The sequence below is a fragment of the Niallia sp. FSL W8-0954 genome, assembly GCF_038005605.1.
Lineage (GTDB): Bacteria > Bacillota > Bacilli > Bacillales > Cytobacillaceae > Niallia > Niallia circulans_A.
Genome location: NZ_JBBOTN010000001.1, coordinates 1,549,520 through 1,607,190 on the forward strand (window position 1 = coordinate 1,549,520; position 57,671 = coordinate 1,607,190).

A 57,671-nucleotide genomic window follows, 5' to 3' on the forward strand; every position below is an offset into this window, starting at 1 on the left:
CCAAAAACGATAAAGATCCAGGCAATAGGCTTGGTTCTATACTCACTAAATACCACAAAGGTAATAAGAAAAGGGAAGCAAACACACCTAGGTAACGAACAAAGCGTAAATAGGCACCTACAAGCGGATTGTTCCGATATTCTTCAGCATGCTGCAAATGATGCCAGAAAGTAACAGGTGCGATCATGGCAGACGGTGAGCCATCTACAAAAATACATACATGTCCTTCAAAAAGATGGATGGCCGTTGTATCAGGCCGTTCTGTATAACGTACTTTTGGGAAAGGGTTCCAGTTGTTTCCTGAAATAAATTCCTCAATTGTTTTTTCCGCCATCGGTAATCCATCAGTATCAATATGGGACATCGCTTTCTTTAATTGCTCGACCATATCTGGATCTGCAATGTCACCAATATAACAAATAACAATATCCGTTTTGGAACGACGCCCTACTTGCATAAATTCCATTCGCAGCGTCCGATCTCTGATTCTTCTTCTTGTCAGTGCTGTATTAAACACAATTGTTTCTACAAAGCCATCTCGGGAACCGCGGACAACTCTCTCTGTATCAGGCTCTTGTGGTCCTCTGACAGGATAGGTTCTAGCATCAATCAGCAGGACTTCGTCAATACCGTCGATAAGGAGTGCTGTTGGACCTGAGAGGACATTATCGACAACCTTATTCAAATCATCAACTGTGCTGATTTCTATATAAGGTATATAGGTACTCAATAATTTCTTTAAAACATCTTTTCTTAATTCCTCTTTTTTTACTTTGGCAAGGAACTTCATGAGCAAATGTAATATATCATCTTTTACTAATCCGTCTACAAGAAACATAGCCATTCGGATGCCAGCATATTCGACATCTAAATGGATCATGTCAAAGTTTTGTCCAACACCTAATTCTTCCTTTAGATATCCAACATTCTCATCCAAATGACTGGATACTTTTTTCTTACTTATATTTTCCATATCTCACCTCATACTAAAAACGGTTGGGGAATGATTTTTCTTTTTTATGTACTATATTTCATAATAGACATAGAGAAGGAAAAAAATACCTCTGAAGTAAAAGGCCAATATTCCTTGATTAGAAACCCAAATAAAAAGGAATGAATGGCAAATCCTTCTATCACTATAAGGGTAAATAGGGTTCTTGTAATCTAGAATTATAGGAGCAGAAGGAATATATTGGGTAGGTGGAAGATGCAAAAAAAAATAGTTTATGATAATATGTATGAAAACGGTTAACAGATATATTAAATAATTTATGATTTTTCGGGTGGTAATTATGAAAGTAAAATTAGAAGATGTAGCGGAGTTGGCAGGTGTTTCGCCAACGACGGTTTCACGTGTTTTGAATAATCGAGGATATATAAGTGCAAAAACAAGAGAAAAAGTAGAGCAAGCCATTAAGGATTTAAATTATTATCCTAATGATATAGCACGCTCTCTTTTTAAAAAACGGACCAATTTTATTGGCCTTATTTTGCCAACAATTAATAATCCCTTTTTTAGTGAATTAGCTTTATATATAGAGAATATATGCTCCAATCATGAGTTTAAAGTTATTCTCTGTAATAGTTTAGGACAAGTTGCTAAAGAAACTTCATATGCAGAGATGCTTATTAGGCATCAAGTAGATGGAATTATTGTTTGTTCCTATAATCGTGGAATTGAAATATATAAGAATTCTAACCTACCTATTGTCGCAATTGACCATTACTTATCACCAACAATTCCTGTAATAGGTTCTGACAACTATGAAGGTGGAAAATTGGCTGTTCAACATTTACTTAATCATGGTTGCAAAGCAATTGTTCATATAAATGGACCAAGTGAGTTAGAAACACCAACCCAAAATAGAAGAAAAGCCTATGAAGATCAAGTAGCTAATCCCATTACCTATGAATTGAATAGCGTTTTTGATGAGGAAGCAACTGCGGAAACAATCAAAAGGATATTTATAGAACACCCTGAAACGGATGGGATTTTTGCTAGTGATGATTTAATCGCATCTACTTGTTTGAAAGTAGCGAGTGAACTAGGAATTCAGATTCCTAATCAATTAAAAGTTATAGGATATGATGGCACGCAAAGTGTAAGGAGGCTGTTACCTCAATTAACCACAATTAAACAACCAATTGAGGAAATTGCACAATCAGCTGTATTAAGATTAATGGATATTATTAATGAAGTAAATAAGGATGAAAGAATGGAAGTTATATTACCTGTTCAATTGCTAAAGAGTGAGACGGCCTAATCTAATAGTTTCCTTTGATAAAATATAATCTAAAAAATTAGATTGTATTTTTTTGAAAATAAGTAAGTCAAGCGGTTGACACATCGAGTGAAAGCGTTTAAAATCAAATATATCAAGCGGTTGACATGAAAAAATATGAAAGCGGTTGATATACATAATTGGAGAAAGGAGATTTAGAAATATGTCAAGCGGTTGACACTAAAATCATTCAACTTTTTTCTAAAGAAGGTGGCGAAATAAAATGTCAGTTTCAGTACCTGAAACGAAAACAACTAATAAGAAGACTTCCCATAAAGTAAAAGGTGAATTTTTACCTGAGCACAAAAAAGAAAATTTTATTCAATATTTCAAAAAGAATTATGCTTTGTATTTATTTTTAGTACCAGCCATCATTTTAACAATTGTATTTAAATATATCCCAATGTATGGGGCAATCATCGCTTTTAAGGATTTTAGTCCAATGAAGGGAATTATCGGCAGTGATTGGGTAGGTTTAACACACTTTAAAGATTTTTTAACTTCTCCCAATTTTAAAGAGATTTTTATGAATACGCTTAAATTAAGTTTCTATGGTTTAATATTGGGTTTTCCAGTACCCATTATCTTAGCACTTAGTCTAAACCAAGTACGGCGAGCTGCTATCAAAAAAAATATCCAATTAATATTGTATGCACCAAATTTTATATCAGTTGTTGTCATTACAGGAATGTTATTTATCTTTATGTCACCTACAGGTCCAATAAATTCACTATTATCGGTATTTAACGATAAACCAGTTTCCTTTATGACAGAGCCTGAATATTTTAGATCCATTTATATTTTATCAGGAATATGGCAAGCGGCAGGCTGGTCATCGATTATTTATGTAGCAGCACTTGCGAATGTTGATCCTCAATTACATGATGCGGCAACAATCGATGGAGCAACACTATTGCAGAGGATAAGACATATTGATCTTCCTACTCTAAAACCAATCATGGCAGTGTTGTTTATTCTAGGAGCAGGTGGGATTATGGCGATTGGATTTGAAAAGGCTTACTTAATGCAAACCTCTATGAATCTGCCAACTTCAGAGATTCTGCCGACTTATGTATATAAAGTAGGACTGCAGGCCGGGGATTATGCCTATTCAACAGCAGTAGGTTTGTTTAATTCTGTTATTAACGTAGTTTTATTGGTATTCGTGAATTTTGTAGTGAAGAAGTTAAATGAAGGCGAAGGGTTATATTAATAAAGGGGGGATAATCATTGAAGAACCATTCCAAAACAGATAAAATGCTTCTTTTTAGTAACAAAATAATTTTAATACTACTTGTTTTAATCGTGTTATTACCATTACTTTATATTTTATTGGCTTCTTTTTTAGACCCCAATGTACTGCTTAGTAAAGGATTTTCCTTAAATCCATCTAATTGGAGTTTGGAAGGCTATAAACGGATTTTACAAGATGAATTAATGATAAAAGGATTTATCAATTCAGTCATCTATTCATTAGGTTTTACAATTGTCACAATTGTTATTACGATATTTGCTGCATATCCACTTTCTCTTGATGGATTTAAAGGAAAGAATATAATCATGGTTTTCTTTCTTATTACGATGTTCTTTAATGGCGGGTTGATTCCTACCTATTTAATAGTAAAGGATTTAGGAATGCTTAATACCATTTGGTCGATTATTTTGCCTGGAGCAATTAGTGTCTGGAATATTATCCTAGCACGAACCTTTTTTAAAGGGCTTCCAAAAGAGCTGTTTGAGGCAGCAAAAATTGATGGTGCTTCTGAATTAAAAATATTTCTAAAAATAGTATTGCCTTTGTCTAAACCAATTATTTTTGTAATCGCTTTATATGCCTTTGTTGGGCAATGGAATTCCTACTTTGATGCAATGATTTATTTAGAGGACCAAGAATTACATCCATTGCAGTTAGTGTTACGTTCCATTCTGATTCAAAATCAAGTTCAGCCTGGAATGATTAATGATCAATTAGCAATGGCTGAGTTGAGTAAATTAGCGGAAAAAATAAAATATGCATCTATTGTTATTTCAAGTTTACCACTTCTAATTATGTATCCATTCTTCCAAAAATACTTTGAAAAAGGTGTTATGGTAGGATCTTTAAAATAATTTAAATAAAAGCATATGGAGGGTTCATTTATGGGGAAAATCAATAAGCTTCTTTCCACTTTTATTGTTGCCGGTCTTGTTCTAACAGGTTGCAGTGGTGAAAAGACAAGTAAAAGTGCTTCAACAGAAGATTTAAAATTAACTGATGTTACATTTCCTTTGAAAGAGAAAGCAACACTTCGTTTTATGACACAAAGCTCAGCTTTGGCACCAACCGACCCGAATGAAAAGCTAATCTATCAAAGATTAGAGGAGCAGACAGGTGTTCATATTGATTGGAAAAACTATACGAAAGACCAATTTGTGGAGAAGCGGAATTTAGCGTTGGCAAGTGGGGAGCTGCCAGATGCCATTTTAGATGCTGCTTTCAGTGATTATGATTTATTGAAATATGCAAAGGATGGAACCATCATACCAGTTGAAGATTTAATTGATCAGTATATGCCTAATTTTAAAAAGGTGCTGGAAGAAGCTCCAGAATATAAATCGATGATTACAGCGCCAGATGGACATATATACAGTTTTCCTTGGATTGAAGAGCTTGGCAGTGGAAAGAGCCGCATTCAAGTAGTTGATTGCCTTCCTTGGATAAATGTAGAATGGCTCAATAATTTAGGGCTGGAAATGCCAACAACAACTGAAGAACTGAAAGAGGTACTTCTTGCGTTTAAAACACAAGATCCAAATGGTAATGGAGAAGCAGATGAAATACCATTATCTTTTATTGTGAATCAAGGAGGAGAGGACCCAGCTTTCTTATTTGCTTCCTTTGGTTTAGGAGATAACTGGGATCATACGGTTGTTTCCAATGAAGGAAAAGTTATTTTTACTGCAGCAGAAGAAGGGTATAAAGAAGCGTTAAAATTCTTTAATGAACTAAATGATTTAGGTTTAATTGATGTAGAAGCATATGAACAAGATTGGAATAAATATGTAGCGAAAGGAAAAGATTCAAAATATGGTCTTTACTTTACATGGGATAAAGGAAATATTAGTGGCATGAATGATACCTATGATGTAATGCCTCCATTAGAAGGACCAAGTGGTGAAAAAAATGTGGCGCAAACAAATGGATTTGGTCTTGATAGAGGAAGAATGGTTATCACAAGTGCGAATAAGAATTTAGAGTTAACCGCAAAATGGATTGATCAACTGTATGAACCACTGCAATCTGTTCAAGATAACTGGGGAACATATGGGGATACGAAACAGCAAAATATTTTTGAATTTGATGAGAAAGCTGGTATGTTAAAGCATCTTCCGCTAGAAGGCGCAGCACCAGTTGAAATAAGAGAAAAAACAAATATCGCAGGACCATTGGCTATACTAGATGAGTATTATGGCGTGTACACAACAAAACCAGAAGATGCTGCTTGGCGATTAAATATTTTAGAAAAGAATATGGTTCCTCATATTAAAGCAGAGAACTTTTATCCACCAGTGTTTTTCTCACTAGAAGAGGCAGATGAAAAGGCAAAAATTGAAACAGATCTATTTGCTTATGTGAATAGAAAAAGAGCTGAATGGATGAGTAATGGAAAAATTGAAGAAGAATGGGAAGATTACTTGAAAGAATTAGAGAGACTAGGTCTAAGCACTTGGTTGCAAATTAAGCAGGATGGCTATGACAGAACAGTAAATTAATTGGAGGCATGACATTGAAGATTACTAAACTCGAAAAATACAGACCAGCATTGCATTTTTCCCCTAAAAAAAATTGGATGAATGATCCGAATGGGTTAGTGTTTTTCAAAGGAGAATATCATTTGTTTTATCAGCATAATCCACATGGCAGCACATGGGGGCCAATGCATTGGGGGCATGCAGTCAGCAAAGATTTAATCGTATGGGAGGAATTAGAGATAGCTTTACATCCTGATGAGAATGGAACCATTTTTTCAGGCAGCATAGTTGTGGATTGGAATAATACAACAGGCTTTTTTAACGATGAACCAGGGTTAGTGGCTATTTTTACCCATCACTTGGAGCCAGTTCATGGCAAGGAGGCTGTTCAGACACAGAGTTTGGCATATAGCTTAGATAAGGGCAGATCGTGGATCAAATATGACGGGAATCCTGTACTTGCTCACCCTTCTAAACCCGATTTTAGAGACCCTAAAGTTTTTTGGCATAAAGAGTCCCAAAAGTGGATGATGGCTTTAGCTACAGGGCAAACCATCTCTTTCTATTCCGCTCCAAATTTAAAAGATTGGAAGTTTGAAAGTGAATTTGGAGAGAATTGTGGTTGTCACGAAGGGGTATGGGAATGTCCAGACTTATTTGAGTTACCAATAGACAATTCAAATGATAAAAAATGGGTGCTTATTGTCAGTATTGGCGATAATCCTCAATATGATGAAGGGTCGCGCACGCAGTATTTTGTTGGTTCATTTGATGGAAAGGAATTTATGCCAGAACATGAAGAAATAAAATGGCTGGACTATGGGAAGGACAACTATGCTGGAGTGAGCTTTTCTGATATCCCTGAAGCAGATGGAAGACGAATTTATCTAGGCTGGATGAGTAATTGGCGTTACGCTAATCAAGTTCCCACAGAAGGATGGAGAAGTCAGATGACTCTCCCTAGAGTGCTAGAATTGCGAGAGGAGAAGGGAGAGTATTATCTCGTCCAGCATTTAGTGAGAGAATTAGATACCTATTTTGAAAGAAAAGAAGAAAGAACAGACACAATCATTACAGCCAAAGAAAGCACTGTTTTTGAAGTGGATGATGAATACACAGAGATAATCCTATCCTTAAAGAATATAAATGCAAATAAGTATGGATTAAAGATAGAACATACAGATTTACAGCATACAACCATTACTATTGACGTTAACGAAAATGTACTGAGTCTGTCTCGTGAAAAATCTGGGATAGTTGATTTTTCTGATAACTTCCCTAAATTGCAGCGAGTTTATCTGGAGGATTCTCAATCACTTGATCTACGAATAATTGTAGATTCTGCCTCCTTAGAACTATTTATCAATGGCGGAGAGCAAGCATTAACAAGTTTAATTTTCCCTGATAAAGTAAGCAAACGGGTATGTTTGTTTGCAAAAGATGGGGAAGTGAATCTAGTATATGGAAAGGTATCTGTTCCTTCTAAAAATTGATATATAACCGAAAGCCAGGGGATTGAATGAATCTATCCTCTGGCTATTTTATACGAAATTCAATGGAAAAAAGTTAGAAAAGTGGTGTAGAGATATGAGCGATGTAACAGCGTTAGGAGAAATTTTAATTGATTTTACTCCCCAAGGTGAAAATGAACAAGGGTTTCCTATGTTTGTTGCCAATCCAGGTGGGGCTCCGGGGAATGTTCTAGTGGCTTTATCCTGTTTGGGGCTGAGAACAGAATTTATTGGGTGTATAGGGAAGGATCATTTTGGGGAATTACTCGTTTCCACTTTACAGAATAAAGGAGTGCAAACAAATGGAATTGTTTATTCCCCAATAAAAACGACACTAGCATTTGTGCATATTGATCATCAGGGGGATCGTTCATTTGATTTTTATAGACAGCCTGGTGCAGACATGATGTTATCTAAAGATGATGTGGATTTATCATTAATAGCAGATGCAAAAATATTACATGTAGGATCAATATCCATGACAAATGAGCCAGCAAGAGAAGCAACTTTATTAGCATTAAATTATGCAAAAGAACAGCAAAAGATTATTTCATTTGATCCAAATCTTCGTCCATTACTATGGCAAAGCTTAGAGGAGGCAAAAGAACAAATCGAAGTAGTCTTGCATTTTGCAGATATAGTCAAAGTTTCGGAAGAAGAATTAGCATTTTTAACGGATACAACAGATATTTTTTCAGGAGCAAAGCAGTTATATAAAGAGTTTCATTTACGGCTGCTTTTTGTAACAGTGGGAGATAAGGGAAGCTATGCATATGGAGAGGATGGCTTAGTATTTGTCCCAGGAGCAGCTGTAAAAGCTATTGATACAACTGGATGCGGAGATGCATTTCTTGCTGGCGTTCTATATGAATTATTAAAGAGGGATCTATTGAATTTTAAAATAAGCGAAGATATATTAAAGCAAATATTGAATTTCGGAAATGCGATGGGAGCATATGTGGCAACAAATAAAGGTGGAATTCCAGCCATGCCTACTCTTCACCAAATCGAAGACTTTATAGTGGTCAATAAAAAGGAAAAAAAATGACGTTAAAAAGGAGGAGGGGGGGATTTCAAATTGAGAAAAAGAATATTAACGGCTGTTTTGTCTGTTACATGGCTATTAACGGGCTGTAGTATCAACCAAATGGGAAAGGAAGAGAAAAATTTGGATGGCTTGAGACCGGATAACATGGAAGCTGCCACTTCCGATTATTATACAGAATTGTATCGACCCCAATATCATTTTTCAACCCCTTCTGGAAACTTAGCTGACCCTAATGGACTCATCTATTTTGCGGGAGAGTATCATCTGTTTCATCAAAAAAATGGTAATTGGGCACACGCGGTGAGCAAGGATTTATTACATTGGGAACATTTGCCGATTGCATTAGAACATGACCAATTAGGGCAAGCATTATCTGGAAGTGCTGTGGTGGATTGGAATGATTCCACAGGATTTTTTGAAGGGAAAGCCGGGTTAGTTGCCATCTATACAAATACAGAGGGAGGAGAATCCCAAAGCATTGCTTATAGTAAAGATAATGGGAGAACATGGGAAAGATATAAAGGAAACCCGGTTATCCCAAACCCAGGAATAAAGGATTTTCGTGATCCAAAAGTATTTTGGCATGAGAGCACTAAAAAATGGGTAATGGTTGTTTCGACAAATCAAAGTGTGACGTTTTATCGTTCTGATAATTTGATTGACTGGGAGTTTCAGAGTCAATTTGGGGATAAGGAGGGATCTCATGCAGCTGTATGGGAATGTCCTGATTTATTTGAATTGCCTGTAGATGGTGATGAGAATAAGAAGAAATGGGTATTGCAAGTTAGCGTTGGAGATAATGAAGAAACAAATGGATCAACTGCTCAATATTTTATTGGAGAGTTTGACGGAACAAAATTTATTAATGATAATGCCCCAGAAACTATTTTAACAACAGATTTTGGGCAAGACTTTTATGCGGCTCAATCCTTTTCTGATATCCCGGAAAAAGATGGGCGCCGAATATGGTTAGGCTGGATGGCGAATTGGAGATATCCTTATCAATCGCCGACAGAACCATGGAAGGGATCTATGTCAATTCCACGTGAACTATATTTGAAAACCGTTAAGGATGGAAATATTAAATTATTTCAAGAACCGGTTAGAGAGTTAGAAAGTTTACGTGTCAATCATATTGCTATTGATCCTATGGAGGTAAATGGGGAGCAGGCAATTGCTGACTTTTCGGGTACTACTTATGAATTTGAAGCTGTGCTGGAATGGGAAAACGTAGAGGAATTCGGTATTCGCGTTCGACAATCAGAGGACGAAAATACGGTTATAGGTGTAAATACAAAAGAGAATAAACTATTCTTAGATAGATCTCGTGCTGGGTTAGAAACGATATTGGATCGAAATGGGAATCCATTTCAATTTGGGAATAACCATACAACTACTTACCCTATTGAGGAGAAGCGAATAAAGATTAGAGGATTTGTTGATGAATCTTCTGTTGAGGTGTTTATAAACGATGGGGAATATGTCTTTACGAATTTAATCTATTCCCAGCCTACGAGCAACGGGATAGAGCTATATACAAAAGGTGGAAGCATGAAGGTTGCTTCACTAGAATTTTATCCTTTATATTCAACATGGAGAGAGCGCCCAAAGGAAGAGGAAGTCGAACGTATAGTAGTAAGTTCGGAATATTTAACTCTTAAAGAAGGAGAAATCCAAACTATTAAAGCGATTTTAAAGCCAGATTGGATTAAGAGCAGTTCTCCTTTTAGTTGGGACATCGCTGAACAAGACATAATCGATATAACGGAGTCTACTGACGAAGGAAAAGGTATTTTCGTTAAAGCATTAAAACCAGGCGTAACAAACATACAGGTTAAGCATCCTGAAACGGAACTTACAAAGGAAGTAAAAATAAGGGTAATAAAATAAAAGAGAATGAAAGCATTATACAGTATGTAAAAGCACTTCTCCCAAATAAGGAAAAGTGCTTTTACATATTGTTTCTAAATAGAGGGTACTTAAGAAAAAATGCCATCACTAAATAGGGTAGACTCTACAGTAGATATGGTAAAAGGCAAGCTGACAATTAGTGAAAAAGGATATTCGGTTTTCTGGCTTTGGAAAGAGTGGCAATTCCATTAATCTAAGTGTGTAATCGTCATATTCTTAAAGATTGCTGTCCCGCCATCTGAATACAACGTGATGCCTTGATCAACTGCGTGAGGAAATATTAAATTCGATTGCACAACCTTCCCATCATCTACAAAAACCTCGATACTACTTTTATCAACAAGAATCTTTAAATGTACTTGTTTTTGTTCAGCAGGAAAGGGTGCTGTACTTTCTGAATGTGAATTCTGCTGATCTGGATGTTCGGTAAAAGAACGATCTACATACGAGTAGTTATCTTTTATAAATATTCCTACATTCACATATCGCGTTTGATCAGAAGATTCTCTAAGTCTTAAACCGACATTATCTAACTCTGTCCATGAGATGTCTGTCTCTAGTTGATAAATTTCTCCTGTCATCTCTAGTTGCTTTTGGCCATTTACTTCTATTTCCTTTAGATAATCGTTCGTCTTGGCTAGGTTGTTGTATGCTTCGATTGGTTGGGAAGCTAAATAATAGGAATTTTCCCCATTATTTTTTAATTGAATTTGTCGCACAACAGAATCCATTCCATTAAAGCCTTCTTGTAATGTAGGGGTATTGTCGGCATAATTCCAATTATTCATCCATGCAAAAGCATATCTTTTTTTGTAATCATCACTATTGCTTCCATCCTCAAATGTCACTCCAGCATACCAATCTAAACCATAATCAAGCCATTGGGGTTCTGGATGATCAGCTGTAAAATGCTTTCCATCAAAATGACCAATCCAATAAGCATAAGTATTAGGCTGATTCTTTGTTTTTCCATTTGCGCTCGCACCAAGCACCCATTTGAAGCTCCCATCATTTGTCTGCATATAGTAAAGGTCCGGACATTCCACAATTCCTATATCGTTTGTGAAGAAATCGCTGAGATATGTCCAATCTTTCAGATTAGAGGATTCATAAAAACCAACCTTTGTTCCTTCTGCCATTAACATTATCCATTTACGATACTCTTTTGACCAAATGATTTTGGGATCACGAAAATCATCGGTTCCGGGGTTTTCCATAATAGGTGTATCGCTAGATGAAGTGAATGTATTTCCATTATCGAGGCTATACCACAAGAACTGTTCTTGTTTTTGCTGATTAGCTGACGGCTGAGTGACGATTGCGATAAGTGCTCCATATCCAAATCCGGCAGTATTTTCCTTATCAACAACGACAGAACCTGACCAAGGGTCTCCATTTTGATTCGTGTATTTTGGAATGGCAATTCCTTTATCCTTCCAGTGCACTAAATCTTTTGATATAGCATGTCTCCATTCTGTACCATTACCATCAGGATAATCACCATTGTAAAGATAATAATAATGATAGTAACCATCTAAATAGATTGGTTTTTGCGGGTCGTTTTTCCACTTGTCCGGAGTAGTAAAATGGTATTTGGCACGATAGGATTGACCATCAGAAACAACGGTCTTTTCTTGCTGGTCTACTGTTTCAGTAAAAACCTTAGTGATTTGATGCCAAAATAAGAGGATGCCGACAAGTATAATAAGGCATAAGAGAAATAGGACTTTCTGTGTGTGCTTTGCTGGTTTCTTCAAGTAATATCACCGCGCTTATCCTGTATTTTTTGCTATTGGTAAAAGAGGGTGGGACAAAGCAAAATAAATAATGGATAAAGACGAACAATCTCTAATTTAGTGGTGAATCCAATTCGTTCCATTGCGTTACAGACACTCCATTTCACTCCGTTTTTAAAGAGTATTTCGTTCCAACATTTTTTTCAAAAAGAAACTAAATGGAGCAGACTGAATACACGGAGACTCCTATGGGAGCTGCGAGAAGTCCAAGACCCCGCAGGAACGAGGAGGCTTGGCGCTCGCCCCATGAAAAGCGAAGTGTATTCAGTCTGCGGGTGATTACCACACACCTTTTTTCTTCAATAAATAAAAATCCCAAACAATTATACCAATCCTTTTTAGTATGAATGTATAATTGTTCGGGTTATATTAAATTGAAATACTTTTATCCTAACCTCGTTTTTTTATTTATTTTATAGTGATTTGACCTTGTTCTAAAATGCTATTTTTTACTACAGAAGTTTTATTGCCTTTAATTTTTAATAAAAAGCTTGGAGCAAAAGTGGATTGATGATCTTCAAATAATCCTCTATTTGTCATATAGCTTGTAACAACTACATTGTCACTGTTCTTTTGTGGAATCGCAAAATGAGCGTAGTTCCATGTAACATCATTTGGATCTAGATTTTGATGTAAGACAATACCTGTTTTGTTTAAAGGTTTGTATGGTCCAGTAATAGAATTAGCTACATATCCTAATAGGTAAATATCTTTGTCGTTAATCCCATCAATAGTCATTTTTGATCCTCTAGAACTTGTAAATAGATACCATTTTCCGTCTTTTTCAAAGATATTCGCACGTTCAATTTCATCTGTAACAGTGTTGGAAGCAATTAACGGCTTCATTTCTTTTTTTAGTGTATAGTCATCATTAATCTCAATAATTCCTAATGCGCCATTTGCTAGTGTTGCTAAATTCTTTTTCGGGCTTTGTAATAACTGCTCTTTTTCTGTTCTGAAAAATTTAGTGTTGCCCCCATAATAGATTTTATTAAATAATGATTCTTCTCCTTGATAGCCATAATCTGTTCCTGTATTAGCTTCAAATACAAGATATTTATGTCCATTGTCTTCAACGTAGTGAGGATCTCTTAATGTATGGTTATCTGCATAATTTCCGCCTGAAAAAGCTTGATCAACTGTTTGATATACAGATCCATCTCCACCATCATAGATGGATTTATGATCTTCCACCCCATCAATTTTTAATGTATTTGCATCTAGTTTAGATACATTAACTTGGGCAGTAGTTAATGTTTGTTTTCCAAAAAATCCATGATCAGGATCCCAGCCTTGACGATTTGTATAGAACAAGCGAATTTTGCCATCAGAAGTGAAAGTGGCTGAACCAGACCATTCTTCTGCTTGATTGTTTAAAATAACATCATTGGTAGCGTATTTATCGCTGTCTTTAAATACTCTTCCTGCATTTTTCCATGCATCAATGGAATTATCACCAATTTTTTTATAGAACATGTAAATAAATGTGTCCCATCCTCTATCAGGATCTCCAGCTAATCCAAATACTATTTGATAGCCATTATATTCTGCAACTGTTCCATCTGCATTTTGTAATGGCCATGTATCCCAGACATCTAAATCAATCAAATTACCTTTTTCATCATAGCCCTTTGCTGAAGGGATGTTTTTGATCGTTGATTCATCAAAAGCTGGCACTTTAAATTTAGAATCGTTTTGTTGTTCCGTCATTTTTTCCATATCGAATCGAGTGATATGTGAAATACCATAAGATTCTTTGTGGTCTAACTTTTCTTTTTGTTTTGCAAAAGCTAGTGATCCACTACCTCCCAATAAAATAGCTGCACTCAATGATACGACTGTTGCTTGTTTAGCAAGCTTGTTCAATTTCATGGTTTACCTCCTAGAATGTGTTAGATGAAACAAAAGATAAGGACAGGGCAAAGCTGCTGATTTATAAAAACAAAGCAGCAAATACACCGTGTTTCTAATAAAATTATAGGTTAATCTACTTTCTGCGCATATGGCATAGATTGATAGAAATCTAGTCTTATATTGATATAAGATAAATCGAATATACTAGAGGATGTAATAGAAGAACGGGACCTTCTTCCTTATTTCAGATAGAGAGAATGAATGTCTGCAAAAACACAAAAAATCGCTCCCTGCAAAAGGAAGCGATTAGAAGGCAGGAATTAGTGCGAAGACGAAGCGGTAGCCTTTTCCCATGACTTTTGAAATTCTTGTAGCAATTGATCTCGATTTAGCTGTTTACCTACGTATAATTGCATAGCTAATCCAAATTCTTCTCGTGCACTACCAGGAAAGGAAAACCAATTGGCTCTAAGGGTTTTTCCTGTTTGATAGTAGTTCATAATTTCCATTGCAAGCGGTCCTAAATGGTGTGCCTCTATATGGTCAAAAGCTGGAATGAATTTAAATTGTTCAGTCATAAAGGACTTTCCTTGCTCTGAAAATACCATCCAGTTTAGAAAATTTTTGGCTGCTTTTTTCCTTTCAGCAGATGATTGCTTGTTAACTACCCAATAATTAGAAACGTTAACAACGATTGCGTCAGCTGGTTCCTCGTTAATAGGGATTGGCAGGAATCCAATGTTCATGTTCGGTGATTGCTGATCAATCATTGGCTGAATCCAATTGCCTTGTTGGATCATCGCAGCTTTTCCCGAAGCGAAGAGGTCAACTTCTGTATTATAGTCCGTTGTTAGGGGATTTTGGTTTCCATATTTGATGGTAGTATCAAGTAAAGAAATAATATCTAAGAATTTTTGATTGTTCGTAATTTTTGTGGTTCCCTTGTTTAGTTGGGCAATAAATGCTTCAGGATCATCTTGTTGTGCAAATGCAATATTTAAGAGATGATCACCAAGCTTCCACTCTTCATAGTATCCAGTTGCAAAGGGCGTAATACCGGCTTCTTCTAATGTTTGTGCTGCTGCCTGTAACTCAGATAACGTTCTAGGAAGCGTATGAATTCCTGCTTTATGGAATAAACCTTTGTTATATATGAATCCATATCCTTCTATGTTAAGGGGCATTCCATACACTTTGCCATCCATTGTTACTGGTTTCAAGGTGTCTTTGTATGCATGAGAAATCCATGGTTGATCAGATAGATCTTCTAAATAATCACTCCATATCTTCACATTGTCATACCCTGTATTTGTAAAAATATCAGGACCATTCCCCGCTGCAATTTGAGCTTTCAAATCAGCAAGATCATCAGCAGCACCACCTACAGTGTGAACCTGAATATCTATATTTGGATGTTCGCGTTCATATGCCATCACCATTTCTTCAAATTGGGTAGAAATTTCTACTTTTGGATTTCGGATAGTTAGTGTGATGCGTTCATCGGCTGTTTTTCTTTCGCTTGAGTCTTCTTCTGATTTTGGCTGACAAGCTGAAAGTGCAACAATCAACAATCCTGCAATAAGCCATGTGAATGTCCACTTTTTCATAATTTCACTCCTGCTATTTCACTCTCAATTATTATTGATGGTGGTATCTACTTTGCGTCCAACGTTTTCTGACAGTTTCTGTACTCAAATGGCGTTAAACCAACCATTTTTTTAAATAATTTTGAAAAGTACTTTTCATCTTGATAACCGAGTAATAAAGCAATTGCATAAATGTTTTCATCTTTTTCCCGAAGCAAGAATTTGGCTCTGTCGATTCTAAGCTTCATAATATATTTGGATAAAGGCATCCCTGTTTGCTGTTTGAACTTTCTAGAGATATGCTCGCGACTTAAGAAAAATCGATTAGAAAGTTTTTCTAAACTTAATTCTTCCATATAATAAGTATCCACGTATGAAACAATATCCTGCATTCGCTTGGCATCGTCTATATCATTTAAACGGTGAATCGTCCGGTAATTTTGTTCTTCCACTGCCTTTTGCATCGATTGATAAGACTCATGGATTTTTCCTAACGATAGAAGGGACATTCCATTTACGATGCGGATAGGGATATCGAATTGCTGAATAATCCATTCTTCAACAGACAACCATTGTTGGCTAGTGGTAATTACTAAGCAAAGGCTATGATCATGTTGAAGGGTAAAAGCATTTCCTATTCCTTTTTCGATAAGTTGATCGGCAAGTAATTGGATATATGGCTCAGAATGGTGCATCTGATAAAAAGAAATAAGCGTTAGTTCATACTCAACTGCATCGGGAAGACTAGAAGCAAGCTCTATTAAGTCAAATTCTTCTCCTATACAGGCTTGTGTAGCCAATTGATTCAAGCGCAGTCTTTTGGCGTCTTCTAAAACACCTGCATCTTTATTCTCAGTTATCCATGATTGTACTGCTTCTGATAGAGTATTGTTTAAAGATTCAGCTTCAATCGGTTTTAATAAATAATCAAAGCTGCTGCACTGGATTGCTTTTCGCATATAGGTATAATCGTCAAATCCTGTAATCAGAATAACCTTACCAGAGTAAGAAATGGAATCTAGCCACTCAATTATTTCTATTCCATCCATTTTCGGCATCTTCACATCTGTAAAGATAATTTCCGGTTTTTGTTTTTGGATGATTTTTATCGCTTCTTCTCCATTGCTAGCTTCTAAGATGGTCGTAATTCCGTGTTTTTTCCATTCACCAATATAGCGAATAACATATCGTACATTAATTTCGTCGTCTATAATAAGAACTTTCAAATTGAATGAGCCTCCTCGAAAAGAATGGTTTGCGATGATGAACCATCTATTTAATTTTGCATCGGGATATATAGCTTTACGATAAAGCCATGCCCCTCGTTGGTATCTATCTCTAAACCTGCTTTTGATTCGTAGTTTAGAAGAAGACGGTCATGTATATTTTTTAAACCAATATGCTCGTGAGAAAATTCGCCAGCATAAGGAGCACGATAGATATTACTCCTTAAAGTGTCCAGTTCTTCCGCTGATAAACTTGAGTAGTCATTTTCAACGATTAGATATAAAAAATCCTCTTTAATTTCGCCTGTTATATTTAAGGTAGAATCAAAATAGCCTTGTTCATAGCAATGTTTAAAGTAGTTCTCTACAAGGGGTTGGAGTATCATACTAGGGATTTTTATCCCTTGGATTGCTTCACTTATCTGAATAGAGTAGTTTAGCTTACTGCCAAAACGTTCCCGTTGCAGCGTTAAGTATGCTTTTATATAATCCAGTTCTTCACGAACTAGAACCCACTGATCTGCTCGGATAGAGTATCTCATCATTTTTGATAAGGATGTTACAAGCTGATAGATTTTAGGAGAGTTATTTTGCAGCGCAACTGCTCCAATGGATTGAAGAGCATTAAATAGAAAGTGAGGATTCACTTGAGATTTAAGTGCTCGTAATTGATTTTTTCTATTCTCAATCTCCAATTTGTATTCTCGATCAATATGGAGGTTTATACGCTCCAACATTTCTTTCATATGCTTTTCTAGATGACCAATTTCATCTTCTCGGCTGTCGGTAAAAGGAATATTTAAGTTTCCTCCTTTAATAGAAAGCACCTTTTGGCTGAGCACTTTAATAGGACGTGATATATAGTAGGCAAGGATGCTGATCATTAATAGTCCTAGTACCCCCACCCCTATCCCAACCAATATGTTGGTGTAAGCGGTTTGTCTAGCATCATAAAATAATCTATCACTAGGTGTCACCTTTACGATTTTCCACTGATGAAGTGGTTTTGATAATGTTTTAGATAAGATAATATCATTGCTTTTATCCTGGCTGGCATGAAGGAATTTCTCATCTGCTGTTTTTCCTATTAGGGAATGAACATTTGTATACATTACAATATCATGTTCATTAAGAAGATAAATGGAATCTCCTTTCTCCTGTAATAGACTACTGCAAATCTGTGCATACTTATCTAGATCCATATCAATTGTAATAACCCCAAGAAATTCTTTGGAGAGAGGATCCAGTATTTTATGATGGATAGTCATAACCTCTGTTTTGTCTGATTCAGGTATAATCGCGGCATTATTATAGTTTCCAATCGTATGTGGAGGCTCTATTAAATAACGTGAATTGGAATGAAACAGCTTTTGCATGGAGTCTTGCTTCATAAAATCTTTTTGCGGTTTTCTTGCGCTGATCATCCCATTATAAATAGTGAATGATTCTTTATTCTTATCCAAATAGAAACGAATTTGGCGAATTTCGGAACGCATCAAGAAAAAAGTTTCAATATTTTCTTCCATAGCAATTGGATTAAAATAAATGGAATCTTCATAGCCATTAGTAAAAATCCGAAAAAAGTCTGGATTTCTATATAAAATATAGGGAAGGTCAATCATATCATTAAAATATTGTTCTAGTTCTTTGGATAATTTATCTAATTGTTCTTTGCTGTTTTGTAGTTCATGCTGTTCGACACTATCCTTCGTATATCCATAAATAATTAAAACCGTTAAAAAATAGGGCAGGATAATGAAAGCAAGAAGCATAAAAAATAAACGGCTTTGAATGCTTTTCATATTAAGAGGTTCCTTTCTTTCTATTAATATCATTATCTAGCCTTAAAAATTTAGTCGTATTTAATAAACCATATCTTTAAATCTAAATCTTTTTTTACAAATAAGTCAATATACACAGATGATAAAAAAGCTAGGTGTGATTTTTGGCGTTTTGTCCATTAAAACGCTGAATGGCATCGCTTACTATAGTACGTGGAAACGATAACAAAAAGATCAAAATTGAATCGATGGCACTAGGGACTAAATCTTCATTACGAAATTTAGGTAATTATCATTAAATATTGTCATACTATCTATTATTCCGTTACATTCTAGTCAAAATAAGGAAAATTAAACGGTCATTTATGTTGAGATTGGATAAATAAGGAGAATCTTCCGTTTATATTTTGCGATGCTAATTGCTGGTTTAATGTAAAAAGAGTGTCAGCAGCTAATATGCTAGACACTCTTGATTTGCTATTTACTTTTTAAACTCATTCAATCTTTCATATGTCTCTAAGAGAAACTGGTAAAATAGTGATTCTGTTGGAAGTAGTTTGCGATGACTTGGATAAATAACCCCAACGGTTCTTGTCAGATTAATATCTGAAAGGGGGATGACGCAGGTGGAACGTGGTGTGTTATCCACCAATGTCATTTCTGGCATCAAGGCTACTCCTAACCCAGCAGATACTAATCCTTTCAGTGCATCAATGTCTTTTCCTTCAAATGCAATTTGTGGAGAAAATCCTGCATCATGACATGCTTTAACCACTTGGTCCCTGAATACAAATCCTTCTGGTAAGACACAGAAGGGATCATTTTTTAAATCTTTTAGCTGTAATTCTTTTTGACTGCTCAATGGATGATGAAGAGGAAGAAGGGCAACAATATTTTCTGTAAATAATGTAGCACCGTTAATTTTATCCTCCTTTTCTCGGTTTGGCATTGGCGCAATCATTGCCAAATTAAATTCTCCATTAATAACTCCATCGATAAGATCATAATACAGGGCGTTGCTCATATGAAATTTAGCTTCTGGATATCGAGTACGAAAAGAATAGATGATAGATGGCAGTGTATGAGCAGCCATGCTGATAGGAAAGGCGATTCTAACTGTCCCTTTTTCAGGATCGAGCGACTCCTCCACTTCTCTTTTGGCGTCTTCCATCATACTCCATATTTGTTTCATCCGCTCAAAAAAAACTCTTCCAAGGGGTGTTAATTTTACGCTTCTACCTTCACGGATAAAAAGCTCGACTCCTAATTCTGCTTCTAAATTGAAAATTTGTCTACTTACTGAAGATTGGGCCACATGCAAAGCATCGGCAGCTTCTGTAATATGTTCCCTTTTGGCAGCTTCCAAAAAATACTGTATTTGTCTTATTTCCATGTCTGCACTCTTTTCTATCCATGCGCATAACGCATGAATTCAATCCGAAATTAGTATTGTACCTATTAATTATAAAATTATAAAATAAAAACAACTTTTAGAAAAGAGAATATTCTAACATTAATTTATTATAGGGGCTGAAAAAGGATGAAAGTGCTGGATAAAAAAGAAGAATTTCAAACACAAACGGTGAAAGATTACATAAATCAATTAATAAATCAAGTAAAAGAACGTAATCCTCACGAAAAGGAGTTCCAGCAGGCAGTTAAAGAAGTCCTTGATTCTTTAGTTCCTGTACTTGAAAAAAATCCAACATATGTTAAACATGCTGTATTAGAAAGAATGCTTGAGCCAGATCGACTAATTAGCTTTAAAGTCCCTTGGGTAGACGATAATGGAAATATAAAAGTAAACCGCGGCTATCGTGTTCAATTTAATAATGCGATTGGACCATATAAAGGAGGACTAAGATTTCATTCTTCTGTTAATGCCAGTATTATTAAATTTCTTGGATTTGAGCAAATCTTTAAAAACTCATTAACAGGTCAGCCGATAGGCGGCGGAAAAGGCGGCTCTGATTTTGATCCGAAGGGGAAGTCTGATTTCGAAATAATGCGTTTTTGTCAAAGCTTTATGACTGAACTTAGTAAGCATATCGGTCCGGATATCGATGTGCCCGCTGGAGATATCGGAGTAGGAGCAAGAGAAATTGGCTATATGTTTGGACAATATAAACGATTAAAAGGTGCTTATGAAGCAGGCGTCTTAACCGGAAAAGGGATCGGATATGGTGGAAGCTTAGGTAGAAAAGAAGCAACAGGATACGGCTTAGTGTACTTTGTGGAAGAAATGCTGAAAAGTCAGGGACGAGGTTTTGAAGACAATACGGTAGTAGTTTCTGGTTCGGGAAATGTATCGATTTATGCGATGGAGAAAGCAATACAGTTAGGAGCTAAAGTGGTTGCTTGCAGTGATTCCGGCGGTTATGTGTATGATCCAAATGGAATAAACCTTGATACGGTGAAACAATTAAAAGAAGTGGAAAACAAAAGAATCTATGAATATGTGAATACCCATCCTGATGCTATCTACCAGGAAGGATACACAGGTATTTGGACAATTCCTTGTGATATTGCGTTGCCATGTGCAACACAAAACGAACTGAATAAAGAATCAGCTGAAAAATTAATCGCCAATGGAGTAAAAGCAATAGGTGAAGGGGCAAATATGCCTTCTACTCTTGAAGCAGTCGATACCTTTATCGAGCATAAAGTATTATTTGCACCTGCCAAAGCAGCAAATGCAGGCGGGGTGGCAGTCTCCGCTTTAGAAATGGCACAAAATAGTGCGCGAATAGCTTGGACGCAAGAAGAGGTAGACAAGAAGCTACAAGCGATTATGAAAGATATTTTTAGTAAAAGTATCCAAGCATCAGAGGAGTATGCAGAAAAAGGGAATCTAGTTGCAGGTGCTAATATAGCAGGCTTCATCAAAGTTGCAGATGCTATGATAGAACAAGGAATCATATAAGAAGTTTTCAAATAGAATGATATTTTTATATAGTTTAGAAGAGAGAATCAGTATGTTGTTGGTTCTCTTTTTTATTGTAAAAATTCTACTTGGATAAGGATTTATATAAGAGTTACTATGTTGGCTCGCTGGGAGAGAGGTATATCCACATATACTTATTTAGATATATGAAAATGAAATTGGTTTCATTTTCGTTTGGAAACCTATAAGACCTTAATGAGAACTTTATGAAATAGATTGCTATTATTATTACAACAATCTGAAAGGTTTTACTTGAAAAATTTTTCTTATTGAAAAAATGTGTTAGATTTTCTGACAAGAAGCATAATTTATTTTTTTACTCATGTTACAATTGTCCCAACATTCAGAAAAGGGGATTACAATATGAAAAAATCACATCCTGTACTTGTTATCTTTTTATTCTTTTTAGGTTGGGTATTTATGTATGCAGATCGTAATATTCTATCACCAGTCATGGGAAGTATTGGAGAAGAATGGAACTTAAACCAAACCGAATTAGGATTAATGGCTACTGTGTTTTTTGCTGCCTATGCTTTTATGCAAATCCCTACTGGCTTTTTAGCAGATAAATTTGGGCGAGTAAAGGTGTTAGTAATTGGCTTTATCGTTTTTGGCGTTGGTACATATTTAAGTGGTGCATCTACTACGTTTGCAATGTTTTTAATCATGAGAGCAATTACTGGGTTAGGAGAAGGCACTTATTATGGTTCACAGTATGGTATCTCTTCTACGATAACCCCAAAGAAATATCGCGGCTTAGTCTCAGCTATTATTAATAGTGGCATGGCTTTTGGTATTTCTTTAGGATTTATGTCATCCAGTTATTTTACCTACACATTAAATAAAGGCTGGCAGTTTCCGTTTTATGTTTTTGCCATCCCTACCGTTTTGGTTGCTATTTTAATAGGCATATTTGTTCGTGATAATTCACATAAGGAGAAGAAAGTAGAATCTGAATATGAAAAAGTCGAGATGAAGAAAATTTTCACTAAAAATCATATTTTTGTATATATCTTAATCTTTTGTTCCTTATATGGATTTTTCGGTATGCTAACATGGCTTCCTTATTACTTACAAACAGCAAGAGGTATTGAAGCATCTCAAACGGGGATTATCTCTTCTTTAGTGCCTTGGGCTTCCATTCCAGGTGCCATTCTATTTGGTTTCTTATCTGATCGCATTAAAAGTAAAAAGCCGTTAATTATAACATTGGCATTAGCTGGAGCAATTTGTCAATTTGCTATTCCTTATACAGACAATTATTCCTTGCTGATTGTCGGATTATGTTTATATGGTTTGCTTGGAAAATTAGCGCTGGATCCAGTATTAATTTCGTATATGGCAGATATTACACCGAAGTCGATGTATTCAAGAGTTTATGGGTTCTTTAACTTTAGCGGGATGCTTTCTTCTATATTTGCGCCATATATTACGGGGTATTTCGCTGATAAAACTGGCAGTCTAGAATTCGGATTTTATCTAGCCGGCGGGTTATTAATTATTGGTGCCATATTGTTTATATTTACAAGCGATAAAGGGAAAGAAGACAATAAAGCAGCGATTAATGTTGGACTTAAGGAGGAAATAGTAAGTTGAATAAAGTAATAGTAGGCACAGAATCAATGATTGTAAGTCCACATTATTTGGCTTCACAAGCAGGTGAACAAATTCTCCAAAAGGGAGGCAATGCATTTGATGCTGCTGTTGCTGTGAGTGCTTGCTTAGCTGTAGTATATCCGCATATGACTGGTCTTGGTGGAGATTCTTTTTGGCTGACTTATAAGGAAAAGACAGGGAAAGTGCGTACTTATAATGGAAGTGGGAAGTCAGGAGCGGCTGTTACAAGAGAAATGTTTAAGGGAAAAGAGAGCATTCCTTTTCGAGGAATCGAAAGTGTTCTAACTGTTCCTGGCATGGTGGATAGCTGGGATGCTATCTTAAAAGAATATGGAAGTATGACTCTTGCAGAAGTCTTACAGCCTGCTATTGAATATGCAGAAAAGGGTTTTCCTTTATCTAATGATCAATATGAAAATACGATAAAAAATGAGGAGCTTTTAAGAAGTATAGAAGAAACTGCTGCTGTTTTTCTGCCAGATGGAAAGGTTCCTGAAAAATTTTCTCGGTTTGTGCAAAAGAATTTAGCGAACACGTTAAAACAATTAGGAGCAAAAGGAAGAGATGATTTTTATAAAGGAGAACTGGCCTATAGAATTATTTCAGGTTTGAAGAAAAAAGGAAGCTATTTAACAATAGCAGATTTTGCCGCTCATAAAGGGGAATGGAGTGAACCGCTCACTAGTACCTATCGCTCTTATACTATGTATCAGGCTCGTCCCAATTCACAAGGCTTTGTGGGACTCATGATTTTAAATATATTAGAAAATTTCGATTTTTCATCCATTCCGTATGAATCCTATGAATATTATCAGCTAATAATAGAAGCAGTGAAAAGAAGCTTTCAAGATCGGAATGAGCATCTGACAGATCCGACATTTCATAAAATTCCATTAGAGCAGTTATTAAGCAAAAAGTATTCTAAGGAGATGGCGGATTCCATCTCCTTAGAATATACAACAGATTATAGTTCGCGCCCTGTTGGAAGCGATACAGCTCATGCCGCCGTTGTGGATAAAGATGGGAATGCTGTTTCGTTTATTCAAAGCCTATATTTTGAATTTGGTTCTGGTGTGGTTGCGGGAGATACGGGGATTACTATGCAAAATAGAGGCTCATTTTTCTCTCTTGATCCTGATCATGTTAATACATTGGAGCCAAATAAGCGGACATTCCATACTTTGATGCCTGCCATGGCTTTTAAAGAGAACAAACCATATGTGTTGTATGGTACACAAGGCGGGGAAGGGCAGCCGCAGACACAAACTTTGATGATTACGAGAATGCTTGACTATGGACTTGATCCCCAAATAGCAATAAGTGAGCCACGGTTTGTATGGGGGCGTACATGGGGAGAAAAAACCGAAGAGCTAAAAATAGAAAACCGTGTTTCGGCAAATGTTTTGGAAAAGCTGCAAAAGGCTGGTCATATCGTAAACCGAGTAGAAGCATTTGACGGAATTATGGGGCATGCAAATGCTATTTTGATCGATGAACAAGGATTTTTATATGGTGGTGTCGACCCAAGAAGTGATGGAGCTGCCATAGGAAAATAAATAATCAAGAGTTAGGACTAAGAGTGAACTTCTGCTAGAAGTTGGCTCTTTTTTATGGAAAAAAGTTTATATCATTCATTCCAATCTGCCCTCGTCTAGCAAACTTTATTAAATTGGAAAAAATAGGGTTGAAAAACAAACGATATATCCATATAATTTGAGAATAGTACAAATATTAAAGTAAATGAAAAGGGGGAGAATGAAGGGAGCGATGAAAAAATTTGCGAAACTAATTATCTATTATTTACTTGGTGTAATAGCAATACTAGCATTAAGCGTTTTACCCCAATATTTTCAAATGAAAATGTTTTCAGAAGGGGAAAGTTATTTCTCTATATTTGTCTCTTTTTTAAAGGATGAATTTTTCCAACTGGATAAATGGGTATACTTCTTAAATGGGGTGGAAACACCAATTTTTCATGTTCTATTGCCAGCATTCATCTATTCAATGGAGATTCTATTTGGAGCGATTTTGTTAGGATTTGGTATTGCTTTCATTTTAGCTCTTTTTGCTTTTTTTCTTCCAAGATTTCTTCTACAACCGGTTAAAAGAATCCTAGATTTCGCCGAGTCAGTTCCAGATATCATTGTCGCTACACTACTTCAAGCATTTGTTCTCTTTATCTTTAAAACGACAGGTGTGGAAATTTTCCAAGTAGCTACATATTCAGAAAAAGCTTATTTAGGCCCTATTCTTACCCTATCTATTGTACCGGCTGTTTCTTTGTTCAAAATACTTCTTCTCATGATGGAAGAAGAATATTTAAAAATGTACGTTACGTTTGCAAGAAGCAAAGGGATACATGATTTGCCAATCCTATGCAAGCATATTATTCGTAATATTATTCCCGTCTCCTTTCATCACATGAAGATTATTATTTGGGGGTTATTATCTAGTCAATTTGTTATCGAACGATTATTTAATGTTCATGGACTTACTCATTTTCTATTGGCGAGCTTTAAACCAATCACTGTCGCTGTTTCTTTGTTATTAATTTTCACACCATTTTTTATTATTTTTCAAATAGTAGATATGGTAGTAATAAAGGAAGAAGAAAAAATGCGAGAAGTGAAAAGAGAATCCTGGAAACAGGAATGGAGCATGACTAATTTACGATTATCGCTAAAAATAAGATGGATGGATATAAAAGAGAGTTTACAGCAGTTTAATTGGGGAAAGTTTTCGATCATTCGACCAATAAAGTGGTTAGGGAAAATTATTGGATTACATATGAAAAATTGGAAATTTGCATTAGGTAGCTTATTTTTTATTGTAACAATAGGGTATAGCCTTATTTATTCTGCAACCACTAATGATTATATAGAGCAGCAGAAATTACTTTATGCCGAAGATGGAGCCACATTGTTAGCAAAAGCACCATTCGCTCCAACAGAACCTTTTTTCTTTGGATCCGATAAAGTCGGATACAGCATCTTTGATCAAATAGTGGTTGGAGCTAAGTATACATTAATTTTTGGCTTACTTATTGCCTTTTTACGGGTGATAGGTGGACTATTGTTTGGAGTGGTTTACTCTTTTTATTTAAAACACTCCTTTCAGCAAATACTCGCCAAAATGGTGGATTCTATTCACTTTATGCCATTAAGTTTAATTGCCTATATTCTGTTAAAACCAATTTTATTACCTGGAATTGACGGTAGTTTTATGAATTCCTTTACGGAACGAGTTATATCGGAAACAATTATTTTAACGTTGTTAGTTGTTCCATTAACGACTACCTTACTCGGAAAAGAAATCAATCGAGTATTAGAGTATGAGTTTATTGCAAGCGCGAGGGTAATGGGAGGTGGCAAATTTAAAATATTTATTCGCCATATTCTCCCTCATATAGGTCCAAGGCTTACGATTCTATTCGGACAGCAATTCATTCAAGTTATGTTAATCTTTATGCACTTAGGAATGTTTGATTTTTTTCTCGGTGGTACTAAATCTCCGATGGACATGATGTTGGCAGATAACCCTAGATCATCTACTCGTGAATGGTCGGGATTAATAGGCCAGATTGGTAGAGAGGCGATCGGGGCAGGAAGATACTGGTTCTTATATATACTCGTGCCATTTATTATTACTATATTTGCCATGCAGTTGATTGTCCAAGGAGTAAAAGAGGTCCAGCAAGTAAAAGTTGGTGTAATCTTTAAACGTCCAAGCCTTAGTAAGAGAAAAGAGAAAGAAAATCCAAAAGAAATTAACTTAGGTGTCACAAAAGAAAGTTTTGCCCAAATAGGGGGAAAGGGAAATTAAAAGTTTTTATGGTCGGTTTTTGCATGAAAGGGAATGTAATTGCAGGAGGATAACATGGCAAATTTCATTATGTTGCACAAACGGATTGATTATATAAGCAAAGTTGAAATAGAATAGAAAATTGCTGTTTTACTGTTATGCTTTTTTAGGATAAGAGAAGAAATTATTAGGAAGGTAAAAGAAAGGATGCCATTTGATCTCGGCATCCTTCTTTTTATTCTGTTTTGAACCTTGCTATTTCCGATTCTGTTGTTTTAATCAAATCTGTAAGTGAATCAACATATTGTTTCACTTCATCTGTAGAAGCAGATTGTTCTTCCATAGAAGATAAGATTACTTCTGTAGAAGCAGTTGTTTCTTCTGAGGAAGCAGAAATTTCATTAATCATGCCGCCAACCACATCTTTTTGAACATCGATTTCTTGGATTGCATGATTAGATATTTGAATATTTCCCACAATTTTTTCTAAAGAATTAGTGATTTGATTAATGGAATCAGTAACATTATTTACCGCATCTTTTTGTTGTTCACTAATTGTATTTGTTTCCTTCATCATTGTTACTGCTTGAGCAGTATCTTGGATAACAGAGTAAATAATATTTTGAATATGTTCAGCAGATTCCTTCGATTGTTCTGCTAAATTTCGTACTTCATTTGCTACTACTGCAAAACCACGTCCGTGTTCACCAGCACGCGCAGCCTCGATACTTGCATTTAAAGATAGTAAGTTAGTCTGTTCAGAAATTTGCTTAATAACCTCAGTAACTTGGGAGATGTTTTTGGATTTAGCACTTAAATCATTAACAATGAAAGCAACCTTTGATAATGAGCTTTCTAAATTTTGATACGAACTTTCTAAGTTTGTTACATTTGTTCTTCCAGACCCCACTTCTTGATGGGCATCTTGCAGGGAAAATTCCATGCTTTTTGATTGTGCCACCAATCGATTAATTGTTTCATTTAACTCTTTAATGGCCATGGAGCCTTTTTCAACTTCTGAAGATTGCTGGCTATTGGCAGTAGCTATTTCTTCTATTGAGCTTGTAACTTCTGCAATGGAAGCACTATTTTGAGAAGCAATTTCGGTTAAGCTTTGGGAAGTATCTTTCACTTTAGAAAAATCAGTTTGGATTTTTTTCGTCATATGTCGAATATTTACTAACATCGTATTAAAATTTTTAGAAAATTCACCGATTTCATCATTGCTGTTAATAGCCAAAGATACGGTTAAGTCCCCTCTCGAAGCTTTTTCTGTTGCTTCATTAAATTTTCGTAAATAGTTAAGTATCATTTTGGAAAGGAAGTAAGCAATTACGATACCTATGATTAAACCACCTAAACTAGTGCCTAATCCAATCCATGTTATGCCTTTTAATTTATTGGAAATCACATTATCTGCTGTCACTGAAACGACTTTCCAACCAGTCTCTTCAATCGTAGAAGAGTTTACTTGATAAGAAGTACCTTCAAAGGATGCGGTTGTATCCACTGCATCTTTGTTATATAAGGAGTCTACCCAATTAAATTCTCTTTTAAAGGCTGCTTTATCCTTTACAATATCTTCTACATCTTTAACCTTTCCACTCTGTTGAATGGAAAGGTTTTTTCCATTTGCGTCCAAGAAGGAAGTGACTACCACCCCTTGATTATCCAAAACTAATAATTTATTTTCTTTGCCTTTTTGTAACTGCTCTCTTAAATCACCAATAGCATCTAATGAAATATCGTATCCTAATACACCAATAAGCTGATCGTTCTTTTTAACTGGTGTGATTACGGAAGTCATCATATCGCCTGTAACATTATCTTTGTAAACTTCCATCCAATGGGTTGTATCTGCCTTTTTTGTTTCTTTAAATGCCCTTGTATCCAATGCATTTCCAAAATCAACCCATGGAGCAATATCCATTCTGCCTGATCCGGCATCAATAAAATAAGCAGCAACTAGTGATTCATCATGAGACTTTGTATTCTCTAACAATTGATGAATCGTTTCATTTTCTCCTTTATCGTCATACAAACTGGCAATATGTAAAGAAAGCTCTTCTACTGATTTTTCATGTTTACTTAAAAAGATTTGGATGCTTTTAGCTGAACTAACGGCAGATGCTTCGTTTTCTTCTTTATAAACATTTTTCAAAGTATTGTTAGAATAACCATAGTAGAGAGAAGAAGATCCTAGGATAGAAATTAATAGGGTAAGACCAATAATTCCGATTAATTTAACACGTATTGATTTTTTGCGAGTTGTTTTTTCTTTGTTTCTCATCGTTGAAAATTCCTTTCTTCTTTGACAATAAAGCTATTAAATTGGTTTGCTAATATCCAATTAAAAGATTGATGGAATGGCTAGAATTAATCTATTAATCTCGGAGGAATAGTTTTCCTATTAAGAAATGACCATTTGGGTATGAAATGGGAAGTATAAAACCACTTCAGGGCAATTGTCTAGATTTGTAGATAATTTATAACCATTTTTGAAAAAATCCTTTAATGTTTAAAATAATCCTATTTTATAGAAATGTATAGTACATTACTCCTTTCTTTATAATCCACCATTGGAAAAATTAGTTCTATTGTATCAAAAATAAAGAAGCGTAACAGGGAAAATTTCACAATTCTTAGGTGGGGACTTTCTTAATGTGATTATACGTAGGGCTGTGGTCTAAAAGAAAGTTAATTAATAAAATTGGAAATATTTCGGTTTATAATTAGAAAGAATTTAATAAAGTTTAGTACTGAAGAGAAAAAATTGAAAATCTCATAGCTTAATTACCATTATCTGGTACAATAATAGTAGCGAATTAGTACTTATGGAAAGAAGGGAAGAGATAGTAGAATGGTAACATTTCAAACCAGTATATCCCCATTTAAGGGTGCTGATAGTATTCTATTTTGGAAAGCAATTCCTTGAAGCGTCTATTTTCTATCCTGTTTTAATATACAAAAGTTGTCAAAATATGATTATATGTATATACTTATTTTATAATCAACTATACCTTTGATAGTAGAATATGTATAGTTAAATAATTAATGTTAAGTCTATCGAATAAGGAGTGTAGCCAAATGATTCACCAATCTTTGAAAGCGTTCCCTAGTAACTTCCTTTGGGGTGCTGCATCGGCAGCTTATCAAGTAGAAGGTGCATGGAATGAGGATGGCAAGGGAGTATCCATTTGGGATACGTTTGTTAGAATACCGGGAAAAACATTTAAAGGTACAAATGGGGATGTAGCGGTAGATCATTATCATCGTTATAAAGAAGATGTACAGTTAATGGCTGAAATGGGAATGAAGGCATACCGATTTTCGGTTGCTTGGACGCGAATTTTTCCGAATGGAAAAGGAGAGGTAAATCAAGCGGGAATTGATTTTTATAATGATTTAATTGATGAATTAATTAAATATAAAATTGAGCCAGTGCTAACTCTTTATCATTGGGATCTTCCGCAAGCACTGCAAGATGAATATGGTGGGTGGGAATCGCGCCAAATTATTGAGGATTTTACGAATTATAGTATCGAATTATTCAAGCAATTTGGAGATCGAGTGAAATATTGGGTAAGTTTAAATGAACAAAATATTTTCACTGGTTTAGGCTATCGCATGGCTGTACATCCACCTGGAGTAACAGATGAAAAACGATTCTATCAAGTGAACCATCATGCGAATTTAGCAAATGCGAGTGTTATTAAGGCTTTCCGCCAATATGTTCCAAGTGGGAAAATTGGACCAAGCTTTGCTTACTCTCCTGCATATGCTTTAACTTCAAAGCCAGAAGATATTATTGCAGCAGAGAATGCGGAAGAATTAAATAGTCATTGGTGGATGGATATGTATGCATGGGGAAGATATCCAGAAGCTGCATGGAACTATTTAGAAGCAAATGGATTGACTCCAGAGGTTGAAGAGGGAGATTTTGAATTATTACGAGAAGGCACTCCTGATTTCATGGGACTTAATTATTATCAAACAACGACCTTTGAGAAAAATCCTCTAGAAGGCGGAGTAGGCAGTGCTGAAATGAACACTTCTGGTAAAAAAGGAACTTCGCAGGATTCAGGAATTCCTGGAGTGTTTAAAACAGTCGAAAATCCAAACTTGGAAAGAACGGATTGGGATTGGAATATTGATCCACAAGGATTGCGGATCGCTCTTCGCAGGATTACAAATAGATACCAGCTTCCTATTCTTATTAGTGAAAACGGCTTAGGTGCTTTTGATAAACTAGAAGAAGGCGATATTATCAATGATGATTACCGTATTGATTTTATTCGATCCCATATAAATGCGATGCAAGAAGCTATTACGGATGGTGTAGATCTGCTAGGATATTGTGTGTGGTCATTTACAGATCTGTTAAGCTGGCTGAATGGCTTCCAAAAACGATATGGTTTTGTCTATATCAATCAGCATGAAGAGGGAACACATGACCTTCGTCGAATCAAGAAGAAGAGCTTTTATTGGTATAAAGAAGTAATTGAATCAAATGGTGAGAATCGCTAGGAAGGAATGAACCTGCATATATTTGCAGGTTTGTCCTTCTTTTTTTAGTTTAAATTTACTTTGTACTTTTCTGCTAGACATAAAAATGACAAAAGATGTTCATGGAATCGTCAAATTTACCCTCCGTTTTTGCCCATAAAAGAATATATAATGAAACTGCAAAAGATGTATTTTAATTATTTCTTTTGAACACTATGTTGAAAAAATCCATACTCCAATAGAGTTTATCTTCAAGAAGGAAAATTTAGGGATATGACTATTCTCATTAGCATAGTGATAAGAGGACATACGAAAATTATTTACGAATTGTTTATTATGGATTTTTATGTGATTTATTTCACAAACAAATCACCTTACTAGATAAGTCTTGGAGGGACGAAAAATGAAAAAGAGATTAGTGATGATTGGAAATGGAATGGCAGGAGTTCGGACGATTGAAGAAATATTGAAGAGAAATGCTGACCTTTTTGACATAACGATTATTGGGGATGAGCCATATCCAAACTATAATCGGATTATGCTTTCAAATGTTTTGCAAGGAAAAACAACTGTAAATGATATTAATATTAATGACTGGAATTGGTATCAAGAGAATCATATTCATCTTTTAACAGGCGAAAAAGCAATAAAGATTGATCGAGAAGAGAAAGCGGTCCTTACGGATAAAGGAAAAGCGATAGAATATGATGAACTTATCCTTGCAACAGGATCTAGTGCCTTTATTTTACCGATACCTGGAAGTGATTTAGAAGGTGTAATTGGATTCAGAACCATTGACGATACGGAAAAAATGCTGGAAACAGCAAAGACTTATAAAAAAGCGGTTGTTATCGGCGGAGGATTACTAGGATTAGAAGCTGCAAGAGGATTAATAGATCGTGGAATGGAAGTTCATGTTGTTCACTTATTGCCAACTTTAATGGAGCAGCAATTAGATGCAGCAGCAGCAAATCTTCTTAGAAAAGATTTAGAAGCACAAGGTATGAAGTTCTTAATGGAAAAACAGACAGCAGAGATATATGGAGATAAACGAGTTCAAGGATTGAAATTTACAGATGGAACAACAGTTGATTGTGATCTTGTCGTAATGGCTGTTGGTATTAGACCAAATGTAGCAATTGCCCGTGAGGCAGGATTAGAAGTAAATCGCGCGATCATTGTGAATGATCATATGGTTACATCTGATCCATCCATCTTTGCAGTAGGGGAATGTGCAGAGCATAATGGAATTGCCTATGGATTAGTTGCTCCTCTATATGAACAAGGAATGGCTCTTGCCGATTATATAACAGGCAAAGAAGGAAAAGGATATCAAGGATCAATTCTTTCTACTCAATTGAAAGTAGCAGGGTGTGACTTATTTTCAGGAGGGAAAATCCATGAGGATGAAAATACGGAAGCAATTATTGTTCATGACCAATTTGCAAAAGTATATAAAAAGATTTTAGTAACAGACAACAAAATTGTTGGAATTGTCTTATACGGAGATGCTTCCGATGGAACTCGGCTATTTAATATGTTGAAGAAACAAGCAGATATTAGTGAGTATACAAGTTCCTCTGTATTAAGCAAGAGCGGGGAGGACGCAGAAGAAGATTTAGTAGCAAGCATGAGTGCAGATGACACTGTATGTGGATGTAATGGGGTAACAAAAGGTACTATCGTTCATTCTATCCTAGAGCAGGGATTAACTACTTTTGAAGAAGTAAAAGGATGTACAAAGGCAGGAGCATCTTGTGGTAAATGTAAACCACTAGTTGAAGGGATTTTAGCGCATACACTTGGTGACAGCTTTGATGCATCCATTCAAAAAACAGGGATGTGCAGCTGTACAACACTTACTCGTGATGAAGTAGTAGCACAAATAAAAGAAATGCAGCTTAAATCTCCAAAAGAAGTTAGAATGGTGCTTGGTTTTGCAAGTGAAGAAGGCTGTTCAAAATGCCGCCCAGCGTTAAACTATTATATGCGTATGCTGTTCCCAGAAGAGTACGAGGACGATAAGGCATCAAGATTTGTTAATGAGAAAATGGAAGGGAATATTCAAAAAGATGGGACATTCTCCATCATTCCTCGTATGTATGGCGGAACAACTACTGCAGAGGATTTAGTGAAAATCGGAGAGGTAGCGAAAAAATACAATGTGCCATTAGTGAAAATTACCGGGGCAAGCCGGATTGGATTATATGGTGTGAAGAAAGAAGATGTCCCACATGTTTGGGAAGAGCTAGGAATGCGTTCTGGTTATGCTTATTCTAAATCTCTTCGTAACGTAAAATCATGTGTTGGGTCAAGATTTTGCCGCTTCGGCACCCAAGATTCATTGGGACTTGGCATTAAGTTAGAACAAGAACTAGAAATGGTCGACACTCCGCATAAAATGAAAATGGGAGTAACAGGCTGTCCAAGAAACTGTGCAGAAGTATTGACAAAAGACTTTGGTGTTATTTGCGTAGAAAATGGCTATCAGTTGTATATTGGTGGAAATGGCGGAACAGAAGTACGTGAATGCGATAGCTTAACAACAGTTCAAACAGAAGAAGAAGTAATTACAATGGCCAAGGCATTTGTTCAATATTATCGTGAAAATGCGAACTATGGAGAAAGAACGGCTCCATGGGTGGAACGTATGGGGATTGAAACAGTGAAAGAAACACTACTAAATGCTAGAAATATGAAACAGTTTGTAAGCAGATTTGAGCGTGCAAAAACAACATACGAAGAAGCTTGGTCTACTGTTTTAAACGACCAAATGAAGAGAGAAATGTATGAAGTGATAAAAGGCTAATAGCTATAGAACAAAAATGGAGGGAATACATGATGACGGCAACTTTAGAATGGAATAAGATTATGAAACTAGCTGATTTACCTAAACAAATTGGTAAAGAGGTTCATTTAAAAGGAAAATCAATTGCTTTATTTCATCTTTCTAATGGAGAGGTTAGAGCTATTGCGAATAACTGTCCCCATCAAAATGGTCCATTGGCAGAAGGAATTGTATCAGGCGAATTTGTTTTCTGTCCATTGCATGATTGGAAAATTTCTTTAGTCACAGGCGAAGTTCAAAAACCGGATAATGGCTGTGTAGAGGTTTATGAAACACAAATAAAAGATGACTATATTTATATAATGGTGTAAGAGATGGATACGAACAAGGGGTATGTAGCATTTGTGGGAGCAGGGCCTGGGGATATTGGTTTAATTACAACTAAGGGGAGAGAATGTTTAAAAAAAGCAGATGTTGTCTTGTATGATCGACTTGCCAATCCACGCTTATTGCGTTTTACAAGCAGAGATTGTGTGTTTATCTATTGTGGAAAGCTGCCCAATAATCATATTATGAGACAAGAAAAGATTAACGAAACTTTAGTAGCAGAAGCTTTAAAAGGAAAGTATGTTGTGCGGTTAAAAGGAGGAGATCCTTCTGTTTTTGGAAGAGTCGGGGAAGAAGCAGAAGCAATAGCAGCATATGATATTCCTTTTGAAATAGTACCCGGAGTGACGTCAAGCATTGCAGCAAGTGCTTATGCCGGCATTCCGGTAACACATCGAGATTATAGTACTAGCTTTACGATACGAACAGGGCATGCTTGTAAGAAAAATGAAGCGGTCATTCATCATAAGCCTAAGCAAGAAGCGATAGGAGATACACTTGCTTATTATATGGGGGTGAAAGGCTTACCGGGAATTTGTGAAAGCTTAATAGCTCAAGGTAAGTCTAGTGACACGAAAGTAGCTGTTATTGAGTGGGCCACTCTAGGAAAACAACGAGTAGTCGAAGGGACCTTAGAAACAATAGTAGAAAGGGTAAAGGAAGCAAAGCTTGGAAACCCAGCATTAACAATAATTGGTGATGTTGTCCAGTTAAGATCGTCTATTGCATGGTTCGAGAAAAAATCCTTTTATCAAAAGAAGCTATTGATTGCAAAAAGCTCATCAGAAGAAAGTGTACTAGAAAGATATTTTTCTAAACATGGTGCAGAGGCTTATGCCTTCCCCACTATCAAATCTAACGCGCACTCCTATACAGCGGAGGAGCTACAATTGATAGTAAATGCAGAAAGACTGATTTTTGCTTCTGTAGAAGGAGTAGAGCTTGTGTTTACTCAGCTATTTAAAGCAAATTATGATGTGCGGGATCTTCCTCGACAAATAGAACATCTGTCTGATAAAACACGCAAGGAATTAGAAAAAAGGGGCATACACAGTCTAAAGGCATCGTATGACAAAAGAAGTGCTATTTTAATAGGAAATGAACAAGCAATCGAGAAACAAGCCTTCTCCGATAATTTACTAGCACTTCCTAGCCATATGATTGAAATAGATGAACGTTTTCAAGAAGTAAATGAACGCTTGTTGACAGAAGACCAATGGGAAACGGTTATTTTTCCAAATAAACGGTCTGTTGATTTATTTTTACAAGAATGGCGTAAATTTAGCACACAGAATCCAATGGAACTGTCATTTGCGGCAATCGGCCAATCGGTGCAGGAGTATGTTGTTAAGCAGGGATTTAATCATATAGATGAACAGGTACAGCAAGTATTAGATAATCAGGAATGGAAGTGTGAGAGCTGATGGATGCAGTTGTGTATATTGGCCATGGCAGCCGCATAATCGAAGGTAATAAACAATTCATCGCATTTATTGAAGCAGTAAAAAAAGAAATAAATATCCCTGTTCAAGAAATTGCTTTTTTAGAACTAACGTCACCTTCTATTGAGGAAACGATGGAAAAAGTAATTTGGGCTGGAGCAAGGGATATTCTCGTCGTACCTGTTCTATTGTTTGCAGCAGCTCATTTTAAAAGAGATATACCAGAAGAATTACTGGCAGTGAAAGAAAGGTTTCCAGATGTACGATTTTCTGTTTCTAAACCATTTGATGTCCATCCAAAAATGCTGAACTTAGTTATGAAAAGAATCAATGAACAAGGATGGGATCATGATGGGGGAATTCTAATAGTCGGGAGAGGCAGCAGTGATCCCGAACCAATTGGAAAGCTGAAGGAAATAAGTGAGCATATACAACAAAAATTAGCTTGCTCTGTATACCCTGCATTTTTAACAGCAGGGAAGCCAGAGTTTGAGGAGGAACTACAAAAGCTTCAATTAGCATATAACAAGATTTATATTGTCCCGTATTTACTTTTTACAGGAAGGTTATTAAAAAGAATCGAAAGCACGATAGAAAGCAGCGACAAAGAAGTGATTCTTTGTCAGCCGTTAAAATACGACCAGTTGATGAAGGAAGTTTTGCTAGAAAGAATGGAAGAGCAATTCATGAGCCTTACAATATAAAATAAAAAGGTAGAGGAGTGTCGTTATGAAAGAGGTTATTACTGCATTTAGTAATACGGCATTAATGAAAAGCAATGCTTTAACTGCAAGTAAAAAGAAGTATTTAGTTGGTTCGATGCTTGCGGGTTTTTTTGTTGGATTAGGAATTATTCTTATTTTTACTATTGGCGGCTTACTTGGTGCGACCGGATTTGCAGGTACCAAAATTGTCATGGGAGTCTCCTTTGGGATTGCATTGAGTTTAGTTATTATGGCAGGGGCTGACTTATTTACCGGTAATAATATGGTAATGACAATAGGCATGCTGGAGAAGAAAGTCACATGGAAGGATACTGGGAAAGTATGGGGATACAGTTATATCGGTAACTTTATCGGTTCTATTCTCGTAGCATTATTATTTAGCTATTCTGGTTTGGCAGTTGGAGGGGTAGCGGATTTTATAACAAACGGAGCGGCAGCGAAAATGAATGCTCCTTTTATGGAATTATTGATTCGAGGGATTCTCTGTAATATTCTCGTTTGTTTAGCTGTTTGGTGTTCCGTAAAATTAAAGGATGAAACAGCGAAATTAATTATGATCTTTTGGTGTCTGTTTGCCTTTATTACATCAGGGTTTGAACATAGTGTCGCCAATATGACCTTATTGTCTATTGCACTTATCATTCCTCACCCTGAAACTGTATCGATCGGCGGACTAATTGCTAATTTACTGCCAGTTACAATTGGAAATATTATCGGTGGAGCTGTTTTTGTAGGAGCTGCCTATTGGTATCATATTTCGGAGAAGACACAAGCAGTGGTTAAATCTTTTAAAAAAGAGGCTTAAATTTACTTGTTTATGTGAAAAATATCACAAAAAGCTATCTGATAAGAAGATAGCTTTTTTATTGCTTATTTTACTTATAGGAGGGAATAGTTGTCGCATACAATTAGAGGCAACTGAATATAAAGGGATTTTACCATATTCTTAACGGCACTGATGGAGCCTCGTTTGATTATAAATCTTTTAATACTTTTTCCATCTTCTTTAGTTTACGATAAATTACGGACCGGTCAATCCCTAACTTTTTTGCTGCTTCTGTGCTATTATTATTGCATATTTCTATCATTTGTTGAATATATCGTCCTTCTGTAATAGCAGTGTAATCTTTTAGTTGAGATAGTTTTCTCATATTGCTTTTAATAAAGTAATCAAGAGTAAACCAATCCGTTACTTGTTCTTCCTTTTCTCTCATCACAGTTTGTTCTGTTAAAACCAATCGTTCAATATAGTTTCTTAGTTCTCTTGCATTTCCTGGCCACTCTTGATGAAGCATGTATTCAAATTCCTCTGCTTTAAAGCGATAATTAGTACCATAATTATCATTAATATTCTGCAAAAAGTAAGAGAGTAATCCAACTAAATCTGGCTTTCGATGCCGAAGTGGGGGAATATAAATAGGAATGACATTAATTCGATAGTACAAGTCCTCTCTAAATTTATTCTGTTGCACAAGGCCCCATAAATCACAATTAGTAGCAGTAATTACCCTACAGTTGATAGGGATTTGCTTTGTTCCACCAATGCGGCGCAGTTCGTTTTCCTCTAGTACTCTTAACAGTTTTGCTTGCATTTCTAAAGGTATTTCGGAAATTTCATCTAAAAATAAATAGCCATTATTTGCTTCCTCTATCATCCCTTTTTTTTCGTCAAATACACCAGCTAGCACACCTTTTTCATATCCAAATAGCTCATATTCAAATAAAGAATGCGGAATAGCTGCACAATTAATTGTAATAAATGGCCCGTCAGCTCGGTCGCTATGTTGATGAATATATTTTGCTATGACTTCTTTTCCAGTACCAGATTCGCCATAGATAAGTATTTTACTATTGTAATGAGAAATCTTTCTACATACTTTCATTATTTGCTTCATAGCTAAACTTTCTACTACTAATTTTTGCTGTTCTCTTTTTTTCTCTTGTTCTTCCATTTTATTAACGGAATCAACTTCAATGAAGGTTTGCTGATTTTCTATTTTGATATTATTGGAAGTGGTTACAACTAATTGCACTTCACCACTTTTATATAAGAGGGGTGTTGCAGTGGATCTAATATTAAACCCTCTATTGGTTTTAATTGTTTTGCATACTTTTTGTTTTGTTTGAATGGCCTCCATTGTAATGGAATGTTTATAATACCCTGCTTTAACTAAGTCCTGTACATTTAGCTGCAATAGCTCTTCTAGTGACATTCCTAAGGTTAGAGCAGTAAATTCATTAGAAATTAAAATGTTTCCTGAACCGTCCGTAACAAATAAACTGGAGGGTGAATCAATAAATGGTTGCATTGTTTTTTCAGTCATCAATGATTTCCATCCCCTTTGTATAAAAACTACTTACACCTTCTAATTATAAGGGGCTACATAGTATGTGCTCGTCCTAATTATGTCTATTTTAAGGAAAAAAATAGATAGATGAGCAGGAAGGGTTCTTTGAAAATGGAACAAATTAGCAGAATGGAAACAGCCAAATAGTGTTCCGTTTTTGACTGTTTCCCGGTCATTTAATTATTAACTGTTTCTTTAGCGGAGAAAGATAGGTTTGTTAGCTTTCTTTGTACTTCCTCTGCTTCTATGAACAGTGTTGTAATCATTTCTTCTACTGTAGTAAGTTCATTACATAAGCCACAAATTTGGCCAGCCATAACAGATCCTCTATCAATATCGCCCTCAAAAACTGCTTTTCTTAACGAGCCTAATGACAATTTTTCTAATTCATCTCTTGAGGCATGCTGCTGTTCTAGTTTTAGGTATTCATCAATCATACTGTTTTTAATACTTCTAACAGGTCCGCCTAAACTTCTGCCTGTTACTGTTGTACTCGTATCTATTGCATCAAGCACTGCTTTTTTTACATTTTCATGAACAGGACATTCATAAGTAGCTAAGAAACGTGTACCGATCTGTATACCTTGTGCCCCCAATGCAAAAGCAGCCACAATTCCTCTTCCGTCAGCGATACCTCCTGCTCCAATAACGGGAATAGAAACAGCGCTTACTACTTGAGGTAATAAAGCCATAGTGGTGGTCTCTCCAACATGACCTCCAGCTTCGGTACCTTCAGCTACAATAGCGTCTGCTCCTAATGCTTCCATTTTTTTTGCGATTTTCACAGAAGGAACAACCGGGATAACTTTTATGCCATTCTCTTTAAAAAGCGACATGTAAGGGGCTGGTGTCCCAGCTCCTGTTGTGACAATTTTTACTCCTTCTTCAATAATAACATCGATTAATTCAGGAATATTATTCATCATCAACATCAAATTTACAGCAAATGGGTTGGTGGTAATTTCTTTTGTTTTTCGAATTTCTTCCCGTAAAGCGTCTGCGGATAGACCACCAGAAGCAATAATTCCTAATCCGCCTGCGTTTGAGACTGCTCCAGCTAATGGTGCAAAAGCAATTTGTGCCATTCCCCCTTGAAAAATTGGATATTTAATATCTAATAATTTTGTAATACTCATTTTTTTCTCCTCCCAAGGTTATTATATTTATACTATTTTAGTAGAACTTGTAATTGTTTTAGGCTGTTTATTCTCCATTGATTTATATATAAATGTTAATATCAATCCAACTAATGAAATGATTAATGCAATATAAAATGCGTTTGTAAAATCTCCATTATTTAATTCTGCAACAGTATTGGCGATTCTTGGCCCAAAGAAGGCTGCTGCAGAATAGCCAATAAAGGTAACCCCATAATTAACACCATAAAATTTCATTCCAAATTTTTCGCCGACAATGGAAGGGAAAATCCCCATTGTGCCGCCAAAGCATAATCCGATTCCGATAATAGCAACAGCAAAACCAATTACTGATGTTGATAATGCAATGGTTAAAAGCATGGAGGCGATGACAATATAAATTAACATTAAACAGATAGTACGTCCTAACTTATCAGAGATTGCTCCCCAAAAAATACGTCCAAAACAGTTGCTAAGTGAGTATAAGCTCACGAAAAGGGCTGCACTAGCAGCAGATAGCCCAAACATACTTTGAGCAATAACTGATGCATTGGAGGTTACCATCATTCCTGATAATGCTCCAATCATGAACATACTAGCAATAATATAAAAAATAGGTTTTTTAATCATTTCTCTCCAATTTATTTGAACACTGGCTTTTTTATTTTCGTTTTTATTCCCAGGAATCGTCCATCCATCAGGAAAATAATTATTAGGACAAACTTGAAAGAAGAAGCTGCAGGCCATGATTATTATTAAGAAAGAGATTCCAATGGTTATTAATGCAAATTGAACATCGTAGGTTGTAATGAGGGCATTAGCTATAGGTGCGATAATAATTGTTCCTCCTCCATAACCAGCTGTTACAATCCCTGTTCCTAAACCTCTTTTGTCTGGAAATAGTTTGACTGTGTTTCCAATCGTTGCCGAGTAAACAATTCCTTGACCAATACCAGCCAATAAACCGTAAGTAATATATAGTACCCATGGAGTTGTTGCAAGTCCGGAAAAAACAAATCCAAACCCAAACATTAAGCCTCCGATAATAATAGCTTTTTTAGCCCCGCCTTTGTCTACAAGTTTTCCACCAATGATCATAGGAATAGGAGAAATAGCTGCATTGATGGTGAAAGCAATCATAATAGTAGACATACTAGCATGGAATTTTTCTGTTAATGGTAATGCGAATACACTGAAAGCATAGACGGCACCAACACATATATTGATTAAAGTGGATGCAGTTAAAACACTCCACCTGTTGATATTAGTATGCATAGCTAATCCTCCTATATAGTCCTAACTAGCTGTTTTTGATTTAAAATGGAATGTAATTCCCCCCAATGTTCTAAGAACATATTCTTATCCATTTCTTTTAAATCTGGAGAAATGACAGGGGTAAATTCCATTTGATGGAGGATATTTCTTTCTAAATCCACTCCTGGAGCAATTTCAGTTAACGTCACTTTTCCATCTATTAACTCGAAAACAGCTCGTTCTGTCACATATAAGACAGGTTGATTAGTCTGTGCAGCATACCAACCGCTAAAAGTTACTTGTTGTACTTTCTTTATGAATTTTTTCACCTTGCCTTCTTGAAGAATTTTTAGTTTTCCATCATTAATTGCAATTTTTAATCCAGCTGCAGTAAATGTTCCAGCAAAGACAAGTTTTTTTGCTGATTGTGAAATATTGATAAAACCTCCACAGCCTGCTACTCTAGTACCAAATTTACTTACGTTGACATTACCAAATTCATCTGTTTGAGCTAATCCAAGTACAGAAAGGTCAATACCTCCTCCATCATAGAAATCAAATTGAGCATCATGGTCAAGAATTGCTTCAGAATTGTAGGCATGGCCAAAGTCTTTAAGACCAGCTGGAATGCCTCCAATTGAGCCCGCTTCCGTTGTTAATGTCAGTAGTTCACTTACACCTTCTTCGGCTGCAATAGTAGAAACGCAGACAGGAATGCCAACTCCAAGGTTTAAGATAGAGTTTGGAGTTAATTCTTTGGCAGAACGTCTCGCGATGATCTTTCTCTCATCTAATGGAATGGACTCGATATTTTTAACTGGAACTTTAATGTGGCCAGAAAATGCTGGGTTATAGTAAGTATTTTCGGTTTGAAAGTGATTTTCTGGTTTGGATACAACGATATAATCTACTAAAATACCAGGAACTTTAATATCTTTTGGATTTAATGTACCATTTTTGGCGATGGATTCTACTTGAGCAATAACAATCCCCCCAGAGTTGCGGACAGCTTGTGCTATCGGTAATACCTCCATATGAAGTCCTTCTTTTTCTAAGGTAAGATTGCCATTTTCATCAGCTACTGTTCCTCTAATTAAGCCAACTTGTATGGGAAATGCTTTGTAGTATAGCCATTCTTCTCCTTCTAAATCAATTACTTTTACGATTTCTTCTTTTGTTGAAAGAGACATTTTCCCACCTTCTAAACGTGGATCAACAAATGTTCCTAAGCCAACTTTGGTAATAACCCCAGGGCGTTTAGCGGCAATTTCACGATATAATTGTGTAATGACACCTTGAGGCAAATTATATGCTTCACATTTGTCTTCCTCAATTAATTTGGCAAGTCCTGGAGAAGCAGAGGCAATTCCGCCAATCCATCTCTTTATTAGTCCCTGATAGGCTAGATGACTCATCCCTTTATCTTTACGGTTTCCTACAGCACTAGCATGAATTACCGTTAAATCTCTTGGATGACCATTTTGGAGAAAGGCATCTTCTATTGCAATTCCCATTTCTTCTGCCCAGCATGATAATCCAAACCCGCTGGCTGCGATTGTATCATTATCCTTTATCAATAGAGCTGCATGTTTAGATGAAATTACTTTAGACATGTTAAACACTCCCTTGTGATTTAATTCACATAATCAGCTGAATTTATTTGTGAATATTTTCACTAAGATAATATAACGTGGGATGAAATGAGTCAATAAAGGGAAGGAAAGCGAAAAAGAGAAGAAAAAAGTGTAGCATTTTTGCCGTTTATTTTCCATGATTATGGAGCTAGCTGGATAGAAAAAGGGAATGATAACAAAGTAGAGGGAGGGAGAAGTGGCAAGGTGTACTGATTTCATCGTCAAGAGAAGTGTTGTCTATAAGCAACAATAGGAGAACTAAAGGATTAGGAAATAAAAGTAATGGGAGTTTCCTAGGTTGTTTTCCAGCATGAGGTTTATGAAATTAGAGAGTTTTATATAAATAAAAAAATTATAAAAAAAGATAAAAATGAAAATGAGCAATAATGCTACACTTAAAGGTACGTATATCGTGCTCCTTTATGAACAAAATAAAACAATAAATAGATAAAATCACATTTTAAAGGATGTGCAAAAAATGGTTACAAGTGAAGTGCTTCAACCTATTCAACAATATAATAAACCATTTAAGAATATAGAAGATTTACGAGATTTAATTAAAGCAGCAAGTAAGGCAAAATATGCATTAGTAGGAGAAGCCACCCATGGATAACAAAAATGGAGGCTAACGATTTAGTGTTAACCTCCATTTCGTATGAATGATTATAGTTTAGCACCTAGCAGAACTTTATTGTTCCATTCTTAAAAGAAGTTGTCATTTGATAAGAACCTTTAGGGAAAATAAATGTCCAAGGCATACTTGTATGGGCTGGGATAACAAAATCCGGAAGGGTGAAAGTTCTTTCAGCAATGATATCTCCGTTAATAGAATAAGCCAATTTAGTATCATGGAATGACAGTGGACTATCTGTGAAATTATGAACCAATACAGACACAAGCAATGCCTCTTTATGATTAATTGCTTCACGGATCGGAGAGAAAAGGATGTTTAAACTTGTTAAATCCTTAGTTTCTCGGAAGATTTTTTCTATATTTATTCGATCCTGAGGTGCTAATTGTTTATCCCAGGAAGCTTCAAACTGTAATTGCTGCATATCAACAAAACCACCTTTTGAAGTGAGTGTAACATAAGTGAATAAAAGAATCTATTAATGCTGACTTACACACTATTTATTTTTTCTAGACAGTAAATTTAGGATGAAATCTAAACCGAAAGCAACTAGCAATCCTGACCAAAAAATGACGGTTGTGCTAAAAGGCTCCTTCTGGAAAAACAGGGAACTAGTATAGTTGACAAATAACAATAATAAATAGACGTAGAACCCGGCTATTGCCCCTTTTCGCCAATTAGCTTCTTCACTGTTAGACATTTTTCTGAAAAACATTTCTTATACACCTACTTTAATTTTCTGGTTTACCATTATTTTACCATGAAGATTAACTAGTTTTTAGATTAATAGTCATTATCTATTTTTTGTAAACGAAATTAAGTCTAAACAGAACAAATGTTTTGGTGTAGAATAGTAATGTTGCAAAATTATTAAATGTTAGAGGGGTAATCAACTTGAATGGAACATCACATGCTGTAATTGGATCAGCGACTGGATTTATTGTTGCTCATACGGTGCAATCCACACCATCGGAGACACTCTTGTTTGTTTCTTTAGGAGCAGTGTCTGGATTAATTCCCGATCTTGATATTGATGGAAAACTTAGAGGGAAAATTACTTTGCCTCATCAAATGATTCAGCTATCTGCCCAAGTCATCGGAATAATGATGATTCTATATAGCTTCTTTGATAGAACAGCGTTAGAGAGGTGGATGGGTGTCGGAATCGGTATACTGATTTTATTTATCGCATCTTTGATTAAACAAAAACATATGCTTACAATCACGGGTATTGCTGTACTCATGGGGGGGATATCTTTAGAAGAGCGCTGGATTATTCTGCTAGGAATTTATATCATGATTGCATCTTTTACTTCCCATCGAAGTTATACACACTCCATCTTAGGCGTGATCTTTTTTGGAATTATTGCAGCTGATTTAGAGATTTCGCTTGGTATTAATGGATTGTTTTACACTTGTATAGGCGGATACATAAGTCATCTACTAGCGGATTTAAAAATACTGCCAGTTAATAAGCGCGGTGTTAAACTGTTCTTACCTTTATCATCAAAGGAATTTTAATTAGTTGATAGTTATCTATCTTTATACATAACTAGAAGTTAGATAGGAAGAATCCCCCATTCAGGCGTGAGGAGGATTCTTTCTATTGGAAGCATAAATCATCAACATTGTCTAATCAGGTATAAACGAAGTTTTTGTGGGCTTATGTTATAATATGGAAAAAGAGGAGGGCGTTAAGAATGGGGTATGGTTTTCGCAAGAGTTTTAAAATAGCTCCTGGTGTTCGTGTAAATGTGGGCAAAAAAAGTGTAGGAATAAGTGCTGGTGTAAAAGGACTAAGATACAGTGTGAACTCACGAACAGGCAGTAGAGTAACAGCAAGTATTCCGGGGACAGGATTATCCTATAGTACCTCAGGATCAGGAAGTAGAAGTAGAAAATCGCCTGCCTATCAAAGACAAACTGATATAAATAGAAGACAACGAGAGATAGCAAAGCTAAATGAATTAGAGCAAGCGAGGCTTGTAGTGGAGGCATATGAAAATACGATCGAGCGTATCCATAGCATTCATATAGAAGCAGATGATTCTATTAATTGGATTAAAGTGAGAGGTTCAGAACCACCTTATCAACTTCAAAGTGGAGAAATGGGAGAAAAGGAAAAAGCGGCATTACAGAAGCTGCAAAATTATAAACCAAGCCTTTTTTCTAAACTTTTCAATCGAGAAGCTGCGGAACAGAAGCTGCGTGAAGAAGTGATAGCAGCAAGCGAACAGGATAAACAAGAATATCTTGCCTGGGAGCGAGACGTACAGGTTGCTACAAAGGTGTTAGAAGGGGATATCGATACATATTTTCAAGTTATCGAAGAATTTGCTCCATTAGATGACTTAACGGAATTTGGAAGCGGGTTTGAATTTGGCTGCGAGGACCCGAAAGTAATGGAAATTGAATTTGAAGTAAATACAGAGGATGTTGTTCCGAAAGAACACTTATCTTTAACGAAAACAGGGAAACTTTCTAAAAAACAAATGCCGAAGGGAAGGTACTTTGATATTCAACAAGATTACGTATGCAGCTGTGTAATCCGAATTGCCCGTGATATGTTTGCTTTATTACCCTTACATACGGTCTATATCCATGCAGTCGATAATCGTTTAAATACCGCAATCGGATATGTAGAGAAAATCACCATTCTATCTGTCAAATTAGAAAAAGGCAAACTAAATAGATTAAATTTTGCTAATATCGACTGCTCCGATGCTTTAGAAGCTTTCAAACACAAAATGCATTTCAAAAAGACTAAAGGCTTTGAACCAGTCGCTCGATTAGCGATAAATTAAGAGAATCAGAGGAGACAATTCTAATGAGGTCAATTTTAATGCAAGGAACTCAGAAGAACGTTTCCTTGATACCCTTGCATTTTTTTATTAATGAGTTTATTATATAAATCGTAATGATTACGATTTATAAGAAAATAATAACGGGAGTGGAAAAATGAAAAAAATACCAGTTACAGTGTTAAGTGGCTATTTAGGGGCAGGGAAGACGACTTTACTGAATCATATATTACATAATCGAGATGGGTTGAAGGTTGCAGTAATTGTAAATGATATGAGTGAAGTGAATATTGATAGTGAATTAGTGCAAACGGTAGGCGGATTTTCCCGAACAGAAGAGAAGCTTGTGGAAATGTCGAATGGCTGCATTTGCTGTACATTGCGTGAAGATTTGCTTGTTGAAGTAGAAAGGCTGGCGATAGAAGGGGATGTTGATTATATTTTAATTGAATCCTCGGGTATTAGTGAGCCTATCCCGGTTGCCCAGACTTTTTCTTATATTGACAAAGAGATGGGGATTGACCTAACAAAGTTTTGCAAGCTGGATACAATGGTAACGGTCGTAGATGCAAATCGCTTTTGGCATGATTATGAGTCAGGAGACTCTTTGCTCGATCGAAAAGAGGCAGTGGGAGAAGAGGATGACAGAAATGTCGCTGATTTATTAATCGATCAAATTGAATTTTGCGATGTTCTCATCTTGAATAAATGTGATTTAGTAAAAGCGGAGGATTTGGACAAATTAGAGAAGGTAATTAGAACATTACAGCCAGTTGCTAGAATTATTCGCACAGTGAACTGCGCGATCGATCCGCACGAAATACTAGATACGAATCTATTTGACTTTGACCGGGCTAGTGAATCGGCAGGCTGGCTCAGAGAGTTAAATTTGGGTCCGAACATGCATACTCCAGAAACAGAGGAATATGGAATTAGCTCGTTTGTTTATTCTAGCAAAAAGCCATTTCATTCAGAACGTTTCAATGATTGGTGCCATTCTATGCCACTCTCTATTGTACGGGCGAAAGGGATAGCATGGTGTGCGACGAGGAATGACTTAGCATTATTATTATCGCAGGCAGGTCCTTCCGTAAGTATTGAGCCAATTTCTTACTGGGTTGCAGCACTTCCAGAAGTTAGGCAAGAGGAAATTTTGAAGGTCAATCCTAGTTTGCGCGGAAATTGGGACCCTCAATTTGGAGACAGACATACAAAACTTGTATTAATCGGAATGGATTTAAATGTAGAGCTTATAAAAAAGGAACTGGATGAATGTTTATTAACAGAAGAAGAGTTTCTTGGAGAGTGGCAGCAGTTGAGAGATCCATTTTATTGGCAGCTATCAGCAAGATGATTTCGCAGAAGCAGAAAACTTGTAAATCGTAATCATTTCGTTTTAATATATAAGAAGAGTATAAAGTAAATATTTTTTGATAAGGTAAATCGTAATGATGACGATTTGTGGAAAAGGAGGAAAAACAGCTTGGCAAAAAAATCAAAGGTAGTAAAAGAAAGAAAAAGAAGAGAAATAGTGGAGAAATACGCTGAAATTCGCAGAGAGTTGAAGGAGAGGGGCGATTTTGAAGCATTAAGAAAACTGCCGAGAGATTCCTCACCTACTAGGTTAAAAAATAGATGTGAAGTTACAGGAAGGCCGAGAGGTTATTTAAGAAAATTCAAAATGTCTAGGATTGCATTTAGAGAGTATGCGCATAAAGGACAAATACCTGGTGTGAAAAAATCTAGCTGGTAATAAGAAAAATTGGAGGAATGATTAGTATGAAAAAAGGAATACATCCAAATTATCAAGAAGTTGTTTTTATGGATGTTAATAGCGGATTCCAATTTTTATCTGGATCCACTAAACAATCAAAAGAAGAAATTGTTTGGAAAGATGGAAAAACCTACCCGCTTCTAAAAGTAGAAATTAGTTCTGATACACATCCTTTTTATACTGGACGTCAAAAATTCTCCGATCGTGGTGGTAGAGTGGAACGCTTTTATGAAAAATATAAACAAAAAAAGTCATAATAAAAGAGGTGTGTTTTCCGTTTTCTTTTCTAATGAAATGTTTTAACTCCCTTGCGAATGTGAATAATTTAAGTAGAACGTGCAATTGAAAAGGAGGATAAAATATGAACAGCCAATTAGAGAGAATGAAAACGAAAAAAGGGTTCATTGCTGCATTAGACCAAAGTGGTGGCAGTACGCCAAAAGCGCTGCTTCATTACGGAGTGCCAGAAAGTGCTTATACGAATGACGAGGAAATGTTTGATTTGGTACACAAAATGCGGACAAGGATTATTACTTCCCCAGCATTTAATTCTGAATATATTCTTGGAGCAATCTTATTTGAACAAACGATGGATAGCAAGATTGAAGGTATGTATACGGCGGATTATTTAGCACAGAAAAAAGACATCCTTCCCTTTTTAAAAATTGATAAAGGATTAGCAGATCAAGCAAATGGAGTTCAGCTAATGAAGCCAATCCCAGATTTGGATAAAATTTTGCGACGTGCCAATGAACGTAATATTTTTGGAACAAAAATGCGTTCTGTTATTAAGGAAGCTAATCGAGATGGAATTAAAGAAGTTGTGGAACAACAATTTGAAATAGGAAAACAAATAATAGCAGCAGGCTTAGTACCAATTATCGAACCGGAAGTAGATATTTATAGCCAGGATAGAGAACAGTCTGAGGCTATTTTGAAAGAAGAATTGTTAAAGCATCTCGATGACCTAAACGAAAATGAAAATGTCATGTTAAAGCTATCGATTCCTGCTATTGCGAATACTTATAAAGAATTAACCACCCATCCACGAGTAGTTCGAGTAGTTGCCCTTTCAGGAGGATATAGCAGAGAAGAAGCAAATCAAAAATTAAAAGAAAATGACAATATAATCGCAAGCTTCTCTAGAGCTCTAAGCGAAGAACTAAACGTCAATCAATCAGAGGAAGAATTCAATCAAAGCTTAAAAGAAGCCGTAACCTCTATTTACGAAGCTTCCACCGTCAAGAAATAACAGAAACATTTTTAATTGTAATGCCGTTTTAATAAGGAAAAACCGAATATTAGAAGATGAGAAAAAGAAATTTTAAATGGAAAGGCTCTGATACTGTTTATCAGAGCCTTTATATGATTAATCAAGAATTCTTTTTTCTCCGTCTATCGCTTGGATAGGTTGTATATTCTGCGTGAACTCCAGTGTTCCCATATATTCGCTTTGTTCATTTCTTACAGCAAAGTACCGTATATATACATATTTATCTTTGAATTTAATCCAAAAGTCTTCACTATCTTTTTTTCCTGATTTAAAGTCATTTAATAACTTTTCTACTACATGCACGCTTTTAGGTGGATGACAGTTTTGGACAGTTCGTCCAATGACAGCTTTTGTTCGGGCAAAAATTCTTTCTTTTCCATGAGAAAAATAACGCACCACATCATCTTTATCAATAAAGGTAATATCCACTGGCAAATGATTCAGCATCAGCTCAAGCTGTTTGACAGATAAAATTCCAGTTTCAAAATGAATCAATCCACTTTCGATCTTATCTAAAGCAGAGCTCTCTTGCATAGATACTCGCTTTGGAATCCACTTTTCGACCGGTTTGATCAAACAATAGCCAATTTCCTCGCTTTCCGCTGCAATTTTTATCCATTCATCTTCGGTTAATGTGCTTAGGGCCATTGGAAAGAGAATATTCTCTTCTTTAAAAATCATTTCAGTAGCTTCTTGAATAATAAAGTAAATATTATTCAGAATGTCTTGTTTTTCCCCATGATAGTCTTCCAATTGTTGCTTGGCTAATTTGATAGCTGCACGAATTCGATCATCTACTCCCCACATTACCTGGGTTGGTCCATATATACCGTATTTTTCAAGAAAGGGGAATAGTAAATTTTCTTTGCGGCTATAGTGTTTATCGATTTCTACTAATAATTGTATATCTTCTGAAAGTTTTTGGAGATTTTTGGGAGAATCTTCTTTTTCAAATCGTTCATAATGAAGCTGAAGCTTGAAATTCACCAACAAATCAATTTCCTTATTTTCCAGTTTAAAAGTATGGATTGGATGTCCAGCTTCTTCTTCAGCTTTTTGGGAAGAAGAGGCATGAATATCATCAATGGACCCTTTGAATACTGCTGTGTGCACAGAACATAATCGTTGTACCTCTTCAACTGGGATACCTTCCTCTTCCATTAATGCTTGTTCAAGCTGTGATATTTCCGATACCGATATATTACCAACTGCTTTTTTGAATTGAGCTTTAACTTCTTCCACGGACCTGCCAGCATGTAAATCTTTAATAATTTCTTTTAAAAGCTGCTGGCGCTCAGATGCAGCTTTTTTTAATTCTGTTCGATTGTTAATTAATTCACTCATATGTGTCCCTTCTCTCTTCTATAATTGTAAATCCATGATCTATACAAGTTTGCTTTACTGTGTTCATTGATATTTTTCTCATGCGACACCCTTTTGGAATCGTCATTATTCGTCCGGCAGTTTGCATCATCCGAGGATCTGTAATCTTTTCAAAGCCAAGATCTTTTAAAACGCTGACTAATTCTGGATAAGTAGTGGTTAGTTCCAAGATGGTTAGATTTAAATCTAATACTTTAGCCAATCGATAACACCTCTTTTGCTGATAATAATTCTCAATGGAAGTATAACAAAATAACCAAAACAAAAATGTGATGGAAATCACACTTTAAAAATAAGGGATAAACAATAGTACACTTACAGGAGCCATTTTATTTAGGTTCATGATTTGTTTCAGTTGCCAACAAAATAAGAACTCAATGATCGTTGAAGAAGAAAGCGCTACAAACTACAATTTAATTAAAGGTGATCACCTTAAAAAATAAAGACATGGAGGATGTATATCTTAAAAGAGAGTTAATACAAAAAGGCTGAAAATGAAAAAAGGAAGCTGCTTTAAAGGAGGTAGTGATATTGTTAAGCAATATCTTAGAAGAAGAATTTATCCAATTAAATGTGAGGGTGGATAATTGGGAGGAAGCAATTAGAAAAGGTACACTACCTCTCGTAATGAAAAACAAAATAACAAAAGAATATGTCAATAAAATAATCGAAATTGCTAAAACAATAGGACCATATATTGTCATTACTAAGCATGTAGCTTTACCACATGCTCCTGCAGAATTTGGGGCAAAGGAAACAGCAATTGGGATTACTACTTTAGAATATCCTGTTAGGTTTGGAAATGAAGCAAATGATCCTGTTAAGTACTTGTTCTGCTTAAGTGCTACAGATAGTAATAGTCATTTGGAAGCATTGGCAGAATTGGTAAAACTCTTGGAAAATGAGGAGTTTTTTCAGCTGTTAGATACAAGCAGTAGTCCGAAAGAGATATTTTCATATATTAGTAAAATTTAAAAGGGAGAGATTTCTATGTATAAAGCATTAGTAGCGTGTCGAGCAGGTGTAGGTTCAAGTTTGATGCTAAAGATAAAGGTAAATGAGGTTGTGAAAGAAAATAAACTGCCTATCCAAGTCGAACACTCCTCATTGGATGGAGTGGCTGGGTTTGATGGCGAAATATTAATCACACTTGTCGATGTTGCACAGGAATTGAGTAATAAAGGAATAAAGCAGCATATTATTGGTATTGCAAATATTGTAGATAAAAAAGAAATTCTTGAAAAATTAAATGCATTTTTACAGCAAACGGAAATTTGAATAGAAGGAGCTGTTAGTAAATGATGCAATTCATAATTAGTTTATTTAGTAATCCTGCAATTATTCTAGCATTAGTTGCATTGATTGGATTGCTGGCACAAAAAAAGGCAATGACAGAAGTAATGACTGGCACCTTTAAAACACTGATTGGGTTTTTGATCTTTGGAATAGGTGCTAGTACGATGACAGCTGCATTGAAAAACTTTAATGTCTTATTCCAAGATGGTTTTGATTTAACTGGAGTTGTCGCATCTCCAGAAGCCGCAACAGCCCTTGCACAATCTGAGTATGGGTTTGTTGTATCCTGCACATTGATTTTAGGGTTTGTAATGAATCTAGTTTTTGCAAGAATAACTCCTATGAAGAATATTTTTTTTACAGGAGGGCATAGTTTATTCTTTGCATGTGTACTGTCGCTCATTATTAAATCGTATGGGTATTCAAATACTATTTCAATCCTTGTTGGCGGGGTTATTTTAGGTTTTTGTTCAGCCGCTTTACCGCAATTATGTCAGCCTTTTATGCGGAAAATTACAGGCAGCAATGCTACTGCTATAGGGCATTTTAATATGTTAGGCTATGCTTTATCAGGCAGTATTGGAATGTTATTCAGCAAACATCAAGAGAAAAGCACGGAATCAATTAAATTTCCTGCTTGGTTATCCTTTTTTAGAGATTTTCTGATGGGAATGGCTGTTATCATGTTGATTCTTTTCTATGTCTCTGCTCTAAAGGCGGGAAAAGATGTTACACAAGAATTAGCTGGTACAACCCACTGGCTAGTCTTCCCTTTAATCCAAGCATTTATGTTCACAGCAGGGATGTCGATTTTAATGACAGGAGTACGTATGTTTTTGGCCGAAATTACAGCAGCTTTTGTGTCTATCTCGGAGAAATTTATCCCAAATTCGCGTCCGGCTCTAGATGTTCCAACTGTCTTCCCATTTGCGCCAACAGCAGTAATTGTTGGTTTCCTGTCTGCGTATGTAGCTGGACTTTTGGCAGTATTTATTATGGTGTTTTTTGATTTCCCAGTTGTTATTATACCTGCTGCTCATATTGCTTTCTTCTCAGGAGGAACGGCTGCGGTTTTTGGTAACTCAACAGGGGGCTGGAGAGGAGCAGTTGCAGGATCATTTGTTGTTGGCTTATTACTAGCCCTCTTACCAACAGTTCTTTATCCGGTATTTGCTGGTATGAACATTGAAGGGTCAACTTTTCCAAATATTGACTACAATATTACTGGTATGCTTCTCAATAAATTCTTAAGCTTTTTCCACTAAGTTTTAGTTAAGTTATGGGGAAAAAGAAATCAAGAGGAAAGGAAAAGAAGAAATGAGTGAGGCGAAGAACTATTTAGAAGCGATACAAGAAGAGATGAATCAATTAATCAATCATATTTCCATAGCTAATCTAGAAGAAGCAAAGTCCTGTATTATTAATGCTGGAAAAAAAGGAAAACGATTACATCTCACTGGTATTGGAAAACCTAGCTATGTTGCCCGTTATAGTGCATCTTTATTATCCTCTACCGGAACTCCAGCCTACTTTTTAGATGGAACAGAAGCAATTCATGGCTCGTCGGGTCAAGTAGTGGAAGGAGATGTCGTAATTGCCATTTCCAATAGTGGAGAGACAGAGGAATTAAAAAAGACGATTCACACTTTAAGAGAAAATGGGGCAATTATCATTTCCCTTACAGGGAATCTGCAGTCCTCGATTGCTCGGCAAAGCGACTTTGCAATTTTTGCAGGTGTATCAAAGGAGGGGGATGGTCTTAATAAGCCTCCTAGAGCTTCTGTTGTTGCTGAACTGCTTGTACTGCAAACCTTATCAGTATTACTTCAAAATGAGATAGGCTTGGATGCACAAACTTATGTAAAGTGGCATCCAGGTGGAACCCTTGGACAATCCATTAAATAATAGGGAATTTTAAAAGGCTATAGAGGAAGAAACTTTTTCTATAGCCAGCAAAATAAATACTTTAACAGAGGTGAAGATAATGAGGCCTAGTGGAATCATCACGGCAATGGTTACCCCTTTCGATCAGGAGCAAAAGATAGATATACAAGCAACACGTAATCTAGTAAATCGCTTAATCCGTTCAAAGGTGGCTGGATTATTTATTTTAGGTACGAATGGAGAATTTCATGTTTTATCAAGAGAGGAAAAAGTCGAATTTGCCTCACTTGTCATTAATGAAACAAATAAACGCGTTCCCATTTTTGTAGGAACTGGGGGGAATAACACAGCAGAAGTCATTTCTCTATCAAAAGAAATGGAGAAGCTGGGAGCAGATGCACTTTCTGTCATTACGCCATATTTTCTGTCGTTAACAGAAGATGAATTATATCATCATTATAAAAAAATTGCTGAATCGGTAAGTACTCCAATATTACTTTATAATATTCCGAAAAATACTGGTATTCACTTAAGCCCGCCATTAGTAGCACGACTGGCTAAGGTGGATAATATAGTAGGAATTAAAGATAGCAGCGGGGACATTGAAAATATTAAAAACTATATTAGCGTGACAAAAGAAGAGGCTTTTTCTGTTTTATCTGGGTCTGATTCTTTAATTTTAAAAGCTTTAGATGAAGGAGCGACAGGAGCAATTGCCGCAACTTCGAACTTATTAACATATATAGATGTTTCTATTTATAAGCATTGGCAAAAGGGAGAAAGACAGGAAGCGGAAGAAGCACAGCAAAGTTTAGAGGAGCTGCGTCGAGTATTAAAACTCGGTTCCACCCCTTCTATCTTAAAAAAGGCAATGGAGCTTGCGCAGATTCCAGTTGGGCCAGCTAGGTATCCAATCTTAGAACCAAAAAGTGATGTAATCGAAGAAATTAACTCGGTAATAGCAGCATATCTACAAAAATATCATCAATTATCGTATGAAGGGGCTGCTATTCATGTACAAAAATAACATTCTTAATAGAATCGAAAATACAGCAATTATGGCAATTGTAAGGGTAGAAACATTAGAACGTGCCTATGAAATTGCAGATGGATGCTTAGCTGGAGGAGTAGATGTATTAGAAATTAGCTACACATTACCAAATGCGGGGGAAATTATAAAGGGGTTAAATGAGAAATATGGTGCTCGTTTACTAGTAGGGGCTGGTACAGTCTTAGATACAGAAACAGCAAGATTAGCGATATTAGCTGGAGCGAAATTTATCATTGCACCAAATTACAAAGAAGAAGTTAGTAGAATATGCAATCGATACCAAGTACCTTATGCTCCAGGCTGTACAACCATTTCGGAGATGGTGGATGCGATGGAATCAGGTGCTTCCATGATTAAAGCATTCCCGATTTCTAATTATTACGGATCCCATCTTGGAACAGTTTTTAAAACACCGATTCCTTATATGCCTATAATGGCTTCTGGAGGTGTAACGATTGATAATATCATAGAGTGGTTTGAAAATGGAATTGACTGTGTAGGAATCGGTAGTTTGTTAACAAAAGGAACATCATCACAAATTGAACAAAATGCTAGAGAACTTGTAGAAAAATTAAGGGAATATCGAAACAAGAAGTGAAACATAGAGAATAAAGCAAGAGAAATAGTTAATGAGAAATAAGGCAGCAATCATTAGTCTATTTCTCTTCTATTATTAAATGTATCAATAAATGGAGTGAAGTCATTTGCTAGATGAACGATCATACCTCATTATCCAAAAAATTATGGAACGCCCATTTATAGAAAAGCAAAACTTACAAGAACAAACGAAATTAACGCAAAGACAAATTGATTATAGCCTAGAGAAAATAAATAGCTGGTTAGCATCCCATCATAAAAAACCAATCGAAATAAATAGCTACAACCAAATTTCTGTTGACTATGAAACGAGGGAATTATTAATAAATGAGGTATCAAATACTATTCCAGTTGATGAGTATGTGTTAAGTAGTGAGGAACGGATACAATATATGTTTCTTTATCTTTTCATAAACATAGAGTATCTGTCGATAAACCATTTCATTGATGCTTTAAAGGTTGGCAAAACAACAATAATGGGAGATTTAAAAGCTTTAGCTGCAAAATTACAGCATAGGGGAATTTCTTTGGGATACAATCGGAAACAGGGATATCATTTGGTAGGAACCGAGAGCGAGATACGCTATTTAGGATTAAAGTTAATAGTAAAAGAATTAAATACAAATAATAACACCAAATTATTTGGCTATTTTTTACGAGAAAATCATCTTGAAAGCTACGAGCAAATGAAGCAAATTGTATTATTTTATTCGAATAAACATAAGATTCATTTTATCGAGAACAGGTTAACAGAATTTATTTATTCCTTTTTATTTTTAAAGACAAGATTAAAAACGAAGGAATCTGTTAACTTCATCCATGAATGGAAATCGGTTAAATCTACAAAAGAATATCAGTTTGCAGAAGAGCTATTATCATTTTACCATTTGCAGAAGGAAGATAATATTTGCTACTTAACAGCCTGGGTACTAGGTCTAACATTAGGGGAGGCCGATGAATATCGCGAAGATTTTCCACTTATTATGGACTTGGTTGAACATATCCGCATGCGTTTTGAATCTTTTTCCGGCATTCGCTTTGAACATCCAAGAGAAGTATCTAAGCAAATTTTCCGGCATTTCCGATCTGCCTATTATAGATTACTTTTTCATTTGCCGATCGTTAATCCACTGTATGAGAAGATTATAGAGGAATACAATCATCTATTTACTATCGTGAATGAAACGATGAAGCCGCTTAGCGTGCTATTTAAACATCCTATTCCCGCCGAAGAAGTAGCCTATTTGACGATTCATTTTGCATCCTTATCCAGGAATGAAAAAGAGGGAAAGGTAAATAAAAAAGTAGGTGTGATTGTTTGTCCAAATGGAGTTGGGAGTTCCTCTATTACGCATACCGTTTTAAAGTCTATTTTTCCCGAGTTCACTTTTTTAGCTCCTATCGAAACACAACAGCTGGATAAAATAGACGTTGATTATGATTTGTTATTTTCTACCGTACCAGATATTCGCTTGTTTTATACGAAAAAACCTGTTTTTATTGTAAGTCCTGTTATGGATATAGCAGAAAAATATCGGTTAATAAGAGATGTTTATACAGAGCTGGGGAATTCCTTTTTTAAATTGCCCAGTGTAGAATTAATTACGCAAATTGTGGAAAAGTATGCTGTAGTGAAAGAAAAAGAGCAAATGAAGCGAGAATTATACGAGTA

At 35.8% G+C, this 57,671-nt stretch carries 46 protein-coding genes (2 of these 46 running past the window's edge); 31 read left to right on the forward strand and 15 right to left on the reverse strand.

Features of this window, described 5'->3' with window-relative positions; all coding sequences use genetic code 11:
- On the reverse strand, window positions 1–973 hold the 5' portion of the coding sequence (locus NX902_RS07670) for a spore germination protein (RefSeq protein ID WP_341160678.1). It extends 488 nt beyond the left edge of the window; 973 of the gene's 1,461 nt are visible here — the first part of the coding sequence; its start codon is at window positions 971–973; its stop codon lies off the left edge, out of view.
- A 319-nt stretch (window positions 974–1,292) separates the two neighbouring features.
- Here NX902_RS07670 and NX902_RS07675 point away from each other — a divergent pair, with 319 nt between their 5' ends.
- From NX902_RS07675 to NX902_RS07705, 7 genes are all read left to right on the forward strand, one after another.
- A complete protein-coding gene (locus tag NX902_RS07675) occupies window positions 1,293–2,264 on the forward strand; it encodes a LacI family DNA-binding transcriptional regulator (protein WP_163186736.1) in 972 nt (323 codons plus the stop codon).
- 241 nt (window positions 2,265–2,505) lie between these two features.
- Window positions 2,506–3,495 carry an ABC transporter permease gene (locus NX902_RS07680; RefSeq protein ID WP_095332211.1) on the forward strand — a complete coding sequence of 330 codons (990 nt, stop codon included), beginning with the start codon at window positions 2,506–2,508 and terminating at the stop codon, window positions 3,493–3,495.
- Window positions 3,496–3,539: 44 nt separating this feature from the next.
- Window positions 3,540–4,391 (forward strand): carbohydrate ABC transporter permease, encoded by an 852-nt coding sequence (locus NX902_RS07685; protein ID WP_095332219.1) that lies wholly within the window; start codon window positions 3,540–3,542, stop codon window positions 4,389–4,391.
- Window positions 4,392–4,421: 30 nt separating this feature from the next.
- A complete protein-coding gene (locus NX902_RS07690) occupies window positions 4,422–6,035 on the forward strand; it encodes an ABC transporter substrate-binding protein (RefSeq protein WP_095332213.1) in 1,614 nt (537 codons plus the stop codon).
- A gap of 14 nt (window positions 6,036–6,049) precedes the next feature.
- Complete coding sequence (locus NX902_RS07695; RefSeq protein WP_163186734.1) at window positions 6,050–7,507, forward strand: glycoside hydrolase family 32 protein; 1,458 nt, start codon at window positions 6,050–6,052, stop codon at window positions 7,505–7,507.
- A 22-nt stretch (window positions 7,508–7,529) separates the two neighbouring features.
- Window positions 7,530–8,573: a carbohydrate kinase family protein gene (locus tag NX902_RS07700; RefSeq protein WP_341122738.1), complete on the forward strand. Its 1,044-nt coding sequence runs from the start codon at window positions 7,530–7,532 to the stop codon at window positions 8,571–8,573.
- A gap of 30 nt (window positions 8,574–8,603) precedes the next feature.
- Complete coding sequence (locus NX902_RS07705) at window positions 8,604–10,463, forward strand: glycoside hydrolase family 32 protein (protein ID WP_095332217.1); 1,860 nt, start codon at window positions 8,604–8,606, stop codon at window positions 10,461–10,463.
- A 209-nt stretch (window positions 10,464–10,672) separates the two neighbouring features.
- Here the strand turns inward: NX902_RS07705 and NX902_RS07710 are convergent, their stop codons facing one another.
- From NX902_RS07710 to NX902_RS07735, 6 genes are all read right to left on the reverse strand, one after another.
- Window positions 10,673–12,241 carry a glycoside hydrolase family 32 protein gene (locus tag NX902_RS07710; protein WP_217279858.1) on the reverse strand — a complete coding sequence of 523 codons (1,569 nt, stop codon included), beginning with the start codon at window positions 12,239–12,241 and terminating at the stop codon, window positions 10,673–10,675.
- Window positions 12,242–12,688: 447 nt separating this feature from the next.
- Complete coding sequence (locus NX902_RS07715; protein ID WP_095332225.1) at window positions 12,689–14,152, reverse strand: glycoside hydrolase family 68 protein; 1,464 nt, start codon at window positions 14,150–14,152, stop codon at window positions 12,689–12,691.
- Window positions 14,153–14,454: 302 nt separating this feature from the next.
- Window positions 14,455–15,741 carry an extracellular solute-binding protein gene (locus tag NX902_RS07720; protein WP_163186732.1) on the reverse strand — a complete coding sequence of 429 codons (1,287 nt, stop codon included), beginning with the start codon at window positions 15,739–15,741 and terminating at the stop codon, window positions 14,455–14,457.
- A 47-nt stretch (window positions 15,742–15,788) separates the two neighbouring features.
- Window positions 15,789–16,946 (reverse strand): response regulator, encoded by a 1,158-nt coding sequence (locus NX902_RS07725; RefSeq protein WP_163186730.1) that lies wholly within the window; start codon window positions 16,944–16,946, stop codon window positions 15,789–15,791.
- Between the two features lie 50 nt (window positions 16,947–16,996).
- Window positions 16,997–18,748 carry a cache domain-containing sensor histidine kinase gene (locus NX902_RS07730; protein WP_095332231.1) on the reverse strand — a complete coding sequence of 584 codons (1,752 nt, stop codon included), beginning with the start codon at window positions 18,746–18,748 and terminating at the stop codon, window positions 16,997–16,999.
- Window positions 18,749–19,208: 460 nt separating this feature from the next.
- Complete coding sequence (locus tag NX902_RS07735) at window positions 19,209–20,120, reverse strand: LysR substrate-binding domain-containing protein (RefSeq protein WP_095332233.1); 912 nt, start codon at window positions 20,118–20,120, stop codon at window positions 19,209–19,211.
- 147 nt (window positions 20,121–20,267) lie between these two features.
- Here NX902_RS07735 and gdhA point away from each other — a divergent pair, with 147 nt between their 5' ends.
- From gdhA to NX902_RS07755, 4 genes are all read left to right on the forward strand, one after another.
- Entirely contained in the window at window positions 20,268–21,650 is a 1,383-nt protein-coding gene (gene gdhA / locus NX902_RS07740; RefSeq protein WP_095332235.1) for an NADP-specific glutamate dehydrogenase, read from the forward strand.
- 384 nt (window positions 21,651–22,034) lie between these two features.
- A complete protein-coding gene (locus tag NX902_RS07745; RefSeq protein ID WP_095332237.1) occupies window positions 22,035–23,267 on the forward strand; it encodes an MFS transporter in 1,233 nt (410 codons plus the stop codon).
- Window positions 23,264–24,844, forward strand: coding sequence for a gamma-glutamyltransferase (gene ggt, locus NX902_RS07750; RefSeq protein WP_095332239.1), 1,581 nt, complete (start codon window positions 23,264–23,266; stop codon window positions 24,842–24,844). Before NX902_RS07745 ends, ggt begins: the two co-directional genes overlap by 4 nt.
- 211 nt (window positions 24,845–25,055) lie before the next feature.
- On the forward strand, window positions 25,056–27,110 hold the full coding sequence (locus NX902_RS07755; RefSeq protein ID WP_163186728.1) for an ABC transporter permease subunit: 2,055 nt from the start codon (window positions 25,056–25,058) through the stop codon (window positions 27,108–27,110).
- Window positions 27,111–27,324: 214 nt separating this feature from the next.
- On the opposite strand, the gene NX902_RS07760 is transcribed toward NX902_RS07755, so the two are convergent.
- Complete coding sequence (locus NX902_RS07760) at window positions 27,325–29,379, reverse strand: methyl-accepting chemotaxis protein (RefSeq protein WP_163186726.1); 2,055 nt, start codon at window positions 29,377–29,379, stop codon at window positions 27,325–27,327.
- 797 nt (window positions 29,380–30,176) lie between these two features.
- Between NX902_RS07760 and NX902_RS07765 the strand changes: the two genes are divergently transcribed.
- The 6 genes from NX902_RS07765 to NX902_RS07790 all read left to right on the forward strand — a co-directional run bounded on the left by NX902_RS07765 (window position 30,177) and on the right by NX902_RS07790 (window position 37,742).
- A complete protein-coding gene (locus tag NX902_RS07765; protein WP_095332243.1) occupies window positions 30,177–31,616 on the forward strand; it encodes a glycoside hydrolase family 1 protein in 1,440 nt (479 codons plus the stop codon).
- Window positions 31,617–31,998: 382 nt separating this feature from the next.
- A complete protein-coding gene (nirB, locus tag NX902_RS07770; protein WP_095332245.1) occupies window positions 31,999–34,404 on the forward strand; it encodes a nitrite reductase large subunit NirB in 2,406 nt (801 codons plus the stop codon).
- A gap of 32 nt (window positions 34,405–34,436) precedes the next feature.
- Window positions 34,437–34,754, forward strand: a complete 318-nt coding sequence (gene nirD, locus NX902_RS07775; protein WP_095332329.1) for a nitrite reductase small subunit NirD — start codon at window positions 34,437–34,439, stop codon at window positions 34,752–34,754.
- 3 nt (window positions 34,755–34,757) lie between these two features.
- On the forward strand, window positions 34,758–36,194 hold the full coding sequence (gene cobA, locus NX902_RS07780) for a uroporphyrinogen-III C-methyltransferase (RefSeq protein ID WP_163186722.1): 1,437 nt from the start codon (window positions 34,758–34,760) through the stop codon (window positions 36,192–36,194).
- Window positions 36,194–36,916, forward strand: coding sequence for a sirohydrochlorin chelatase (locus NX902_RS07785; protein WP_163186720.1), 723 nt, complete (start codon window positions 36,194–36,196; stop codon window positions 36,914–36,916). Before cobA ends, NX902_RS07785 begins: the two co-directional genes overlap by 1 nt.
- A 25-nt stretch (window positions 36,917–36,941) precedes the next feature.
- On the forward strand, window positions 36,942–37,742 hold the full coding sequence (locus NX902_RS07790; protein ID WP_095332251.1) for a formate/nitrite transporter family protein: 801 nt from the start codon (window positions 36,942–36,944) through the stop codon (window positions 37,740–37,742).
- Window positions 37,743–37,911: 169 nt separating this feature from the next.
- On the opposite strand, the gene NX902_RS07795 is transcribed toward NX902_RS07790, so the two are convergent.
- From NX902_RS07795 to NX902_RS07810, 4 genes are all read right to left on the reverse strand, one after another.
- A complete protein-coding gene (locus tag NX902_RS07795) occupies window positions 37,912–39,261 on the reverse strand; it encodes a sigma-54 interaction domain-containing protein (protein WP_163186718.1) in 1,350 nt (449 codons plus the stop codon).
- Between the two features lie 200 nt (window positions 39,262–39,461).
- Window positions 39,462–40,421 (reverse strand): DUF561 domain-containing protein, encoded by a 960-nt coding sequence (locus tag NX902_RS07800; protein ID WP_163186716.1) that lies wholly within the window; start codon window positions 40,419–40,421, stop codon window positions 39,462–39,464.
- Window positions 40,422–40,448: 27 nt separating this feature from the next.
- Entirely contained in the window at window positions 40,449–41,696 is a 1,248-nt protein-coding gene (locus NX902_RS07805; protein WP_163186714.1) for an L-lactate MFS transporter, read from the reverse strand.
- Between the two features lie 11 nt (window positions 41,697–41,707).
- Complete coding sequence (locus NX902_RS07810; protein WP_172860197.1) at window positions 41,708–43,288, reverse strand: acyl CoA:acetate/3-ketoacid CoA transferase; 1,581 nt, start codon at window positions 43,286–43,288, stop codon at window positions 41,708–41,710.
- A 499-nt stretch (window positions 43,289–43,787) separates the two neighbouring features.
- Between NX902_RS07810 and NX902_RS07815 the strand changes: the two genes are divergently transcribed.
- Window positions 43,788–43,922: a hypothetical protein gene (locus tag NX902_RS07815; protein WP_268926841.1), complete on the forward strand. Its 135-nt coding sequence runs from the start codon at window positions 43,788–43,790 to the stop codon at window positions 43,920–43,922.
- 64 nt (window positions 43,923–43,986) lie between these two features.
- Here NX902_RS07815 and NX902_RS07820 read toward each other — a convergent pair whose 3' ends face one another.
- Window positions 43,987–44,364: an SLAP domain-containing protein gene (locus NX902_RS07820; protein WP_163186711.1), complete on the reverse strand. Its 378-nt coding sequence runs from the start codon at window positions 44,362–44,364 to the stop codon at window positions 43,987–43,989.
- 470 nt (window positions 44,365–44,834) lie between these two features.
- Here NX902_RS07820 and NX902_RS07825 point away from each other — a divergent pair, with 470 nt between their 5' ends.
- From NX902_RS07825 to NX902_RS07850, 6 genes are all read left to right on the forward strand, one after another.
- Entirely contained in the window at window positions 44,835–45,461 is a 627-nt protein-coding gene (locus NX902_RS07825) for a metal-dependent hydrolase (protein ID WP_163186709.1), read from the forward strand.
- Between the two features lie 179 nt (window positions 45,462–45,640).
- Window positions 45,641–46,744: a DUF4236 domain-containing protein gene (locus tag NX902_RS07830; RefSeq protein ID WP_163186707.1), complete on the forward strand. Its 1,104-nt coding sequence runs from the start codon at window positions 45,641–45,643 to the stop codon at window positions 46,742–46,744.
- Window positions 46,745–46,898: 154 nt separating this feature from the next.
- Complete coding sequence (locus tag NX902_RS07835; protein WP_163186705.1) at window positions 46,899–48,095, forward strand: GTP-binding protein; 1,197 nt, start codon at window positions 46,899–46,901, stop codon at window positions 48,093–48,095.
- A 129-nt stretch (window positions 48,096–48,224) separates the two neighbouring features.
- Complete coding sequence (rpsN, locus tag NX902_RS07840; protein ID WP_095332269.1) at window positions 48,225–48,494, forward strand: 30S ribosomal protein S14; 270 nt, start codon at window positions 48,225–48,227, stop codon at window positions 48,492–48,494.
- Window positions 48,495–48,520: 26 nt separating this feature from the next.
- Window positions 48,521–48,772 (forward strand): type B 50S ribosomal protein L31, encoded by a 252-nt coding sequence (locus NX902_RS07845; RefSeq protein WP_047941460.1) that lies wholly within the window; start codon window positions 48,521–48,523, stop codon window positions 48,770–48,772.
- A 104-nt stretch (window positions 48,773–48,876) separates the two neighbouring features.
- Window positions 48,877–49,767 (forward strand): fructose bisphosphate aldolase, encoded by an 891-nt coding sequence (locus tag NX902_RS07850; protein ID WP_095332271.1) that lies wholly within the window; start codon window positions 48,877–48,879, stop codon window positions 49,765–49,767.
- A 117-nt stretch (window positions 49,768–49,884) separates the two neighbouring features.
- On the opposite strand, the gene NX902_RS07855 is transcribed toward NX902_RS07850, so the two are convergent.
- Complete coding sequence (locus NX902_RS07855; protein WP_163186703.1) at window positions 49,885–51,132, reverse strand: DUF438 domain-containing protein; 1,248 nt, start codon at window positions 51,130–51,132, stop codon at window positions 49,885–49,887.
- Entirely contained in the window at window positions 51,125–51,373 is a 249-nt protein-coding gene (locus tag NX902_RS07860) for a DUF1858 domain-containing protein (RefSeq protein WP_123257336.1), read from the reverse strand. The genes NX902_RS07855 and NX902_RS07860 overlap by 8 nt, the downstream gene beginning before the upstream one ends.
- Window positions 51,374–51,696: 323 nt before the next feature.
- On the opposite strand from NX902_RS07860, the gene NX902_RS07865 reads away from it, so the two are divergent.
- From NX902_RS07865 to NX902_RS07895, 7 genes are all read left to right on the forward strand, one after another.
- A complete protein-coding gene (locus tag NX902_RS07865; protein ID WP_249928268.1) occupies window positions 51,697–52,146 on the forward strand; it encodes a PTS sugar transporter subunit IIA in 450 nt (149 codons plus the stop codon).
- A 15-nt stretch (window positions 52,147–52,161) separates the two neighbouring features.
- Window positions 52,162–52,449, forward strand: coding sequence for a PTS sugar transporter subunit IIB (locus tag NX902_RS07870; protein WP_095332275.1), 288 nt, complete (start codon window positions 52,162–52,164; stop codon window positions 52,447–52,449).
- A 20-nt stretch (window positions 52,450–52,469) separates the two neighbouring features.
- Window positions 52,470–53,732: a PTS ascorbate transporter subunit IIC gene (locus NX902_RS07875; protein WP_235844517.1), complete on the forward strand. Its 1,263-nt coding sequence runs from the start codon at window positions 52,470–52,472 to the stop codon at window positions 53,730–53,732.
- A 52-nt stretch (window positions 53,733–53,784) separates the two neighbouring features.
- Window positions 53,785–54,372, forward strand: a complete 588-nt coding sequence (locus NX902_RS07880; RefSeq protein WP_095332277.1) for an SIS domain-containing protein — start codon at window positions 53,785–53,787, stop codon at window positions 54,370–54,372.
- 79 nt (window positions 54,373–54,451) lie between these two features.
- Complete coding sequence (gene dapA / locus NX902_RS07885) at window positions 54,452–55,378, forward strand: 4-hydroxy-tetrahydrodipicolinate synthase (RefSeq protein ID WP_095332279.1); 927 nt, start codon at window positions 54,452–54,454, stop codon at window positions 55,376–55,378.
- A complete protein-coding gene (locus NX902_RS07890; RefSeq protein WP_163186701.1) occupies window positions 55,365–56,000 on the forward strand; it encodes a ketohydroxyglutarate aldolase in 636 nt (211 codons plus the stop codon). The genes dapA and NX902_RS07890 overlap by 14 nt, the downstream gene beginning before the upstream one ends.
- A 106-nt stretch (window positions 56,001–56,106) precedes the next feature.
- A protein-coding gene (locus tag NX902_RS07895; protein WP_095332283.1) for a BglG family transcription antiterminator crosses the window boundary here: on the forward strand, window positions 56,107–57,671 show its 5' portion. The gene runs 517 nt beyond the window's last position; the window shows 1,565 of its 2,082 coding nt (coding positions 1–1,565); its start codon is at window positions 56,107–56,109; the stop codon falls past the right edge of the window.

Coding starts and splice junctions, on each gene's coding strand:
- NX902_RS07675 (WP_163186736.1), top strand. CDS start 1,293: ATGAAAGTAAAATTAGAAGATGTAGCGGAGTTGGCAGGTGTTTCGCCA.
- NX902_RS07680 (WP_095332211.1), top strand. CDS start 2,506: ATGTCAGTTTCAGTACCTGAAACGAAAACAACTAATAAGAAGACTTCC.
- NX902_RS07685 (WP_095332219.1), top strand. CDS start 3,540: ATGCTTCTTTTTAGTAACAAAATAATTTTAATACTACTTGTTTTAATC.
- NX902_RS07690 (WP_095332213.1), top strand. CDS start 4,422: ATGGGGAAAATCAATAAGCTTCTTTCCACTTTTATTGTTGCCGGTCTT.
- NX902_RS07715 (WP_095332225.1), bottom strand. CDS start 14,152: ATGAAATTGAACAAGCTTGCTAAACAAGCAACAGTCGTATCATTGAGT.
- NX902_RS07720 (WP_163186732.1), bottom strand. CDS start 15,741: ATGAAAAAGTGGACATTCACATGGCTTATTGCAGGATTGTTGATTGTT.
- NX902_RS07730 (WP_095332231.1), bottom strand. CDS start 18,748: ATGAAAAGCATTCAAAGCCGTTTATTTTTTATGCTTCTTGCTTTCATT.
- NX902_RS07735 (WP_095332233.1), bottom strand. CDS start 20,120: ATGGAAATAAGACAAATACAGTATTTTTTGGAAGCTGCCAAAAGGGAA.
- gdhA (WP_095332235.1), top strand. CDS start 20,268: ATGAAAGTGCTGGATAAAAAAGAAGAATTTCAAACACAAACGGTGAAA.
- NX902_RS07745 (WP_095332237.1), top strand. CDS start 22,035: ATGAAAAAATCACATCCTGTACTTGTTATCTTTTTATTCTTTTTAGGT.
- NX902_RS07755 (WP_163186728.1), top strand. CDS start 25,056: ATGAAAAAATTTGCGAAACTAATTATCTATTATTTACTTGGTGTAATA.
- NX902_RS07760 (WP_163186726.1), bottom strand. CDS start 29,379: ATGAGAAACAAAGAAAAAACAACTCGCAAAAAATCAATACGTGTTAAA.
- NX902_RS07765 (WP_095332243.1), top strand. CDS start 30,177: ATGATTCACCAATCTTTGAAAGCGTTCCCTAGTAACTTCCTTTGGGGT.
- nirB (WP_095332245.1), top strand. CDS start 31,999: ATGAAAAAGAGATTAGTGATGATTGGAAATGGAATGGCAGGAGTTCGG.
- nirD (WP_095332329.1), top strand. CDS start 34,437: ATGACGGCAACTTTAGAATGGAATAAGATTATGAAACTAGCTGATTTA.
- cobA (WP_163186722.1), top strand. CDS start 34,758: ATGGATACGAACAAGGGGTATGTAGCATTTGTGGGAGCAGGGCCTGGG.
- NX902_RS07785 (WP_163186720.1), top strand. CDS start 36,194: ATGGATGCAGTTGTGTATATTGGCCATGGCAGCCGCATAATCGAAGGT.
- NX902_RS07790 (WP_095332251.1), top strand. CDS start 36,942: ATGAAAGAGGTTATTACTGCATTTAGTAATACGGCATTAATGAAAAGC.
- NX902_RS07795 (WP_163186718.1), bottom strand. CDS start 39,261: ATGACTGAAAAAACAATGCAACCATTTATTGATTCACCCTCCAGTTTA.
- NX902_RS07800 (WP_163186716.1), bottom strand. CDS start 40,421: ATGAGTATTACAAAATTATTAGATATTAAATATCCAATTTTTCAAGGG.
- NX902_RS07805 (WP_163186714.1), bottom strand. CDS start 41,696: ATGCATACTAATATCAACAGGTGGAGTGTTTTAACTGCATCCACTTTA.
- NX902_RS07810 (WP_172860197.1), bottom strand. CDS start 43,288: ATGTCTAAAGTAATTTCATCTAAACATGCAGCTCTATTGATAAAGGAT.
- NX902_RS07815 (WP_268926841.1), top strand. CDS start 43,788: ATGGTTACAAGTGAAGTGCTTCAACCTATTCAACAATATAATAAACCA.
- NX902_RS07820 (WP_163186711.1), bottom strand. CDS start 44,364: ATGCAGCAATTACAGTTTGAAGCTTCCTGGGATAAACAATTAGCACCT.
- NX902_RS07830 (WP_163186707.1), top strand. CDS start 45,641: ATGGGGTATGGTTTTCGCAAGAGTTTTAAAATAGCTCCTGGTGTTCGT.
- NX902_RS07835 (WP_163186705.1), top strand. CDS start 46,899: ATGAAAAAAATACCAGTTACAGTGTTAAGTGGCTATTTAGGGGCAGGG.
- NX902_RS07845 (WP_047941460.1), top strand. CDS start 48,521: ATGAAAAAAGGAATACATCCAAATTATCAAGAAGTTGTTTTTATGGAT.
- NX902_RS07850 (WP_095332271.1), top strand. CDS start 48,877: ATGAACAGCCAATTAGAGAGAATGAAAACGAAAAAAGGGTTCATTGCT.
- NX902_RS07855 (WP_163186703.1), bottom strand. CDS start 51,132: ATGAGTGAATTAATTAACAATCGAACAGAATTAAAAAAAGCTGCATCT.
- NX902_RS07870 (WP_095332275.1), top strand. CDS start 52,162: ATGTATAAAGCATTAGTAGCGTGTCGAGCAGGTGTAGGTTCAAGTTTG.
- NX902_RS07875 (WP_235844517.1), top strand. CDS start 52,470: ATGATGCAATTCATAATTAGTTTATTTAGTAATCCTGCAATTATTCTA.
- NX902_RS07880 (WP_095332277.1), top strand. CDS start 53,785: ATGAGTGAGGCGAAGAACTATTTAGAAGCGATACAAGAAGAGATGAAT.
- dapA (WP_095332279.1), top strand. CDS start 54,452: ATGAGGCCTAGTGGAATCATCACGGCAATGGTTACCCCTTTCGATCAG.
- NX902_RS07890 (WP_163186701.1), top strand. CDS start 55,365: ATGTACAAAAATAACATTCTTAATAGAATCGAAAATACAGCAATTATG.